The organism is Streptomyces sp. NPDC017202, assembly GCF_044331705.1.
In the GTDB taxonomy this organism is placed as follows: domain Bacteria; phylum Actinomycetota; class Actinomycetes; order Streptomycetales; family Streptomycetaceae; genus Streptomyces.
This window is the reverse complement of sequence record NZ_JBIRNP010000001.1, coordinates 226814-284484: the sequence shown is the minus strand read 5'-3', so window position 1 is coordinate 284484 and position 57671 is coordinate 226814. Positions and strand designations below refer to the sequence as shown.

The 57671-nt window shown below is 74.0% G+C and carries 37 protein-coding genes (2 of these 37 running past the window's edge); 20 read left to right on the top strand and 17 right to left on the bottom strand.

Translation table 11 applies throughout. From position 1 onward, the window contains the following. The 8 genes in view from ACH4N1_RS01205 to ACH4N1_RS01170 are tightly spaced (at most 12 nt apart) and all read left to right on the top strand, a layout consistent with a single transcriptional unit that may run on beyond the window. Positions 1 to 18121: the 3' portion of an SDR family NAD(P)-dependent oxidoreductase gene (locus ACH4N1_RS01205; RefSeq protein WP_398093619.1), read on the top strand. Its footprint begins 4010 nt before the window's first position; the window shows 18121 of its 22131 coding nt (coding positions 4011–22131); its start codon lies beyond the left edge, outside the window; the stop codon is at positions 18119 to 18121. Then, entirely contained in the window at positions 18121 to 19110 is a 990-nt protein-coding gene (locus tag ACH4N1_RS01200) for an LnmK family bifunctional acyltransferase/decarboxylase (RefSeq protein WP_398093618.1), read from the top strand. Before ACH4N1_RS01205 ends, ACH4N1_RS01200 begins: the two co-directional genes overlap by 1 nt. Continuing rightward, positions 19094 to 19357 carry an acyl carrier protein gene (locus tag ACH4N1_RS01195; RefSeq protein ID WP_398093617.1) on the top strand — a complete coding sequence of 88 codons (264 nt, stop codon included), beginning with the start codon at positions 19094 to 19096 and terminating at the stop codon, positions 19355 to 19357. Before ACH4N1_RS01200 ends, ACH4N1_RS01195 begins: the two co-directional genes overlap by 17 nt. After that, complete coding sequence (locus tag ACH4N1_RS01190) at positions 19354 to 20592, top strand: hydroxymethylglutaryl-CoA synthase family protein (RefSeq protein ID WP_398093616.1); 1239 nt, start codon at positions 19354 to 19356, stop codon at positions 20590 to 20592. The genes ACH4N1_RS01195 and ACH4N1_RS01190 overlap by 4 nt, the downstream gene beginning before the upstream one ends. Before the next feature lie 12 nt (positions 20593 to 20604). Next, positions 20605 to 20877, top strand: a complete 273-nt coding sequence (locus tag ACH4N1_RS01185; RefSeq protein WP_398093615.1) for a phosphopantetheine-binding protein — start codon at positions 20605 to 20607, stop codon at positions 20875 to 20877. After that, entirely contained in the window at positions 20874 to 22145 is a 1272-nt protein-coding gene (locus ACH4N1_RS01180; RefSeq protein WP_398093614.1) for a beta-ketoacyl synthase N-terminal-like domain-containing protein, read from the top strand. The genes ACH4N1_RS01185 and ACH4N1_RS01180 overlap by 4 nt, the downstream gene beginning before the upstream one ends. Before the next feature lies 1 nt (position 22146). Further along, positions 22147 to 22908: a thioesterase II family protein gene (locus tag ACH4N1_RS01175; protein WP_398093612.1), complete on the top strand. Its 762-nt coding sequence runs from the start codon at positions 22147 to 22149 to the stop codon at positions 22906 to 22908. After that, on the top strand, positions 22905 to 23624 hold the full coding sequence (locus tag ACH4N1_RS01170; RefSeq protein ID WP_398093610.1) for a PIG-L deacetylase family protein: 720 nt from the start codon (positions 22905 to 22907) through the stop codon (positions 23622 to 23624). Before ACH4N1_RS01175 ends, ACH4N1_RS01170 begins: the two co-directional genes overlap by 4 nt. A 64-nt stretch (positions 23625 to 23688) precedes the next feature. On the opposite strand, the gene ACH4N1_RS01165 is transcribed toward ACH4N1_RS01170, so the two are convergent. Beyond that, positions 23689 to 24087: a DUF3224 domain-containing protein gene (locus ACH4N1_RS01165; protein ID WP_398093609.1), complete on the bottom strand. Its 399-nt coding sequence runs from the start codon at positions 24085 to 24087 to the stop codon at positions 23689 to 23691. Between the two features lie 153 nt (positions 24088 to 24240). Between ACH4N1_RS01165 and ACH4N1_RS01160 the strand changes: the two genes are divergently transcribed. The 6 genes from ACH4N1_RS01160 to ACH4N1_RS01135 all read left to right on the top strand — a co-directional run bounded on the left by ACH4N1_RS01160 (position 24241) and on the right by ACH4N1_RS01135 (position 31977). Then, the gene (locus ACH4N1_RS01160; RefSeq protein ID WP_398093607.1) at positions 24241 to 25704 is read left to right on the top strand and encodes a class I adenylate-forming enzyme family protein; all 1464 of its coding nucleotides are present in this window, start codon (positions 24241 to 24243) and stop codon (positions 25702 to 25704) included. 512 nt (positions 25705 to 26216) lie between these two features. Then, positions 26217 to 26822 (top strand): TetR/AcrR family transcriptional regulator, encoded by a 606-nt coding sequence (locus ACH4N1_RS01155; RefSeq protein ID WP_398093606.1) that lies wholly within the window; start codon positions 26217 to 26219, stop codon positions 26820 to 26822. A gap of 137 nt (positions 26823 to 26959) precedes the next feature. Beyond that, complete coding sequence (locus tag ACH4N1_RS01150; protein ID WP_398093605.1) at positions 26960 to 28135, top strand: NAD(P)/FAD-dependent oxidoreductase; 1176 nt, start codon at positions 26960 to 26962, stop codon at positions 28133 to 28135. Between the two features lie 534 nt (positions 28136 to 28669). Further along, entirely contained in the window at positions 28670 to 29035 is a 366-nt protein-coding gene (locus ACH4N1_RS01145; RefSeq protein WP_398093604.1) for a VOC family protein, read from the top strand. A 176-nt stretch (positions 29036 to 29211) separates the two neighbouring features. Next, on the top strand, positions 29212 to 30687 hold the full coding sequence (locus tag ACH4N1_RS01140) for a class I adenylate-forming enzyme family protein (RefSeq protein WP_398093603.1): 1476 nt from the start codon (positions 29212 to 29214) through the stop codon (positions 30685 to 30687). Positions 30688 to 30732: 45 nt separating this feature from the next. Continuing rightward, positions 30733 to 31977, top strand: coding sequence for a cytochrome P450 (locus ACH4N1_RS01135; RefSeq protein ID WP_398093602.1), 1245 nt, complete (start codon positions 30733 to 30735; stop codon positions 31975 to 31977). A gap of 65 nt (positions 31978 to 32042) precedes the next feature. Here the strand turns inward: ACH4N1_RS01135 and ACH4N1_RS01130 are convergent, their stop codons facing one another. From ACH4N1_RS01130 to ACH4N1_RS01120, 3 genes are all read right to left on the bottom strand, one after another. Continuing rightward, complete coding sequence (locus ACH4N1_RS01130) at positions 32043 to 32324, bottom strand: DUF427 domain-containing protein (RefSeq protein WP_398093600.1); 282 nt, start codon at positions 32322 to 32324, stop codon at positions 32043 to 32045. Continuing rightward, on the bottom strand, positions 32324 to 32863 hold the full coding sequence (locus ACH4N1_RS01125) for a DUF1697 domain-containing protein (protein ID WP_398093599.1): 540 nt from the start codon (positions 32861 to 32863) through the stop codon (positions 32324 to 32326). Before ACH4N1_RS01125 ends, ACH4N1_RS01130 begins: the two co-directional genes overlap by 1 nt. A gap of 318 nt (positions 32864 to 33181) precedes the next feature. Then, positions 33182 to 34633 (bottom strand): amino acid permease, encoded by a 1452-nt coding sequence (locus ACH4N1_RS01120; RefSeq protein ID WP_398093598.1) that lies wholly within the window; start codon positions 34631 to 34633, stop codon positions 33182 to 33184. A 208-nt stretch (positions 34634 to 34841) separates the two neighbouring features. On the opposite strand from ACH4N1_RS01120, the gene ACH4N1_RS01115 reads away from it, so the two are divergent. Both ACH4N1_RS01115 and ACH4N1_RS01110 read left to right on the top strand, forming a co-directional pair. Then, positions 34842 to 35540 (top strand): FadR/GntR family transcriptional regulator, encoded by a 699-nt coding sequence (locus ACH4N1_RS01115; RefSeq protein ID WP_398093596.1) that lies wholly within the window; start codon positions 34842 to 34844, stop codon positions 35538 to 35540. A 23-nt stretch (positions 35541 to 35563) separates the two neighbouring features. After that, positions 35564 to 37036, top strand: coding sequence for an APC family permease (locus ACH4N1_RS01110; protein WP_398093595.1), 1473 nt, complete (start codon positions 35564 to 35566; stop codon positions 37034 to 37036). A gap of 52 nt (positions 37037 to 37088) precedes the next feature. Here ACH4N1_RS01110 and ACH4N1_RS01105 read toward each other — a convergent pair whose 3' ends face one another. The 6 genes from ACH4N1_RS01105 to ACH4N1_RS01080 all read right to left on the bottom strand — a co-directional run bounded on the left by ACH4N1_RS01105 (position 37089) and on the right by ACH4N1_RS01080 (position 45473). After that, the gene (locus ACH4N1_RS01105) at positions 37089 to 39320 is read right to left on the bottom strand and encodes a bifunctional serine/threonine-protein kinase/ABC transporter substrate-binding protein (RefSeq protein ID WP_398093593.1); all 2232 of its coding nucleotides are present in this window, start codon (positions 39318 to 39320) and stop codon (positions 37089 to 37091) included. Between the two features lie 13 nt (positions 39321 to 39333). Further along, complete coding sequence (locus tag ACH4N1_RS01100) at positions 39334 to 41559, bottom strand: bifunctional serine/threonine-protein kinase/ABC transporter substrate-binding protein (protein WP_398093592.1); 2226 nt, start codon at positions 41557 to 41559, stop codon at positions 39334 to 39336. Then, complete coding sequence (locus ACH4N1_RS01095; RefSeq protein WP_398093590.1) at positions 41559 to 42386, bottom strand: hypothetical protein; 828 nt, start codon at positions 42384 to 42386, stop codon at positions 41559 to 41561. Before ACH4N1_RS01095 ends, ACH4N1_RS01100 begins: the two co-directional genes overlap by 1 nt. Positions 42387 to 42522: 136 nt before the next feature. Then, entirely contained in the window at positions 42523 to 43077 is a 555-nt protein-coding gene (locus ACH4N1_RS01090; RefSeq protein ID WP_398093588.1) for a DoxX family protein, read from the bottom strand. Positions 43078 to 43278: 201 nt separating this feature from the next. Further along, positions 43279 to 43971 carry an ABC transporter ATP-binding protein gene (locus ACH4N1_RS01085; RefSeq protein ID WP_398093586.1) on the bottom strand — a complete coding sequence of 231 codons (693 nt, stop codon included), beginning with the start codon at positions 43969 to 43971 and terminating at the stop codon, positions 43279 to 43281. Between the two features lie 41 nt (positions 43972 to 44012). After that, positions 44013 to 45473: an ABC transporter permease gene (locus ACH4N1_RS01080; RefSeq protein WP_398093584.1), complete on the bottom strand. Its 1461-nt coding sequence runs from the start codon at positions 45471 to 45473 to the stop codon at positions 44013 to 44015. 639 nt (positions 45474 to 46112) lie between these two features. Between ACH4N1_RS01080 and ACH4N1_RS01075 the strand changes: the two genes are divergently transcribed. After that, the gene (locus ACH4N1_RS01075; RefSeq protein ID WP_398093582.1) at positions 46113 to 47753 is read left to right on the top strand and encodes an alkaline phosphatase D family protein; all 1641 of its coding nucleotides are present in this window, start codon (positions 46113 to 46115) and stop codon (positions 47751 to 47753) included. A gap of 13 nt (positions 47754 to 47766) precedes the next feature. Here ACH4N1_RS01075 and ACH4N1_RS01070 read toward each other — a convergent pair whose 3' ends face one another. The 3 genes from ACH4N1_RS01070 to ACH4N1_RS01060 form a co-directional block, all read right to left on the bottom strand. Next, a complete protein-coding gene (locus ACH4N1_RS01070) occupies positions 47767 to 48744 on the bottom strand; it encodes a small ribosomal subunit Rsm22 family protein (protein WP_398093581.1) in 978 nt (325 codons plus the stop codon). 118 nt (positions 48745 to 48862) lie between these two features. Continuing rightward, positions 48863 to 50020, bottom strand: a complete 1158-nt coding sequence (locus ACH4N1_RS01065; protein WP_398094377.1) for a serine hydrolase domain-containing protein — start codon at positions 50018 to 50020, stop codon at positions 48863 to 48865. After that, a complete protein-coding gene (locus ACH4N1_RS01060) occupies positions 49987 to 51405 on the bottom strand; it encodes a multidrug effflux MFS transporter (RefSeq protein WP_398093579.1) in 1419 nt (472 codons plus the stop codon). Before ACH4N1_RS01060 ends, ACH4N1_RS01065 begins: the two co-directional genes overlap by 34 nt. Before the next feature lie 80 nt (positions 51406 to 51485). Here ACH4N1_RS01060 and ACH4N1_RS01055 point away from each other — a divergent pair, with 80 nt between their 5' ends. From ACH4N1_RS01055 to ACH4N1_RS01045, 3 genes are all read left to right on the top strand, one after another. Beyond that, positions 51486 to 52481, top strand: a complete 996-nt coding sequence (locus ACH4N1_RS01055) for a Gfo/Idh/MocA family protein (RefSeq protein ID WP_398093578.1) — start codon at positions 51486 to 51488, stop codon at positions 52479 to 52481. Between the two features lie 71 nt (positions 52482 to 52552). After that, complete coding sequence (locus ACH4N1_RS01050; protein ID WP_398093576.1) at positions 52553 to 53179, top strand: TetR/AcrR family transcriptional regulator; 627 nt, start codon at positions 52553 to 52555, stop codon at positions 53177 to 53179. Between the two features lie 132 nt (positions 53180 to 53311). Further along, positions 53312 to 54043 (top strand): bifunctional DNA primase/polymerase, encoded by a 732-nt coding sequence (locus ACH4N1_RS01045; protein WP_398093574.1) that lies wholly within the window; start codon positions 53312 to 53314, stop codon positions 54041 to 54043. 15 nt (positions 54044 to 54058) lie between these two features. Here ACH4N1_RS01045 and ACH4N1_RS01040 read toward each other — a convergent pair whose 3' ends face one another. The 4 genes in view from ACH4N1_RS01040 to efeO are tightly spaced (at most 16 nt apart) and all read right to left on the bottom strand, a layout consistent with a single transcriptional unit that may run on beyond the window. Then, on the bottom strand, positions 54059 to 55069 hold the full coding sequence (locus ACH4N1_RS01040) for a hypothetical protein (protein WP_398093573.1): 1011 nt from the start codon (positions 55067 to 55069) through the stop codon (positions 54059 to 54061). Continuing rightward, positions 55017 to 55901: an iron uptake transporter permease EfeU gene (gene efeU, locus ACH4N1_RS01035; RefSeq protein WP_398093572.1), complete on the bottom strand. Its 885-nt coding sequence runs from the start codon at positions 55899 to 55901 to the stop codon at positions 55017 to 55019. The genes ACH4N1_RS01040 and efeU overlap by 53 nt, the downstream gene beginning before the upstream one ends. 3 nt (positions 55902 to 55904) lie before the next feature. Continuing rightward, positions 55905 to 57158: an iron uptake transporter deferrochelatase/peroxidase subunit gene (gene efeB, locus ACH4N1_RS01030; protein ID WP_398093571.1), complete on the bottom strand. Its 1254-nt coding sequence runs from the start codon at positions 57156 to 57158 to the stop codon at positions 55905 to 55907. 16 nt (positions 57159 to 57174) lie between these two features. Beyond that, positions 57175 to 57671: the end of an iron uptake system protein EfeO gene (gene efeO, locus ACH4N1_RS01025; protein WP_398093570.1), read on the bottom strand. 646 nt of this gene lie beyond the right edge of the window; 497 of the gene's 1143 nt are visible here — the last part of the coding sequence; its start codon lies beyond the right edge, outside the window; its stop codon occupies positions 57175 to 57177.

Genomic DNA, 57671 nt, shown 5'->3' with positions numbered 1-57671 from the left:
GGTGTACGCCGAGCGGATCCGGGCCGTGCTGCACGGGCCGGCGGAGCCGTCGCCCGCCGGGGCCGCGGAACTGCGCCGGGTGCTCACCGGTGCCGTCGCCCAGGTGCTGGGCGTCCCCGTCGACGCCGTCGACCCGGCCGAGCCGCTGGTCGACCTCGGTGTCGACCGCACCGGCCTGGCCCTGGTCCGCAAGGTCCTGGACGAGCACCGGCCCGGCCTCGGCGGACCGCTGCCGGCCGAGGGCGACCAGTCGATCGACCAGCTCGCCGCACAGCTCGGCACCGAGCCGCAGCCCGCCGTCCCGCTCGCCGACCTCGCCCACACCCTGCGGGTCGGCCGCGACCAGCTGAGCAGCCGCCTCGCCGTCCTCGCCGCCGATCACGCGCAGCTGCTCGCCGCCCTCGACCGCTACCTGAGCGGTGCCGCCCCCGAAGCGGGCCAGTACTGGGGGCGTGAGAGGGCCGGCACCGCCGAGCCGCGCCCCGAACTCGCCGAACTGGTCCGTGCCGGACGGCTGGAGGAGGTGGCGGCGGCATGGAGCGCCGGGGCCGACGTGCCGTGGGCTGACTGCGCTCCGACCGGTCCGGCGCCGCGCCGGGTGTCGCTGCCGGTCCCGCCGCTGCGCGAGGAACGGCACTGGTTGGGCGGCTGGCAGCGCCGCAACGGCGAACCCGTCGTCACCGCAGCGGAGGTGGCCGCTGCACCGGAGGTGGCCGCCGCACCGGTGGCGGCCGCCGCGCCGGCTGCTCCCCGGGCGGTCGAGCCGTACCACGGCGACGAGGTCGAACTGCGGTTCCTGGAGCACGGGATCGCGCTGGTCACCATGCGTGACCACGTCCACCGCAACATGTTCACCGCCGGACTGACACACGGTCTGGAGGCGGCCTTCGCGGAGATCGACACCCGCGAGGACGTCCGCGCCGTGGTGCTCACCGGCACCGAGACCGTCTTCAACCTCGGCGCGACCCCGAAGGCGCTGGAGGAACTGGCCGAGAAGCACACCCGGTTCACCGACACCCCGTTCGTCTACGAGGGCCTGCTGCGCTGCCGCCGCCCCGTGGTGGCCGCGATGCGCGGCCAGGCCTCCGGCGGCGGCCTCGCCTTCGGCCTCTACGCCGACCTGGTGGTGCTCGCCGACGACGGCTCGTACGGGGCCAACTTCCTCAAGTACGGCTTCACGCCCGGCATGGGCGCCACCCTGGTGCTCGAGCAGCGCCTCGGCCGCACGCTGGCCACCGAGATGTTCCTCACCGGCCGCAGCTACCGCGGCGAGGAACTCGCCCGCCGCGGCGCCTCGGTGACCGTCGTCCCGGCGGCGGACGTGCTGTCGACCGCGCTCGACCTGGCCCGCTCGATCGCCGCCAAGCCCGCCGAGGCGGTCGCCGAGGTCAAGGCGGAGCTCGCCGGCCGGCTGCTCGCACAGCTGCCGGAGATCGTGGAGCGCGAGGTCCGGATGCACGAACGGGTGCTCGGCGGAAGGTCGTTGGACCTGGTCCAGGAGCACTTCCGGAAGGTCCGCGACTACGGCGCGCCGGCCACCGCCGCCGCGCCGGTCGAGGTACCGGTCACCCCGCAGGCCGCCCCGCCCGCCCCGCCCGCCGCTCCCGTCGAGGCGCCAGTCTCGGTGCCGGTGGCGGCGCGGCCGGTCGACGTCCCCGAGGCCGGGCTGCCCGACCCGGCGGAGGTGGAACGGCTGGTGGTCGCCACGCTCTGCGGAATCGTCTACGCCACGGAGGACGAGATCGACCGCCGGCTCAGCTTCAGCGAGTCGGGCGTGGACTCGATCGGCGCGGTGGAGATCGTCCGGAGCCTCAACCAGCGCTTCGGCCTGGACATCGACTCGGTCGCCGTCTACGACCACCCCACGGTGGCCCGTCTGACGGCGCACGTCCTGGAGACCGCCGAGCAGGCCCGCGCCCTGCACCGATCGGCGCTCACCCAGGCGCCTGCTCCCGCTCCTGCTCCTGCTCCTGCTCCCGAGCCTGCTTCCGCTCCCGAGCCAGCTCCCGCGCCGGTGGCCGCCGCGCCGGAGCCGCCGCCCGCACCCGAACCGCCCGCACCCGGACCGCCCGCCGCACCGCCGGTGCGGCTCACGCCGCCGGCCGCCGCCGTTCCCGTCGCTCCGCTCGCCCCCGCCACCCCCGGACAGGCGAGCCTCCGGCCGCTGCGCGGCACTCCCGCCCAGCAGCCCGCCCAGCCCGCCCAGCCCGCCCAGCCCGCCCAGCCCGTCCAGCCCGCCCAGCCGGTTCGGCTCGCCCCGCTCGCGCCCCGGGCCGGGGCCGCGGAGCCGTCGCGGCCGCCGGCGGACGACACCGACGGCATCGCGATCATCGGTGTGGCCGGCCGCTTCCCGGACGCCGAGGACCTCGACGCGTTCTGGGCGAACCTGGCCGCCGGCCGGACCAGCATCTCCGAGGTGCCGGAGTCCCGTTGGGGCGCCGGCTGGTTCGACCCGGACCGCCGCGTCCCGGACCGCTCGTACAGCAGGTGGGCGGCACTGCTGCCGGACCTCGGCGGCTTCGACCCGCGGTTCTTCCAGCTGTCTCCGATGGAGGCGGAGGCGATGGACCCGCAGCAGCGCCAGTTCCTGCAGCAGGCGTGGACGGCGCTGGAGGACGCCGGCTACGCGGTCCCGGGGGAACGGCTCCGGTGCGGGGTGTACGTGGGGGCCAGCGGCGGTGACTACTACCACCTGCTGCGGGCGGCCGGCCAGGCGGACACCGGGCAGGCGTTCCTCGGCAACAACATGGCGATCCTGGCGGCCCGGGTCGCGTACCTGCTCGACCTGAGCGGCCCGACGATGACGGTCGACACCGCGTGCTCCTCCTCGCTCACGGCCGTTCACCTGGCCTGCGAGGCGATCCGCGGCGGCGACTGCGAACTGGCGGTCGCGGGCGGCGTGGCGATCATGACGACGCCGCAGATGCAGGTGTGGAGCAGCCGGGTCGGGATGCTCTCGCCGACCGGCCGGTCCGTCCCGTTCGACGCCGACGCGGACGGCATCGTGCTCGGCGAGGGCGTCGGCGCGGTGGTGCTGAAGAGCCTGAAGGCGGCGCTCGCCGACGGCGACCGGATCCAGGCGGTGATCAGGGCGAGCGGGGTCAACGGCGACGGCCGCACCAACGGCATCACCGCGCCGAGCGCCACCTCGCAGGCCGAACTGCTGCGCGCGGTGCACCGCCGGGCAGGCGTGGAAGCCGGCGACATCGGGTACGTGGAGGCGCACGGCACCGCCACCAACCTCGGCGACCCGATCGAGGTCAAGGCGTTCAACCAGGTGCTGGGAGCCGCCGACGGGCCGGGCTTCACCGCCCTCGGCTCGGTGAAGGCCAACATCGGCCACACCACCACGGCCGCCGGCATCGCCGGACTGCTCAAGGTCGTGCTGGCACTGCGGCACCGCGCCCTGCCCCCGCTGCCCGGCTTCGCCGAGGCCAACCCCAAGCTCGACCTGTCGGGCGGCCGCCTGCGGGTGGTCCGCGAACTGACGCCGTGGGAGCCGGGCGCGAACGGCGTCCGGGTCGGCACGGTCAGCAGCTTCGGCTTCAGCGGCACCAACTGCCATGTGGTGCTCGCCGAACCGCCCGCCCCTCCCGCGCCGGAGCGCCGGCCGCAGGCGGCCCGCCGCCTGGTCCCGCTGTCGGCCCGGACACCCGAGGCGCTCACCCGGGTCGCCGCGGACCTCGCGGAGGCACTGGAGCACGACCCCGCCCTGGAACCCGCCGACATCTCTTACACCCGCGCACTGGGCCGCGCCCACCTGCCGGTCCGCGCCGCGCTGCTCACCGGAAGCCATGGAGAACTCCTGGAACAGCTGAGGAAGTTGGCGGGCGGCCAGGAGGGCCCCGGGTGCCACCTCGCGGACTCCGCGGGCCTGGACGAGGCCGCCGGCTCGGACGACCCGCTGGTGCGGGCGGCCGCCGTGTACGTCCGAGGGGGCACTCCCGACTGGGCGGCGCTCACGGCCGGCGGCCGACGGGTGGCGGTGCCGACGTACCGCTTCGCGCGGGAGCACTACTGGGCCACCGGCCCGGCCGCCACCGGCCCGGCCGCCACCGGCCCGGCCGCCACCGGCCCGGCCGCCACCGGTCCGGCCGCCACCGGTCCGGCCGCCACCGGCCACGGGGTGTCGCCCGGCGTGGCGGACGACCACCGGCTCCCGGCTCCGACACGGCAGGCGGCACCGGAGCCGGACCGGCCCGCGGGCCCCGACGACGGGGCCGACGGCGTCGCGGTGGTGCGCCCCGAGGACCCGGTCGCCACCGACCACCGGGTGGCGGGCCGTCCGACGCTGCCCGGCACGGCCGCGCTCGCGCTGGCCGCCGGCCTCGCCGGGCTGCCGTACCGGCTGTCCGCGGTGCGCTGGCTGCGGCCGTGCGAGCTGTCGGAGCCGCGCCGGCTGCGGCTGGCGGGGGAGGAGTCGGCGGCGGGCCGGTCGTTCCGGCTGGAGGCGGAGGACGCGGACGGCCCCTACGTGCGCGGCGGGTTCGCGGCGCTGACCGCGGAGGAGGCGGCCGCGTTCGCCGCCGAGCCGCCGCTCGACCTCCGGCTGACCGCCGACCGCTGCCCGGGCGCCCGGAGCGCCGACGAGCTGTACGGGGCGTTCCGGGCCGCGGGCCTCGCGTACGGGCCGTCGTTCCGCCGCCTCGAACAGGTGCGGGTCGGCGACGGCGAGACGCTGGGCACGCTGCGCCCCGCCGACGGGCCCGCCGGGTGGCAGGCGTCGGCGGCCGTGCTGGACGCCGGGCTGCAGGTGCTCGCCCCGCTGCTCGACGCGGACGGCCCACAGGCGCTCCTGCCGTTCGCCGTGGACCGGGTGACGGTGCTGCGCTCGCCCGAACTGGCCCGGTACTCGCACGCCCGGCGCACCGGCGAGGACCGGTTCACCGTGTCGCTGACCGACGGATCCGGCGTGCTGTGCGTCCGGTTCGACGGCGTCTCGCTGCGCGCGGCGCCCCGCCCGGCGGCCGCCGCCGCCGCGGTGCCCGAGGGCCCGGGGATCTTCCGGCCGGTCTGGGAGGACGCCGGGCCCGCCCCGGCGGAGGCCGCGGACGGCGGCACGGTGCTGATCTGCCACCCCGAGGCCGCCGGCGCGCTCGCCGGCGCGCTGACGGACGTCCACCGGAACTGCCACGTCCGCACCGTGGGCCACCACGACATCGACGCGGTGACCGAGGTCCCCGACCTCGTCTACTTCCTCACCGACCCGGCGCCCGCCCACCGGCCCGAGCAGGACCGGAGCGTGCCGGCGATGCTCCGGCTGGTCCAGCGGCTGCTGGCCCTCGGCGCGGCGCACACCGGACTCGCCGTCCGCGCCGTCCTGTTCGGCGCGGTGGCGGTGACCGGCGGCGAGCCGCCGCGGCCGCACGCGGCCGGACTGCTCGGCCTGTGCGCCACCACCGCCGCCGAGTACCCGCGCTGGACGGTCGGCTGCGTGGACGCCGGGACCGCCCCGGCCGCCCCCGAGCAACTGGCCGCGCTCCTCGTCCGCGAACCCGCCGCCGACCGGCTGATCGCGCTGCGCGACGGGCGGCGCCTGCGGCGCACCCTGCTGGCCACCCGGCCGGCCGGCGGCGAACCGCCCTGGCGCGAGGGCGGCGCGTACGTGATCCTCGGCGGAGCGGGCGGCCTCGGCCGCGCCCTCGGCCGCCACCTCGCCCGCACCCACCGGGCCCGGCTGGCACTGATCGGCCGCCGCGCCCAGGACCCGGCGATCGACGCGGCGCTCGCGGAGATCGCCGGACTCGGCGGCGAAGCCGTCTACCTGCGGGCCGACGCCGCCGACCCGGCGCAGCTCGACCGGGCGGTGGCCGCCGCCCGGACCCGCTTCGGCACCCTGAACGGCGCCGTGCACGCCGCCCTCGACCTGCGGGACCGGACGCTGCTGCACGCCGACCCGCGGACCTTCGGCGAGGTGCTCGCGCCCAAGGTGGCCGGCACCGCCGCCTTCGCCGACGCGTTGCGCGAGGACCCGCTCGACCTGCTGGCGGTGTTCTCCTCCGCGATCTCCTTCACCGACTCGGCGGGCCAGGCCGCCTACGCCGCGGCCAGCACCTTCCAGGACGCCTACGCGCAGTGGCTGGACTCCCGGGTGCCGTACCCCGTGCGGGTGCTCAACTGGGGCTTCTGGGGCAGCGTCGGCGTGGTCGCCGACGAGCGCTACGGCGAACGGCTGGCCGCCTTCGGCGTCGGCTCGATCGAACCCGCCGAGGGGCTCGCCGCCCTCGACCGGGTGCTCGCCGCCGGCCTGCCGCAGACCGTGGTGGTCAAGGCCGACGCACGGGGACTGGCCCGGCTCGGCGTCCGCGCCGAGGCCGACGACCCGCTCGCCCGGGCCCGGGCCGGCTTCGCCGCGCTGGACGTGGTGGCCGCCGACCTGCTCCGCGCCGAGTTCGCCGCACTGCCCGAACTGCCGCCGCTGGAAGAGCCGTCGACGCTCGACGCGTTCGCCGACCGGCTCGGCGCCGTCGGCCGCAACCGCTCCGTGCTGGGCGCGGTGCTGCGGGTACTGGAACGGGCCGGCGCGGCCACCCTGGACGGCGACGGCACGCTGACCTTCCGGCGCGCCCTGCTCGACCCGGCGCGGCTGCCGGTCGCCGAGTTCGCCGCCGCCCACCCCGCGATGGTGCCGCACCTGACGCTGCTCCAGGCCTGCGTGGCCGGCGTCCCCGGCATCCTGTCCGGCCGGACCGCCGCCACCGAGGTGCTGTTCCCCAAGGGCTCGCCCGCCCTCGTCGAACCGGTCTACGCCGACGGGCCGGGCGCCGAGCACTTCCACCGGCTGATGGCCGCCGAGGTGGTCGGCTCCGCGCGGCGGCTCACCGGCGGCGAGCGGCCGCTGCGGATCGTCGAGATCGGCGCCGGCACCGGCTCCGCCACCCGCCACGTGCTGGCCGCCTGCGCCGCGGCCGGCGTGCCGACCGCATACCGCTACACCGACGTCTCGCCGGCCTTCCTGCGCCACGGCGAGGCCGGCCACCGCGCGCCCGGCATGCGTTACGAGCTGCTGGACATCGAGCGGGACCCCGCCGCCCAGGGCTTCGAGCCGGGCTGCGCCGACGTCGTACTGGCCACCAACGTGCTGCACGCCACCCGGGACCTCGGCCGCACCCTGGCCAACGTCCGCACCCTGCTGCGGCCCGGCGGCGTGCTCGCCGTGAACGAGGTGACCGGCTCCTCCGAGTTCGTCACCCTCACCTTCGGCCTCACCGAGGGCTGGTGGCGATTCGAGGACCCGCAGCGCCGCCTCCCGGACTCGGCGCTGCTCGGCCCCGCCCAGTGGCGGGCCTGCCTCACCGAGGCGGGATTCCGGGTGACGGGGGTGCGCGGCATCCCCGGCACCCCCGAGGACGAACTCGAGCAGTGCCTGGTGACGAGCGAACGGGAGTTGAACGTGACAGCCGAGCAGACACCGGCGCCGACCGCGGCCCAGGTCCGCGGCTACGTACGGCAGGTCTTCGCCGAGGTGCTGAAGTTCCGTGCCGCCGAACTCGACGACCACGCGACCTTCGAGACGTACGGAATCGATTCGCTGGTCGGCCAGAACATCGTCTACCGGATGGAGCAGGACCTCGGCGCGCTGCCCGCCACCCTGCTGTTCGAGCACCTGACCATCGATCAGCTCGCCAACCACCTGCGCACCGACCGCGCCGAGCGGCTGACCGCGCTGCTCGGCCCCGCCGCATCGCCCGCCGCGCAGCCCATCGCGCCGCTCGTTGCGCCGCCCGTCGAGGCCGGCCCGCCGGCACAGTCCGCCCCGCCCGTGCCGGTCGTGCAGGAGACGCCGTCCGCCCCGGTCGTGCGGGCGACGCCGCCCGTGCCGGTCGCGGAGCCGGCCCGGCCCGGCCCGGCGGCGCACGGCGGGCCCGCCGACATCGCCGTGATCGCGGTCAGCGGACGCTACCCGGGCGCGCCGGACGTGGAGACCTTCTGGCGCAACCTGGAGGACGGCCGCGACGCCGTCACCGAGGTCCCCGCCGACCGCTGGGACTGGCGGCCCACCTTCGACGCGAAGCGCGGCCGCGGCGACCGCAGCTACAGCCGGTGGGGCGGATTCCTCGACGACATCGACAAGTTCGACCCCGCCTTCTTCGGCATCCTGCCGCGCGACGCCGCCGACATCGACCCGCAGGAACGCCTCTTCCTGGAGACGTGCTGGGACCTGCTCGACCGGGCCGGCTACCTCGGCGGCTCCACCCACGAGACGATGACCGGGGTGTTCGCCGGCGTCATGTACGGCTCGTACGGACGGCTCGCCGCCACCGGCTGGGCGCACGGCAAGCTCTCCGGCGCCCACTCCGCGTACTGGTCGGTGGCCAACCGGGTCTCCTACCACTTCGACTTCCAGGGCCCCAGCTTCGCCGTCGACTCCGCCTGCTCCTCCTCCCTGACGGCGGTCCACCTCGCCGTCGAGAGCCTGCGCCGCGGCGAGTGCCGGATGGCCGTCGCGGGCGGCGTCAACCTGATCCTGCACCCCGCGCACCACGTGTCGCTGTCCGCGCTCAACATGCTGGCCGGGGACGGCGCCTGCAAGGTCTTCGACGAGCGCGCCGACGGCTTCGTGCCCGGGGAGGGCGTCGGCGCGGTGCTGCTCAAGCCGCTCGCCGACGCCGAGCGCGACGGCGACGAGATCCTCGCCGTGATCAAGGGCAGCACCGTCAACGCCGGTGGCAAGACCGGCGGCTACACCGTCCCCAACCCGCAGGCGCAGGCCGCGCTGATCGCCGAGGCGGTGCGCCGCTCCGGCGTCGACCCACGCACCATCGGCAGCCTGGAGGCGCACGGCACCGGCACCGCCCTCGGCGACCCGATCGAGATCACCAGCCTCACCCGGGCCTTCGAGGAACTGGGCGCGGCCCCCGGGGAGTTCCGCTGCGCCGTCTCCTCCGTCAAGGCCGCCATCGGCCACCTGGAGGGCGCGGCCGGCATCGCCGGACTCACCCGGGCGCTGCTCCAGCTCCGGCACGGCCGGATCACCCGGTGCGTCAACCTGGAGAACGTCAACCCGAGGATCGACTTCGCCGGTTCGCCGTTCTACCCGCCGCGCGAGTCCGTCGCCTGGCCCGCGCCCGCCGACGGCTCCCCGCGCCGGGCCGGCGTCAGCGCCTTCGGCGCGGGCGGCGCGAACGCCCACGTGGTGCTGGAGGAATACCGCCCCCGCACCACCCCCGCGACACCCCGCCTGCCCGACGGCGAACAGCTGTTCCTGCTGAGCGCGCGCACCCGGGGCCAGCTGGTCCGTTACGCCGAACGGGTCGCCGAACTGCTCGCCACCCCCGAGGGCGCCGGGCTCCCGCTCGCCGCACTGGCCCGCACCAGCCAGATCGGGCGGCGCGAGATGGCCGAGCGGCTCGCGGTGCTGGCCAGCGACACCTCCCAGCTCGCCGACCGGCTGCACGACTTCGTCCGTGGTGCGGAAAGCGCCGGGGTGGTCGTGGGCAGCGTCGGCGGGGACTCCGGTGGCTGGTCGCTGCTCGACGACGAGGACGGGGCCGCGCTGGTCGCCACCATCCTGGCCAAGCGCCAGCTCCCCAAGCTCGCCCGGCTCTGGACGGCCGGCGTCCCCGTCGACTGGCAGGTCTGCTGGACCGCGCCGCACCCCCGCCGGGTCCAGCTGCCGCCCTACCCGTTCGAGCGCAGCCGCCACTGGCTGCCCGACCACACCGCCGCCCCGCTCCCCGCGACCGCCCCGCTCCCCGCGACCGCCCCGCTCCCCGCGACCGCGGCGCCCGCCGCGCCGGCCGGGCCCGCCACCGTCTGCCGCTACCTGCGCCCGGTCTGGGAACCCGCCCCGCTCGCCCCCGCCGCCGCCCCGCTCCCGTCGACGGTGCTGATCATCGCGATGGACGAGGAACTCGGCACCGACCTCGCCCGCCGACTCGAAGGCCTCGGCACCCGCTCCGTCCTGGCCCGCCCGGGGGCCGGCCTCGCCGCCACCGGCGAGGACCGGTACACGGTGGCCACCGGCGACCGCGAGGACCTGCGGCGGCTCGCCGCCCGGCTCGCCGCCACCGGCGCGCTGCCGGACGCGCTCGTGGTCGCCGCCGGCGCCGCCGGGGCGGATCCGGACGCCGGTTTCCTCCCCCTGCTGTGGTCCTCCACCGCCCTGCTGGCCACCGCCCCCGCGGGCACCCCGCTGCGCGCCGTCTACGCGCACCCCGGAGCGCCGCAGGACGCCCGGCCCGAGCACACCGCCGTCGCCGCCGCACTGCGCAGCCTCGCCATGGAGCACAGCCGCTTCACCGGCAGCTGTCTCGCGGTCGGCCCGGACGGGGACACCGCCGGGCGGGTCCTCGCCGAACTCACCGCGGCCACCGCGGGCGACCCGGTGACCCAGTCCGGCTACCGGGACGGCGCCCGACTGCTGCGCCGGCTCGCCGGGTTCACCCCGGCCACCAGTGGCGAGCCCGCCGACCTCGCGCTCCGCGCCGGCGGCACCTACCTGATCACCGGCGGCGCCGGAGCCCTCGGCGTCCGGGTCGCCGAGTTCATGGCCGTCCACGGCCGCCCGCTCAACCTGGTCCTGGTCACCCGCAACGGACCGGGCCGCGACGCCCGCGACCGCCTCGACGCACTCGCCGGCAGGGGCGTCACCGTGCACTGGGAGCGCGCCGACGTCACCGACCCCGAACAGGTCCGCCTGGTGGTCGAGGAGACCATCGACCTCTACGGCGCGCTGCACGGCGTCATCCACGCCGCCGGGGTCGTGCGCGACGGCCGCGCCGTCGGCAAGGAACGCGCCGAGGTCGAGGCCGTGCTCGCCCCGAAGCTCGCCGTCGCCCACCTCGACCACGCGATCGGCGAGCGGCCGCTCGACTTCTTCGCCGTCTTCTCCTCGCTGGCCGGCGAGATCGGCAACCTCGGCCAGGTCGACTACGCCTACGCCAACGCCTACCTGAACGGCTTCGCCGAGACCCGCGAACGCCTGCGCGCGCGGGGCCTGCGCGACGGACGCACCGTCGCCATCGCCTGGCCGCTGTGGGAGGAGGGCGGCATGCGGGTCGACGACGCCACCCTCCGGCTGTACGCCCAGCGCTGGGACATGCTCCCGATGACCACCGAGACCGGCCTGCGGGTGTTCTGCCAGGCCCTGGCCGGCGAGGAGCCGGTGCTGGTCGCGGTCGAGGGCACGGCCTCGGCGGCGCCCGAGGCCGCCCCCGCACCGGACCCGGCCCCCGCCCCCGTACAGGTGTCCGCTCCGGCCCTGGCCCCCGTCCCCACGGCGGTCGACCCGGACCTCGCGGTGCGGGCCGAACTGCGCCGGATCGCCGCCGGGTTCCTGCTGGTCGACGAACACGAGGTCGACATGGACGCGGAGCTCCTGGACTCCGGCTTCGACTCGATCACGCTCACCCAGCTCTCGGTCGACGTCAACGAGACCTACGGCCTCGACCTGCTGCCCACCGTCCTGTTCGAGTGTCCGACCCTGGACGACTTCGCCCGCTACCTGGTGACCCACCACGCGGACGAGATATCCCGAACGGCCGGTCGGAGGCCGGCTCCCGTGCCCGATCCGGCGACGGAGCCGGTCGCACCGGCCGGTGTCGTCGGACCGACACCGGTCGCTCCCGGCGCCGTGGTCGGGCCGGAGCCGGTCGCGCCCGCGGCGGTGGCGGCGCCCCAGGCGGTCGCATCGGCCGGTGTGGTCGGGCCGATGCCGGTCGCTCCCGCCGGTGTCGTCGGACCGACACCGGTCGCTCCCGCCGCCGTGGTCGGGCCGGAGCCGGTCGCGCCCGCGGCGGTGGCGGCGCCCCAGGCGGTCGCGCCCGCGGCGGTGGCGGCGCCCCAGGCGGTCGCGCCGACCGGTGTCGTCGGGCCGGAGCCCGTCGCACCCGCGGCGGTGGCGACGCCCCAGCCCGTCGCACCCGCCGCCGCCGTCGTCGGGCCGGAGCCGGAGCAGCCGTACGGTCCGACGCCCATCGCGGTCGTCGGCATGGCCGGCCGGCTGCCCGGCTCGGCCGACCTCGACGAGTTCTGGCGGCACCTCGCCGCCGGGGACCACCTCGTCGGCCCGGTCCCCGCCGACCGCACCGACCTGCGGCAGGACCCGGAGACCCGGGAGCTGCGCGGCGGGTTCCTGGAGAACATCGCCGACTTCGACGCCGCCTTCTTCGGGATCTCCGCCACCGAGGCGGGTCTGATGGACCCGCAGCAGCGGCTGTTCCTCGAGGTGGTGTGGCGCGCCGTGGAGAACGCGGGCTACCCGCCGTCCGAACTCGCGGGCAGCGCCACCGGCCTGTTCGCGGGAGTCTCCACGACCGACTACGACGACCTGATGCGCACCAACGGCGTCGCGGTCCAGGCGCACACCGCCACCGGCCTGTCGCACGCGGTGCTCGCCAACCGGATCTCCCGGCTGCTCGACCTGCGCGGCCCCAGCGAGGCGGTGGACACCGCGTGCTCGAGCGCGCTGGTGGCGATCCACCGGGCGGTCCGGGCGATCCTGGACGGCGACTGCGACCTCGCGATCGCCGGCGGTGTCAACGCGACGCTCAGCCCCGGCCTGTTCACCGCGTTCACCAAGTCCGGGATGCTCAGCCCCGACGGCCGGTGCAAGACCTTCGACGCCGCCGCCGACGGCTACGTACGAGGCGAGGGCGCGGGCGCGGTGGTGCTCAAGCGGCTCGACCGGGCACAGGCCGACGGCGACCACATCCACGGCGTGATCCGGGCCACCGCCGTCAACCACGGCGGCCGCTCCACCTCGCTCACCGCCCCCAACCCCGAGGCCCAGGCCCAGGTCCTGGTGAAGGCGTACCACCGGGCCGCACTGTCGCCGGACACCGTCAGCCACATCGAGGCGCACGGCACCGGCACCTCGCTCGGCGACCCGGTGGAGACCGAGGGGCTGAAGCGCGCCTTCGCCCAGCTGTCCGCCGAAGCGGGCCTGCCGCCGGCCGGCCGCCCGCACATCGCACTCGGCGCGGTGAAGACCAACATCGGCCACCTGGAAGCCGCGTCGGGCATCGCCGGGGTGCTCAAGACCCTGCTCAGCCTGAAACACCGACAACTGCCCGCCACCCTGCACCTCACCGAACTCAACCCGTACCTGCGCCTGGACGGCACCCCCTTCTACGTCAACGACCGCACCGCGCACTGGGACGGTGTCGACGACGGCACCGGCCGGACCGTCCGCCGGGCGGGCGTCAGTTCCTTCGGCTTCGGCGGCTCCAACGCCCACGTGGTGCTCGAGGAGTACCACGACGAGACCTCGACGCCCACCGAACTCCCGCCCGCCGCAACGCTGTTCCCGCTCTCCGCGCCGACCGCCGCCGCCCTGCGCGACTACGCCGCGACACTCGCCCGGCACCTGGAGGCCAACCCCGACGCCGAGCTCGCCCGGGTCGCCTGGACCCTGCAGACCGGACGCGACGCCCACGCCGAACGCGTGGTCCTCACGGCCGCCGACCGGGACCGGCTGCTGGCTCGACTCGGCGCCGTCGCACGGGGCGAGCTGATCGACTGTCCCCCCGATCCCGCCGCCCGCGAGTGGCTCGACACCGGCCGGACCGCTTGGGCGTCCCACTGGCCCGCGACCCGCCCGCGACGCCTCCCGCTCCCCGGCTTCCCCCTCGATCCCGTGCGTCACTGGTTCACCCCCCGCACCGCCACCCCCGCTCCGGCGGCCCCGGCAACCGTCGAACCCTCGGCAACCCCGGTGACCACTGGCACTCCGGTGACCGCTGGGACTCGGGTGGCCCCGGTGACCGTCGAGGTTCCGGCCCGCACCGCCCTGCCGCTCCCGGCACCCGGCGTCACCCCGGCCCGCACCGAGGGCGGCCTGATCAAGCTGACCGCGGCGTCGACGGCGACTCCCGCCTCGGGCAAGGCCGCCGTTCCTCCCGCCCCGACCCCTGCCGCTGCCCCGACCCCTGCCGTTGCCCCGGCTCCTTCCTCCGTCCCCACCCCGGCCCAGGCCCCCACCCCGGCCCAGGCCCCCGTCGTCGTCCAGGTGTCGGCGGCGGTCCGGGAGGAGGTCGCCGGCCTGATCCACTCGCGGCTGGCGGAGATCCTCGGCCTGGACCCGGCGACGATCCTGATGACCAGTTCGTTCGTCGACCTCGGCCTCGACTCCATCTTCCGGATGGAACTGGTCCGCGGCCTCAACGAGCGCTATGGCCTGGACCTCAAGGCGTCCGAGCTCTACGACCACGACAACGTCGAGCAGTTGACCGCCGCCGTGGTCGCCGCCATGGAGGAGCAGCCCGCTCCCGACCAGCAACCGGTGCCGGCGTCCGCACCCGCAGCGGCGTCCGTCCCCGCACCCGCATCCGCACCGGCACCGGCACCGGCACCGGCAGTCGAGCCCGAGCCCGAGCCCGAGCCCCTCCCCGAGCCCGTCCACGTCCCCGTCGTCGCGCCGCCCGTCGAGTCCGCGCCGGACCCGCAGGAGCTGCTCGTCGACCTGATCTCGACGATCTCGGGCCGCACCCTGACCCCGGGTGTCACGTTCGCCGATGACGGCCTGACGTCCTTCGACATGCTGCGCACCGTGAGCGCGCTGGAAAAGCGTTTCGGTGCCCAGCGCAAGACCCTGATGTTCGACCACCCGACGGTGCCCGCCCTGACCGGGCACCTGCTCGCCGAGTACGGCCCGGCGACGGCCCGCGGCCTGCGCGAGGCGCTGTCGTCGGCGGTGGCCGGGCCGGAGCAGGCCGCCGCCCCGGCACAGGCCGCGGTGCCGTCGGAGCAGCCGCCCGGCGGCTGGACGGTGCTGCGCAAGCGGCAGTTGCCACAGCGTCCGGAGCTGGCGGCGGTGGTTGCGGAGGTCGACGCGCGGTGGGCGAAGGAGGGCGGCCTGGCGGGCCGTGACATCGCGCCGCTGATGTTCCTGGGCGCCGAGCGGGAGGGGTACTTCAACTTCTCCCGCAAGGGCGGGGTGCTCTTCGCGTGGAGCTACGTCGGCTCGCGCGAGTACTTCCCGAAGCTGATCGAGCAGTACGTCGCCTACGCGGACCGGCACGGCCTGCAGCCCAACTTCCTCTCGGTGGAGCACATCGAGTCGGTGGCCGGCCGGCCGTTCAGCGCCACGCCGTTCGGCGCGGTGCAGCGGCTGGACGATCTGAGCACCTTCACCATGGAGGGCACCCGGATGCGCCGGCTGCGCTACATGGTGAACCGGTTCGCCGCGGCGGGGGAGTGCGCCACCGAGGAGTACCGGGTGGGCAGCGATCCCGCGGTCGACCAGGAGATCGTGGCGATGATGAGCCGCTGGGGCGAGACCAAGCAGATGGTCAACCCGTACGTGGCGGTGGTCAGCGAGGAGATCGGCCGGGGGCAGCTCGCCGAGCGGCACCGGATGTTCCTCACCCGGGTGGACGGCGAGCTGGCCAGCGCGATCATCGTGACGAAGATCCCGTCGGAGTCCGGCTGGCTGCTCGACCTGGAGTTCTACCCGAAGGAGGCACCGCTCGGCGGCCTCGAGTTCGCGATCGTCCGGATCATCGAGAAGCTGGCGGCCGAGGGCGTCGAGATCTTCAGCTTCGGCGCGAGCTTCGGCGTCAAGGCGGGCGAGTCCCCGAACTCCTCGCCGGAGGTGGAGAACGGCCTGGCCGAGCTGCGGTCGGTCGGCATCTTCGACGAGGGCAACTTCCGGTTCAAGAACAAGTTCCGCCCGGTCAACTCGACGATCTACCTGTGCCAGCCGGACGACGAGCGGCGCAGCGCGGTCGCCGACGTGATCCTGATGATCGCCAACCCGGACCTGGACACCACCGCGCCGGAGGCCCTCGACGACCTCCCGGCCACGTCCGCCTCCCCCTCCCGCACCGTCTCCGAGCCCGAGCCGAAGTCCGAGCCCGAGCCGAGGTCCGAGCCCGAGCCGAAAGCCCCGGTCCGGTCCGCCGCGCCCGAGCCGGCCGTGGCCCCCGCTCCGGACCCGGCCGTGGCTCCCGCTCCGGACCCGGCCGTGGCTCCCGCTCCGGACCCGGCCGTGGCTCCCGCTCCGGAGCGGCCGGTGCCCGCCCGGGCCGCCGCCCCGCGACCGGTCGGCAGCGACTCGGGGTACGGCCGCAACCCGATCACCCTGCCCACCTCCGCGGTGCGGTTCGACCTGATCACCGACTCGTGGGCCGAGCTCGCCACCCCGGCGGTGACCGAGCGGATGGCCCGGCTGACCGAGGCCGCGGCGGGCGTGGAGCTCGGCGCGGAGGGCCTGCCCCGGGTGCCGTGGCTGGACTTCGCGTGCGTGGTGCCGACCCCGTCGGGGCGGACCGCGGAGGCGTTGCTGTGCCGCTCGTGGCCGGGGATCCGGCAGGCGGTCGTGCACAACGGGCTGTTCCCGACCCTGCTGATGAGCCTCGCCGACAACGGCTTCGAGCCGGTCGAGCTGCCCGACTGCCGGCCCGTCACCAGGACCGGCCCCTTCCGGGACGTCGACCCGGCGGCCCTGCGGCGGATCCTGGCGGAGCGTCCGGGCGGGGTGTCGATGATCTGCCTGGAACTCAGCGACAACGCCCAGGGCGGCTACCCGATCTCGCTGACGAACCTGCGCGAGGTGCGCCGGATCGCGGTGGCGGCCGGGATCCCGCTGGTGCTCGACGCCACCCGGGCGCTGGAGAACGCGGCGTTCGTGGTGGAGCACGACGAGGGCCAGCAGGGCCGGGGCATATGGAAGGTGACGGCGGATCTGCTGGCCACCGCCGACGCGGTGACGATGGGCCTGTCGAAGGACTTCGGCATCGACTTCGGCGGTCTGGTCGCCACCTCCCGCCCGGGCCTGGTCGAGCGGCTGCGGGAGCAGGTGTCGACCCGCGGCCACCAGGTCAACCTGGCGGGCCGGCGGCAGATCGCGGCGGCCCTCGCGGACTCCGGCGGCGTCGCCGAGCAGGTGGGCCGGCGCCGGGCCGCGGTGAAGATGCTGTGGAACCTGCTGTCGCGGGCGGGCCTGCCCGTGATCGGTCCGGCGGCCGGGCACTGCGTGCTGCTGGACACCGCCGCGATGAAGCAGTTCGCGGACTTCGAGCACCCGGTGCCGTCCTGCCTGGACTGGATCTTCGAGCACACCGGCGTCCGCGGCGGCCCGCACCTGGCCGGCGGCGCCGGCGCGGCGCCGCTGATCCGGCTGGCGGTCCCGGTCGGCACCGGGACCCCGGACATCCGGGAGATCGGCAAGCGGCTGGCCCGGCTGTACCGTTCCGGCCCGGCGCCGGTCGAGCTGATCCCGGTCGACCCGACCGCCGCCCCGGCGCAGGCGGCGTACCACACCGCGGCGGTGGTTCCGGAGGACATCAGGGCGGCGCTGCGTGAGGGCGTCCGGGCGAAGGACGACAACCTGGGCGTGCTGACCGACTTCGGCGCGCCGGTGGAGCACCGGATCGTCGGCGTCCCGCAGGGCGGCGAGGTGGAGGCCTTCATGGCGGGCCACGGGCCGACGCTGCTGTTCATCCACCCGTTCAACATCGGGGCGGGCGTGTTCCGCCACCAGTTCGCCGGACTCTCCGACCGCTACCGGGTGGTGGTGCTGCACGCCCCGGGCGTCGGCCGCACCACCGCCTCCGCCGACCTGACCCTGCACGGCCTCGCCGAGGTGCACCGGGCGGCGCTGCGCGAACTCGGCGCGACCGGGCCGGTGCACCTCGCCGGTGCCTCGTTCGGCGGCCTGACCGCGCAGACCTACGCGCTGGAGCACCCGGACGAGGTGGCCTCGCTGACCCTGATCTGCAGCTCCTACAAGTGCGCCAACCGGGTCGGCGAGGTCAACCGCCTGGACGTGGTGCTGCAGGAGGACTTCGACAGGATCACCGCCGCCGACGGCGCGGGCGCCCCCGACGAGCACCGGCGCCGGCAGCTGGAGGCGGTGCTGCTGCGTTCCGAGAGCATGGACCCGCAGACCGGACTGCGCTACCTGGACGTGTTCGCCACCGAGCCGGACCTGCTGTCCCGGCTGCCCCGGATCGCGGTGCCGACCCTGGTCGTCCAGGGCCGCCACGACACGGTGATTCCGCAGAAGACGGCGCACCTGCTGCACGGCGCGATCCCCGACTCCCGGTACGCGGAGATCGACGACGCCGGCCACTTCCCGGCGCTCACCCGGCCGGACGTCTTCAACTCCGTTCTCACCGCGTTCCTCTCCGAGCACGACGCCCGGCGGGACACCGACCACGATGGAGGGCCGCAGTGATGCCCAGGACCGAGAATCCGCTGCTGCGGCCGGAGGTGTGGCGCGCCCCCGACGGCTCGGTCGGCCGGCTGGTCACCGTCAAGCCAGGGATGTGCGGGCACAACTCGCTGTTCGTCAGCCAGGTCGGCGACTGGACCTGGGAGACCGTCAGCGAGGTCTGCGGCACCGACGCGTTCAACGCGGTCGACGACCGGGGCCGGCCCACCTACCTCTCCTTCTACTACTTCCGGGTCCGCTCCGGCGGGCGGCTTCACCCGGGCGCGCTGACCTTCGGCGACCGCATCGAGACCACCTCGCGGGTGTTCGGCTTCGGCAGCGAGTCGGTGCTCACCCTGCACCGGATCCGCCGGGTGCCGCCGGGCGCCGAGCTGAAGCCCGAACAGGGCCTGGACCCCGACGAGTTCTTCGCGGCCCGGCAGCCCGACTGCCTGTACGTGCAGAACTTCAACCGCTGGGTGACGCGCAGCCGGGCCGACAGCAACGAGGGGCTGATCAGCTCCGCGCCGGCCGACTTCCGGCACGCCCACCTGCCGCGGCTGCCCGCCGCCCACTCGCCGCGGGCCGCGTACGGGGTGGCCCGGGCCCGGCGGAGCTTCCACGACCCGGCGGACCCGGAGTGGGAGGAGCTGGTGGCCGCGGACGAGGTCCAGTACCCGATCGACATCACCCGCGACATCAACGGCGTCGGACTCCTGTACTTCGCCTCGTACTTCTCCATCATCGACGGCGCCATGCTCAAAATGTGGCGGAACCAGGGCCGCACCGACCGTAGATTCCTCGACCGAACGGTGCTTGATCACCAGCTCTGCTACCTCGGCAACGCCGACGCCGACTCGGTGCTGCGGATCCGGCTGCGCTCCTGGCGGCGCCGCGACGACCCGGCCGAGGAACGCTGGAACGCGGTGGTCGAGGACGCCGCGAGCGACCGCTGCCTGGCGGTCTGCACCCTGCACGTACGACTGGAGGGCTCGAATGCCGCAGCGCAGTGACACCGACCGCGCCGGAGTGGCCCGCCTGGTGCACGAGACCGTCGCCGCCATCCTGCCGCAGGTCCCGGCCGAGCAGATCACCGGCGACAAGCACCTCAAGGACCTCGGCGCGGACTCGGTGGACCGGGTGGAGATCATCATGGCGCTGATCGACACGCTCGGAGTGCGCGAGCCGATGGCCGGCTTCAGCACCCTGCCCGACATCGACGCGCTGATCGACTTCCTCGTGGAGGTGAAGCAGCGATGACCGTCCGGATCGGCATCGAGGCGCTGAACATCCACGCAGGCCTCGCCCAGCTGTCCACCGCCGAGCTGTTCGAGGGCCGGGGCCTGGACCCGGAGCGGATCGGCCACCTGATGATGAGCGCCCGCTCGATCGCGCTGCCCTGCGAGGACCCGATCACCAACGCCGTCAACGCGGCCGCCCCGATCGTCGGCCGGCTCGCCCCGCCGGACAAGGAGCGGATCGAACTGATCCTCACCTCCAGCGAGTCCGGCGTCGACTACAGCAAGTCGATCGCCTCGTACGTCCACGAGTACCTGGGCCTGAGCCGCAAGTGCCGGGTGATGGAGGTCAAGCAGGCCTGCTACGCCGCCACCGGCGCCCTGCAGATCGCCGCCGGCTACCTGGCCTCCGGCATCTCCCCGGGCGCCAAGGCGCTGGTGATCGGCACCGACGTGTCGATGGTCGACGCCCGGGCCGGCTACGCCGAACCGGCCACCGGCACCGGCGCCGCCGCCATGCTGCTCGGTGACGACCCGCGGGTCCTCGCCCTCGACCTCGGCGCGTTCGGCGCGCACAGCCACGAGACCATGGACTCGGCCCGGCCGATGCCGGACTACGACATCGCCGACGTCGACGGCTCGCTGTTCACCTACCTGGACTGCCTGTCCAACAGCTTCGCCGACTACTGCGGCAAGGTCGCCGACGTCGACCTGAGCACCACCTTCGACCAGCTCGCCCTGCACACCCCGTTCGCGGGCCTGGTCAAGGCCGGGCACCGCAAACTGATGCGGGAACGGTCCGGGGCCGCCCCCGACGCCGTCGAGGCGGACTTCGCCGCCCGGGTGTCGCCCTCGCTGGTCTACCCCAGCCAGGTCGGCAACCTCTGCTCCGGCTCCGTCTACCTGGCCCTGGCCAGCCTCATCGACAACGCCCCGTACCGGGGCACCGCCCGGGTCGGCCTGTTCTCGTACGGCTCGGGCTGCGCCTCCGAGTTCTTCAGCGGCCTCGTCGACGAGGGTTCCCGCGCGGCGCTGGCCGAGCTGGACATCGCGGGCCGGCTGAACGCCCGGGTGCCGCTGGACTTCGCCGAGTACGCCGAGCTGCTCGCCGAGAACAGCCGCTGCCTGGTCCCGGTCGAGGACCGCAAGATCGAGGTCGAGCGCTACCGGCGCTTCCTCGACGCCCGCCCCGGCCGGGAGCCGCTGCTGGCGTACCGCGGCACCGAGGGCTACCACCGCACCTACGAGTGGGTCTAGGAGCACAGCGAGATGGACGACAGAGAGATGGACGACAGAGAGATGGACGACAGCGAGATATTCGAGGCGATCCGGCGCAACCTCGGCGTCGTGGTGTACGACCTGGACACCTCCACCGTCACCCTCGACGACAGCCTCGCCGCACTGGGCTGCAACAGCGTCGACCGGGCCGAGGTGGTCACCCTCACCATGGAGGACATGGGCATCAGCGTGCCCGTGATGGAGTTCCAGCAGACCCGGGACATCCGCTCGCTGGTCGCCCTGCTCGCCCGGCACTCCGCGTGACCCCCGGCGGCGGCGTCGTGGTCACCGGCCTCGGCGTGCACTGCGCGGCCGGCGCGGGCCTGGCGGCCTTCACCGACGCGCTGCGGGCCGGCCGCGGCGCCCTGCTGCCCGCCGCCGACCGGGACGCCGACTCGCCCGGCGCGCCGCTGCCGCCCTTCGACTACCCCGCCCTGCTGGCGCAGCGCCGGGCCCGCGGCGGGTGGGTGCCGGCCAAGGCGGCCCGGACGGCGGCCAGGTCGCCGCTCGGCGTGCAGGTCTCCGTGCTGACCGCCATGGAGGCCTGGGCGCACGCCGGGCTCGCCGAGGACGCCCTGCCGCCCGAGCGGCTGGGCCTGGTCGTGGCCGGCAACAACCTCACCGGTGCGGGTGCGCACCGCGCCGCCGACCGCTACCGGGGCCGTCCCGCCGCCGTCCCCGGCCGGTACGCGCTGCACATGCAGGACACCGACCAGGTCGGCGTGGTCAGCGAGGTCCTCGGCATCGAGGGCGAGGGCTGCACCGTGGGCGGCGCGTCCGCCAGCGGCAACGTCGCGCTGATCACCGCCGCCCGGCTGCTCGACGCGGGAGCGGTCGACGCCTGCCTGGTGCTCGGCGCGCCCACCGAACTCGCCCCGCTGGAACGTCAGGCCTACCGCGCGCTGGGCGCGATGACGCCCGCCGCCACCGGCGCCGCCACCGACCGCGAACCGCCCTGCCGCCCGTTCGACCGGGCGCACCGCGGCTTCACCGACGGTGTCGGCGGCGCCGCCGTGGTGCTGGAGACCGCCGCGGGCGCCCGCCGCCGGGGCGCGAGGGCGCTGGCCCGGCTGGCGGGGCACGCGCTGCGGCTGAGCGGTACCAGCCTCGCCGACCCGAGCGAGCAGGTGGAGGCCGCGGTGATGCGCACCGCCCTGGAGCGGGCCCGGGTCGCCCCCGGGCGGCTCGGCTACGTCAACACGCACGGCACCGCCTCGCCGCTCGGCGACCGCACCGAGGCCGCCGCCCTGCTGAGCGTGCTCGGCCCGGACGCCCCCGCGCTGGTGAACGCCACCAAGGCGCTGACCGGGCACTGCCTGAGCGCGGCCGGGGTGATCGAGGCGGTCGCCACCGTCGCCCAGCTGACCGGCGGCTTCGCGCACCCCAACCCGTGGCTCACCGACCCGGTGGAGCCCCGGCTGCGGTTCACCGGCACCGCCGCCGTGCCGCTGGCCGCCGAGTTCGCGCTGTCCAACAGCTTCGGCTTCGCCGGCTTCCACTCCGCCGTGGTCTTCGCCAACGAGGGGACATGACATGAACGGGACCGAGCCGGAGCTCCGGCTGTTCTGCCTGCCGCACGCCGGCGGCGGCGGCGCGTTCTTCCACCCCTGGCGCGCCGCCCTCGCCCCCGGCATCGAGGTCCGCCCGGTGGTGCTGCCCGGCCGGGAGAGCCGGATCCGCGAGCTGCCGTACGTGACGATGGAACAGGCCGTCGGTCCGCTGGCCGAACTGCTCGCCCCCCAGCTCGACCGCCCGTACGCCCTGTTCGGGCACAGCATGGGTGCCGCCGTCGGCTACGAGCTGGCCCGGCGGTTCCTCGCGCTCGGCCTGCCCGCCCCGGTGCGGCTGTTCGTCTCGGCCCGTCGCGCCCCGCACCTGCCCGCCCGCCGCGCCTCCTACGCCGGGCTCGACGACGCGGCCTTCCTCGCCGAGGTGTCCCGGCTCAACGGCACCCCGTCCGACGTGCTGCGACAGCCCGACCTGGTGCGGCTGTTCCTGCCGACCCTGCGTGCCGACTTCGAGCTGAACGACACCTACACGCCGCTGCCCGCGCCTCGCCTGGACTGCCCGATCTCGGCGTTCGTCGGCCGGGACGACCCGGAGGCCGGTCCCCACGAACTGAAGGCATGGGCGCAGGTCACCGCGGGCGCGTTCCGGTTCCGCGAGTTCGACGGCGACCACTTCTACCTCAAGGACCAGGAGGCCGGCCTGCTCGACGAGATCCGGGCCGACCTCTCCCTCCGACCGTCCCCACCGTTGAACCGTCAACTGCCGACCGCAGGAGTGCCCCGATGACCGTTGAGGAACTGCAGACCCTGCCCGACGACTGGAGCCGCGCCCTCGCGGTGGTCGCCCACCCGGACGACATCGAGTTCGGCACCTCCAGCGCCGTCGCCGCCTGGACGGCCGCCGGGAAGAGCGTCTCCTACCTGCTGGTGACGAAGGGCCAGGCCGGCATCGACGGCCTCGCCCCGGCCGAGTCGGCGGTGGTCCGGGAGGCCGAGCAGCGGGCCAGCGCCAAGATCGTCGGCGTCTCCGAGGTCGAGTTCCTGGACCACCGCGACGGCGAGATCGAGTACGGACTCGGCCTGCGCCGGGACATCGCCGCCGCGATCCGGCGCCACCGCCCCGAGTTCGTGCTCGGCTTCAACGGCCGGGAGACCACCTCGACCGGCAAGTGGAACACACCCGACCACCGGCACACCGCGCACGCCCTGCTGGACGCCGTCGGCGACGCCGGCAACCGGTGGATCTTCGAGGACCTGGGCCTGGAGCCCTGGGGCGGCGTCAGGTACGTGGCGATGGCCAACTCCCCGCAGCCCACCCACGCCGTCGACGTCACCGACCACCTGGAGGCGGGCATCGCCTCACTGGAGGCGCACCGCGCCTACCTGGGCGGCCTCAACCCACCCGTCACCAGCGTCCGCGAGCCGATGACGGCCTTCGCCGAGCTGGTCGGCGAGCGCTTCGGCGGCCGTCCCGCGGTGGCCCTGGAGATCATCGCGCGCTGACCGCTGACCGCTGACCGCGGAACGTCCCCGGACCTGCCGCTGCCGGTCCGGGGACGCCGTCGTCTCACGGCAGCCGGTACTCCAGGCGGAAGTACGCCTTGCCCTCCTCGTCGTGGCCGAAGGCGCAGGTGCCGGTGAGGCCGGTCAGGCCGCCCGTGCCGGAGTTCGGGACCACGAAACCCAGGGTCTGCGGCTCGTCGTCGCCCATCGACGCGCCGTGCTGGACCACGAAGGTGCCGGAGCGGCCCGCCAGAGTGGCGACGATGTGCTCGGTGGAGACGTATCCGGCCGATTTCTCGTCCGGCCGGCAGCACAGCAGGACCGCCTCTCCGGTGCCCTCCACATCACCGTGGAAGACACGCTTCACATCGGCACGGATAAGCGGTGGACCATCCACGGGCTCGAAGTAATGGGATTCTTCCCAGGAAGACGTCTCCCACGCGGAATTGGCGATCTGAGTCATGGCCGGTCATCTCCAGTCGGTCCGAATGCGTACCGGTTAGCCAACCTCTCGACGGTATCCGCAAGGCACTCCGGCAGTCGCGCAATTCTGAGCAGATAAGGGGATGGCGGCTTCGTAGCGTGGGATTTCCAGCCCCGCGGTCGAGGAGCCGACATGGAACGAGCGAGCACCGTGGTCCGAGTCACCGATCTGCTGCGCCGGAGGGCCGAACACCATCCCGACCGCACCGCACTCGACATCGACGGAACCGACGCACTGAACTACGGCGACTGGCAGCGCCGGGTCGACCGCACCGCCCACGGACTGCTCGCCGCCAGCGTCACCAAGGGCCGCCGGATCGGCCTGCTGTACGGCGGCATGGACTGGGCCGACTACGCGGTCGCCTACCTCGCCGTGCTCAGCGTCGGCGCCACCGCCGTCCACCTCAGCGACCGGCTCGGCGAACCGGAGATCGAACGCCGGCTGACGGAGTGCCGGGCCACCGCAGTGATCCACAGCGGCTCGCTGCGCCCACCCGCGAGCTTCACCGGCTGGAGCGCCGAGGTCGCCGAACTGGACAGCGGCGACGAGACGCCGGTCGACGTACCGCTCGCCCCCGAGGACATCGCCGACGTGCTCTACACCTCCGGCACCACGGGGCTCGCCAAGGCCTTCACCAACCCGCACGGCAACCTCACCTTCGGGCGCGGCCCGGAGGGCCTGCTGCAGTTCGAGAACCCGACCCCGCTGCTCGCCCCGATGCCGCTCGGCACCACCTCCAGCGCCACCACGGTGGCCATCATCGCGGTCACCTCGCCGTCCGCGCTGGTGCTGGCCGCCGTCGACGACGTGGAGCGGATGGCCGAACTGATCAGCCGGCACCGGATCGGCTCGGTGATGATCACCCCGTGGATCGCGATGCGGATGCTGGCCGCCCGGATCGGCGAACGCCACGACGTCGGTTGCGTCGAGCGGGTGGCGATCGCCTCCGCCCCGCTCGCCCCCGCGCTCAGCCGCGGACTGCTGAAGCTGTTCCCCGCCGCCGAGTTGAACACCGCCTACTCGCAGTCCGAGGCCGTCCCCGCGGTCGTCGTCAACACCTTCGACCCGGCCCGTCCCGGCACCCTCGGCCGGGCCGCCCGCGGCACCGAGGTCCGGATCGCCGACGCCCTGGGCGCCGAACTGCCGCTCGGCGAGGTCGGCGAGATCCAGCTGCGCTCCGCCGCGCCCGGCCGCCGCTACCTGGACGCCCGGCGCGACGCCGAGGTGCGGATCGACGGCTGGATCCGCACCGGCGACCTCGGCCACCTCGACGAGGAGGGCTGGCTGCACCTGTTCGACCGCGGCGACGACGTGCTCGACGGCGGAGGGGTGCGGGTCTCCTCGGTGGCCGTCGAAGCGGCGCTGTACGAGCACCCGGCGGTCCGCGAGGCCGCGGTGGTCGCCGCCGGCTCGGGCCCGGCCGCGGTGGTGGTGCTGGAGGACCCGGCGGCCGCCGGCGAACTTCCCGCTTTCCTCGCCGAACGGCTCGAACCGCACCAGCTGCCCGTCCTGGTCGAGGCCCGGGAGTCGCTGCCGCGCGGCATCACCGGCAAGGTGCTCAAGCGGATCCTGCGCCGGGAACTCGCCGACCGGTAGCCGATCGGTGGCCGCTGGGCAGCAGGGGAGCGGGACTCGGGGGGTCCGGTCACGGCCGGACCCCCCGAGTCCCGCTCCCCTGCTGCCCGGCGCAGCAAAGGGACGTCCCCGACCGGGCCCGCGGGGCCGGATCCGCCGAGGTCCGCCTCGGGCGTGGCCGGCATCGCGGGGGTGCGGATCAGTACACCCGCGTCGCGGGTGGGTGTCGACCACCCGGGACAGGTTCCCGGTGGGAATCCCGGCGGCGCTCTGGACCCGCGGCGGGGCGACGCTCACGAGGGGCGCGTCGAGCACCACCATGAGCCGCGCGACGGCGATCACGGCGAGGGCCGTGCCGCTGCGGCGGCCACACCGTGGCGCCGGGGCCGTCGAGGCCGTCAGGGGGGAAGCGTCCAGCTCGGTCATCGTACTTTCGATCTTCGATAAGGTACTACACAGTTTCCTATGCTGGACCCTACCGTGCAACAAATTGGGAACGCAAGAGTTCACTTGTCGCTCGGATGGGGGATGCCATGACAGCTGACGCCCGGTCACTCACGGTCGCCGGTACGCCGATTCGGCGCCGGGGGAAGGCCCTTGAGCAGGCCATCTTCGACGCCGTGATCGAACAGCTGGCCCACGTCGGCTACGCGGGCCTGACCATGGACTCGGTCGCCGCCACCGCGCACACCGGCAAGGCCGCGATCTACCGGCGCTGGTCCAACAAGGCCGCACTGGTGGTCGACGCCCTCGACGACAGGCTGCCGTCACCCGACGAACTCCCTGAGGGAGCCGACGTCCGCGAGGACCTGATCGAGCACATGCGCGAGAAGGCCATGGTGCTCAACTCCCCGGTCGGCCGCGCCGTACAGAGCCTGCTCGCCGAGATGGACCGGGACCGGCCGTTCATGGGCATCGTCAACGACCGGGTGGTCGCCCCCCGCCAGGACGTGTTCCGGCGGATCCTGGAACGGGCCGCCGAACGCGGCGAGGTCCGCAAGGGCTCGATCAGCCCGCTGATCACCGGCATCGGCCCGGCCATGCTGGTCCAGCGCTTCCTGAGCGACCCCTCGCCGGTCCCCGACGAACTGGTGGTCTCCGTGGTCGACGACCTGATCCTGCCGCTGATCCGCCCGTAGCCGCCGGTCGCCGCGGGGCACGCTCAAAAGTGGGCGGTCCCGAACTCCCGTGCTGCGTACGGTCGGACCCGCAGTGGACGTGCGCAGGCAGCGCGCGCCCGGACCGGTGCGGGAGGTGGCTCGTCGTGGATTGGGACGTGATCGTTGTGGGCGCGCGATGCGCGGGCGGGCCGACGGCCATGCTCTTCGCCCGGCAGGGCTACCGGGTCCTGCTGCTCGACCGGGCGGCGTTCCGCACCGACACCCTCTCCACGCTGTACATCCAGCAGCCCGGCGTGTCCCGCCTGGAGCGCTGGGGCCTGCTGGACGCCGTCAAGGCCACCGGCTGTCCGCCGCTCGACCGGACCGTCTACGAGATCGAGGACGTCCGCCTGGCCGGCTGCGCATCCTCGAACGGCACGGTGCGCGCCTCCTACGCCCCCCGGCGCCACCTGCTGGACGAGATCCTGGTCGACGGCGCGGTGGCCGCCGGCGTCGAGTTCCGCGACCACTGCGGCGTCAACGAGCTGCTGGTCGAGGACGGCCGGGTGGCCGGCGTGCGCTGCACCACCCCCGGTGGCCGGCCCACCGTCGAACGCGCCCGGCTGGTGGTCGGCGCGGACGGCATGCGCTCCACCGTCGCCGAGCTGGCCGGCGCCCGCACCACCGTCGAACACCCGCGGCTGACCTGCGCCTACTACACCTTCTGGCAGGGCCCGAAGACCGACTTCGAGCTGTACGAGGGCGAACGCGGCTGGGTCTCCGCCGTCCCCACCAACGACGCGGTGCTGATCTCCGCGTACTTCCCGCAGGACCGCTTCGAGGAGGTCCGCACCGACGCCCTCGCCGCCTACCGGGAGGGCGTCAAGGTCAACGCCCCGGCTCTGTTCGCGCAGATGGAGCGGGCCGAGCAGACCGAACGGCTGCGCGGCACCGGCGACCAGCGCAACTACTTCCGGGAGATGTCGGGCCCCGGCTGGGCGCTGGTCGGCGACGCCGCCCACCACAAGGACTCGATCACCGCGCGCGGCATCGGCGACGCCTTCCTCCAGGCCGAGCTGCTGGTCGACGCGGTCGCCGAGGGCCTGCACGACGAGGCCCGGCTGACCGCCGCCCTGGAGGCTTACGGCACCGAAGTGGTCCAGCAGCTGACGCCCCCGTACCAGGGCACCCTGCTGGTCGCCCAGGCCGACGCCCGCGAGAAGCGCCTGGCGCTGCTGCGGGCGGTCAGCACCAGCGAGGACCTCACCCAGCGGTACTTCGACACGGTGGCCGGGGTCCGCCCGATCTCCGAGCTCTACACCCCCGAACTGCTGGCCCTGCTGCAGGGCTAGGGCGTGTCTGACAATTCGCGTCGGATCAGTGCGCGGCGTCTGGTGCGGTGCATCGCAAGGCGGAGGATCGCCCGTGTACTGGATGTACTCGGGTGATCCGACAACGCGGCGAGGTGCCGTGCCAGGCGTCGCGCGCCCGACGGGAATTGTCAGACACGCCCTAGTGCGGTGACCGGCTACGGGTGGAGCTTCTCGCCCATGTCCCGTTCGTTCGACCTCGGATGACCTCGGACCGCTTGCTGTTCACCTTGCCCGAGTCGGATGCCGGGAGAGCACGCGTGGTTTTCGGCGAGCCAAGTCCCGAACACTTCGGCCGAGTCGAATGTGGGGAACTCCAAGTCCTGAGTCACCACACCGAGTAGCCTTCGACTCGCGAATGCGTGGCCTCGCACATTGCCTTTTCGTGTGCGGCCACGGTAGTTCTGAAATACAGTCACCATCGGCTTGTCGGTCCTCGACCCGAGCCGGCCGATGTCGTGCCCTGCCTTTCGTCCGCTTCCGAATCCATGTACCGCCTCTCGAAGGAGTTTCGGCGTGCCCGAGCTGACCAAGTACTACGGTGTCACCCTCGACTGTTCCGACCCGACCGGGCTGGCCGAGTTCTACGCGGAGCTCACCGGCCTGAAGATCTCGTACAAGTCCGACGACTTCGCGGGCCTCGACGGCAACGGCGGCCCCGCCATGGGCTTCCAGAAGGTCGCCGACTACCAGGCTCCGCAGTGGCCCGGCCAGAGCGTCCCGCAGCAGTTCCACCTCGACTTCTCCTCCGAGGACCTGGACGCCGCCGAGAAGTGGGTGCTGGAGCTCGGCGCGTCCAAGCCGGAGACCCAGCCCGGCGCCGAGCGCTGGCGCGTCTTCCTGGACCCGGCCGGCCACCCGTTCTGCATCAGCCAGGGCTGACCCGCCCGGCCGAGACGGGCCCGCCGCAGCCGCGGCGGGCCCGTCTCGGCTTCCCCCGGACCACCGCACCGCCGGATCCACCGATTCCCTCAACTGCTCAATCCTGTGCGTCGGTCGGCCGGGCCCGCTGGGTAGCGTCGGCCCGCCGACAATCCCAGGGCCTTGGGGGTATCCACATGTCCGTCGCCACACCCGCGCTGGTCGTTCCCGACCTGCTCCGGCTGCGCGCGGAGATCCATCCCGACCAGATCGTCGTGAACATCAACGGCGAACGGACACTCAGCTACGGCGATTGGTACAAGAGGGCCAACGCCGTCGCGCGCGGCCTGCTCGACCGGGGCGTCACCCGCGGCGAGCGGATCGCCCTGCTGTTCGGCGGCCTCGACTGGATCGACTACGCGATCGCCTACCTCGGCATCGTCAACGCCGGTGCCACCGCGGTGCACATGCACAGGGACATCTCCGCCGCCGAGTTCAACCGCCGGATCGCCCAGTGCCAGGTCACCGGCCTGGTCCGCGGCCACGACGTGGTGGTGCCCGAGGGCTTCGAGGGCTGGGCCGCCACCGTCGACGAGGTCGACAGCGGGGACTCCACCCCCGTCAAGGTCGAGCTGCGGCCCGACGACCTGGCCGACATCCTCTACACCTCCGGCACCACCGGAACGGCCAAGGCGATCGCCACCCCGCACGGCAACCTGACCTTCGGCCGCGGTCCCGAGGGCTTCAAGCAGCTCGGCAAGCCGAAGCCGCTGCTCGCCCCGATCCCGCTCGGCACCACCTCCAGCGCCACCACCATGGCCATCGCGCTGACGAACCCGGCGACCCTGGTGCTCTGCCCGGTCGACGACGTCGACCGGATGGCCGAACTCATCGAGCAGTACCAGATCGTCTCGGTGATGTTCACCCCGTGGATCGGCATCCAGATGGTCGCCGGGAAGATCCACGAGACCCACGACCTGTCCTGCGTCGAGACGCTGGCCACCGCCTCCGCCCCGCTGCCACCGGCCACCGCCTCCGCGCTGATGCGCATGATGCCCAACGCCAAGGTCACCTCGGTGTACGCGGCCCGCGAGGCGGTGCCCGCGGTGATCGCCGCCACCTTCGACGTGTCCCGGCCGTTCTGTGTCGGCCGCCCCGGCGAAGGCTCCGAACTGCTGGTCGCCGACGCCGACGGCAACCCCGTCGCCACCGGCGAGATCGGGGAGATCTGGCTGCGCTGCGGCGCGCCCAAGCGGCTCTTCCTGGAGGGCGCCGAGCGCGACGAGCAGCTCACCGACGACTGGACCCGCACCCGCGACCTCGGCTACCTGGACGCCGAGGGCGAACTCCACCTGTTCGACCGGGCCGCCGACGCCGTCACCGTCGACGGCAAGCTGGTCTCCACCATCCACACCGAGGCGGCGCTGTACGAGTGCCCGGGGGTCGAACAGGCCGCCGTGCTGGGCGTGCCGACGGCCGGCACCGACCGGGTCGAACTGGCCGCCGTCCTGGTGCTCGCCGACGACGACCTGCCCGCCGTCCGGGCGGCGCTCGCCGAGCGGCTCGAGCCGCACCAGATCCCGACCCGCTTCCAGCTCGTCGACGCCCTGCCCCGCGGCGTGATGGGGAAGGTGCTCAAGCACCGGCTGCGCCGACAGCTCGCCGGCAGCTGACCACCCGGCACCCGCCCGCACCCGCCTGCAACGGAGAGAAAACCGATGCCCAGCAGACCGCCCGCGGAGCCCGTCGTCGCCCGCGCCGACGCCGAAGCCGAACAGCTCTTCTACACGATCATGATGCAGCCGGTGGAGGACCCCTACCCCCTCTACCACCAGCTCCGCGACGCAGCGCCCGCGCTGCTCACCGGCGACGGCACCCTGGTGCTCAGCCGGCACGCCGACTGCAACGCGGCGCTGCGCAACCGCTCGCTCGGCAAGGGCGACGAATGGCTGAAACTCCAGTTGAAGGACGTCTCCAAGGACGACCTGCGCGGCGTCATGGAGCTGATGCAGCGCAGCATGATCCTCACCAACCCGCCGGACCACACCCGGCTGCGACGGATCGTCAGTTCCGCCTTCACCGGCCGGCACGTCGAGGCGCTGCGCGACGGCGTCACCCGGCGTGTCGACGGCCTGCTCGACCGGCTGGCGGCCCGGCCCGGCGCCGACCTGATGGCCGAACTGGCGATGCCGCTGCCGGTCAGCACCATCGGCGACCTGCTCGGCATCCCGGAGGCCGACCGTGCCGAACTGGTGCCGGTCATCCACGAGCTGGGCCTGCTGATGGAACCGGCCTCCGGCCCCGCCGAGATCAACCGCGGCGTCGCCGCCCAGGCGCACCTCGCCTCCTACCTCGGCGGCCTGATCGCCGAGAAGCGGCAGCGCCCGCAGGACGACCTGCTCAGCCGGCTCGCGAGCACCTCGGCCGACGCGCTCGACGAGACCGAGGTGATCGCCACCGCGCTGCTGCTGTTCGGCGCGGGCAACACGCCCACCGCCAACCTGATCGGCAACGGCCTGGACGCGCTGGTCCGCTTCCCCGAGCAGCGGCAGCGCCTCACCGAGGATCCCGGACTGCTGCCCTCGGCGGTCGAGGAGATGCTGCGCTTCGACTCGCCGTCCCAGTTCGACGTGTTCACCGTGCTGGAGCCGCACAGCTTCGCCGGCACCGAACTGAGGCCCGGACAGGGCGTGATGATGATGCTCGGCGCCGCCAACCACGACCCGGAGCGTTTCGACGACCCGGACGCCTTCGACGTCGGCCGCAAGGAGAACGGACACCTCTCCTTCGCGGCGGGCATCCACCACTGCCTGGGCGCGCACCTGGCCCGCCTGCAGGCCGAGGTGGTGTTCGGCCGGCTGCTGGCCCGTTTCCCGAAGCTGGAGCCCGCCGCCCCGGCGGTGCGCCACCCGGGCCTCGGAAACCGGGGCTTCGACAGCGTCCCGGTCAACCTGCTGGGCTGACGACCCCGCACACCCGGACGGGCCGCCCCCCCACGATCACAGGGGGAGCGGCCCGTCCGGCGAGGTCAGTCCTCGATGGTGACGCCCCGCCAGAAGGCGACGTGGTGGCGGATCCGCGCGGCGGCCTCCGACGGCTCCGGGTAGTACCAGGCGGCGTCCGGGTTCGACGCCCCGTCGACCCGCACCGTCCAGTACGAGGCGGTGCCCTTCCACGGGCAGAGCGTGGTGGTGGTGCTGGCCACGAAGTAGCGGCGGTCGATCGACTCCGGCGGGAAGTAGTGGTTGCCCTCCACCACTTCGGTGTGCTCCGACTCGGCGAGCACCGCGCCGTTCCACACGGCGCGCATCAGGACGCCATCTCGTGCAGGGCGTTGACGGACTTCCAGTTCCGGGTGGTGGCGACGATGCCGAGCCGGCGCTCGACGAACGCGTTGTTCAGCTTGGTCCGCCCGTAGCCGCCCGGCACGTGCAGGTGGATCTCGTCGCCGAGCAGGGTGAACTCGGCGGTCTCCCCGGGGGGCGTCCGCAGGGCGCCGGCCTGCTCGGCGGTCGGCGTCTCGGCGAGGAAGGTGACGTGCAGCTTGGTCGGGTCGTCCTCGCGGTCCAGGTACGGGTTGGCGGCGACCGTCCGGCCCAGCGACTCGCCGGTGCGCAGCAGTACGCCGGCCGGTACGCCCAGTCCGTCGGCGAGGCGCTTCTCGATCCGCTCCCGCAGTTCGCCGGGCGCGGCCCCCGCCGGGTCGGCGAACACCACGTTCCCGCTCTGCAGGTACGTCTGGACCTCGTCGAACCCCAGCTCGCCGAACACCTCGCGGAGATCCTTCATCGCGATCTTGGCGTGGCCACCGACGTTGATGCCGCGCAGCAGTGCGACGTACTTCGTCATGCGCCTCACCCTCCCACACGTCCGTGGCGGCGACAAGGAAGGATCACGTTGCCGAGGAACGGCGGCGAGCGGTGCGCCGGCTCGGTGGAGGCGTCCGGGTCAGCCGCTGCCCGACCGGGCCCGCGACGCGGGGCGACCGGTCGGCCGTCCGGGCTCCGGTCCTTCCTGTCGGCGCGGAAGTCGCCCGAGCGTGTGGTGCGGTTGACGCGGATTCCCCGCCGGATCGTCGCGAAGTCCCCGCCGGACGGTCCGGACCGACGCCGGACGGCCCGGACCGACGCCGGTGCGGGCGCCGGTCCGGACCGTCCGGTTGCGTCGTCAGGACAAGGAAGCCGTGTCGGCCGTGTCGGCCGCGTCCCGCGCCCCGCTCCTCTCCGACAGCCGTCCGCGGAGCACCGCGAAGATCACCACGCCGATGGCCACCGCCGTGGACAGGACCACCTGGTCGCGGCCGCCGCCGTCGGCGGTGTCGGTCAGCATGTAGCCCAGGACGAAGGTGATCAGGGCGATGGTCGCCCAGGTGAGGTAGGGGTAGAGCCACATCCTCACGACCAGCTTCTCCGGCGACTCGCGCTGGATGATCTTGCGCATCCGCAGCTGGGAGAAGCAGATCACCAGCCAGACGAACAGGGCGATCGCGCCGGAGGCGTTGAGCAGGAACTGGAAGACCGTGTCGGGCCAGAGGTAGTTGAAGGCGACGGCGACGAAACCGAAGACCACCGAGGCCAGGATGGCCGCACGCGGCACACCGCGGCCCGTGGTCCGTCCGAAGGCGGCCGGGGCGTCGTTGCGGCGGCCGAGCGAGAAGGCCATGCGCGAGGCGGTGTACAGGCCGGAGTTGAGACAGGACAGCACCGAGGTCAGCACGATGGTGTTCATGATCTGCGCGGCGTGCGGGATGCCGATGGAGCTCAGGGCGGCGACGTACGAGCCGTCCTTGAGGATCGCCGGATCGTCCCAGCGCAGCAGCGACACCACGATCAGGATCGAGCCCAGGTAGAACACCGCGATCCGCCAGATCACGCTGTTGGTGGCCTTGGTGACGGCGGCCCGCGGGTCGGCGGTCTCGCCCGCCGCCAGGGTGACGATCTCGCTGCCCATGAAGGAGAAGACGACCATCAGGACGCCGGTGAGGATCGCGCCTGGCCCGTTCGGCAGGAAGCCGCCGTGCGCGGTGAGGTTGGAGAAGCCGCTCGCCGGGTGGTCGGAGCCGGGCAGCAGCCCGAAGATCGCGAGGCCGCCGAGCACGATGAACGCGGCGATGGCGACGACCTTGATGCCGGCGAACCAGAACTCGAACTCGCCGTAGGAGCTGACCGAGGCCAGGTTGGTGGCGGTGAGGACGATCATGACGATCAGGGCCCAGCCCCACTGGGGCACCGCGGGGATCCAGCCGGCCAGGATCTTGGCGCCGGCGGTCGCCTCGACGGCGAGCACCACGACCCAGAAGAACCAGTACAGCCAGCCGATGGTGAAGCCGGCCCAGCGGCCCAGCGCGCGGTCCGCGTAGGCGGAGAACGAACCGGAGGTGGGGTTGGCCGCGGCCATCTCGCCGAGCATGCGCATCACGAGGACGACGAGGACGCCGACGAGCGCGTAGGAGACGAGGATGCCGGGGCCGGCGGCGGCGATGCCGGAGCCGGAGCCGACGAACAGGCCGGCGCCGATGACTCCGCCGATCGCGATCATCGACAGGTGGCGGTTCTTCAGTCCGGCCTGCAGGCCGCCGGACTCTTCCGCGGGAGGGCTTTTGGGGAGGGTTGTGGTCATCTCGACATCCATGAGGGTGGGTGGACAGGGAGTACGGACCAGGGGGGCGTCTGGAAATTAGTTCAGTACGATCGAAAAGAACAAGACTTGTTTAACTGTTCACCTTGCTCTATTTTTCGTGCAGCGCGGAACCCTCACTTCCGGGAGCCCTGGGAGCCCTCTGTGGACCACAGCGTGACCCCGCTCGGCAGGCCGTTAAGGTGACGCCGTGGCGAATGCAGCGGGCAAGTTCGGCCCCTACACCGGCTGGGACACACGCGTCCTGGCCGGCCGGGGTCCCACGGGGACGGAGCTCGTGCGGTCCCGGATCGCCCTGCGGGTGCGTCTGCGGTCGGTGTCGCCGGGGGACCGGCTGCCGGACGCCGGCGTCCTCGGCGAGGAGCTCGGGATCAGTGAGATCACCGTGCGCCGCGCGCTGGAGGCCATGTGCCAGGACGGCCTGCTCGACCGCCGTCGGGGCCGGGCCGGCGGAACCTTCGTCGCGACGGACTGGGACGCCGTCGTCGCCGTGATGCACGACGCCGACGAGGCGGCCTCGCTGGACGCCTTCCACCTGCTGCTCGAGTGCGGGCTCGTGGCGCACGCCGCGGGCGAACTGCCGGACGGCCGGCTCGACGGGCTGCGGGCGCTGGTCGAGGAGCTGGACCTGGCCGACGACCCGGCGCGGCTGCTCGAACTGGAGACCCGTTTCCACCTCGACCTCGCCCAGACGCTCGGCGGCGCCGGGATCCGCGAGTTCGCCGCCGACCTGCTCGGACGGCAGTGCCTGCTGGAGCCCGCCCCGGCCCCGGCGGTCGTGCGGGCCCGCAACCGCTGCCACGCCGACCTGCTCGACGAGCTCGCCCGTGGCGCGATGGACCCGGCGATACGAGCGGTGAAGGCGCACCAGCACGCCGAACCGAACTGACCTCTCAGAAGGGAGCCGTCGCCATGCCCGAGTCCGCAACCGCCGGACCGTCGTCGACGCCGGGCCCCGCCGGTGGCACCCCCCAGCGGCTGCGCGGCGGCGTCCTCGGCATGGCGGACATCGCCGCCGCCACGATGGCCAACGTCGGCCCGGCCATGAGCTTCTTCTTCGGCTTCGCCTTCCTGGCCACCACCGCGGGCGTCGCGTCCCCGCTGACCATCGCGGCGGCGGGCGTGGCGGTCGCGCTGTTCGGCAACACGCTGGCCGAGTTCTCCCGGGCACACCCCTCGGCGGGCAGCTTCACCACCTTCGTCGGCAAGACCTTCGGGCCGGTCAGCGCGGTGACCACCGCCCTGCTGGCCGGACTCGGCTACATCATCGCGATGGCCTCCGTCATCGCGATCTCGGGCGGGTTCATGCAGATCACCCTGCACCACTACACCGGCGTCGACCTGCCGTGGATCCTCTGGACGCTGCTGCTGACCGGGCTGTCGGTGGTGCTGATGCTGCGCGGGATCGTGGTGTCCACCAAGTGGGCCGGCTACTTCTTCGGCGTGGAGATGCTCGTGCTGGTCGTGGTCTCGGTCGCGGCGATCGTCGAACACCGGGGCGACCTCTCCGCGGCCCCGTTCCTGCCCTCCCACCTCACCCACGGCGTCAAGGGCCTCGCGGCGGGCTTCCCGCTGGCGGTGTACCTGTTCATCGGCTGGGAGAACTCGGCGGCCCTGGCCGAGGAGACCGAGAACCCGCGGCGCAACGTCGGCCGTGCCGTGTTCTCCTCCGTCGCGATCATGACGGTGAGCTACATCCTCTTCTCCTACGCCACGGTCACCGGCTTCGGCTACGACGTCCAGCGGCTCGGCGACTCCCGGATCCCGTTCGTCGACGTCGCCCAGCACACGCTGGGGGCGCTCGCGTTCCTCGCCTACGTCGGCGGCCTGACCTCCACCCTCGGCGTGCTGATCGCGGGCATCAACTCCCAGGCCAGGCTGGTGTTCAACGCGGGGCGGGAGGGGCTGCTGCCGTCCTTCTTCGGGTACGTCCACCCCACCCGCCGTACGCCGAACAACGCGATCGTCACCTTCGCCGCGACCGCGCTGCTGATCATCGTCGGCTGGGGCCTCGGGCACGTGCTCGGAGAGGACGGCGGCCAGATGAACCCGGTGGTCTTCTTCGCCGAGTCCTCGAGCCTGGGCGCCATCCTGATCCTGCTGGTCTACCTCGCGTCCAACATCGCGCTGCCGCTGTACTACCGCAGGTACCGTCCGCAGGAGTTCCGGATCGTGCGGCACCTGGTGCTGCCCGCGGTCGGCGCCCTCGCCGTCCTGGTCCCGCTGTACTACCTCGCCAAGCCCGGACAGCCGGCCCCGTACAGCTGGTTCCCGTACGCGGCGCTGGCCACCCTCCTCGCGGCCGTCTGCTACGCGGCCCTCCTGGTCCGGCGCGACCCCGGGCTCGCCGACCGCGTCGGGGCGGTCGTCGCCGACGCGGAGTGAACGCGGGGGGACGGCCGCCGGCCGTCCCGCCGGGCGGGGGAGGAGCGCCCCCTCAGGAGACCGCCGCCTCCTGGTACTGCCCCAGGTACCGGAACGCCCCGTCCGCGGCACGGAACAGGAACATCGCGTCGTGGTTGTAGCCGTACCCCTGCTCGAACCGGACGGTCCTGGTGATCCCCTCGTACGTGATCTCGGGCATCCGGCGGGCGATCGCGCCCCGTTCCGTCAGCGCCGAGCCGTCCTCGGCGCAGGCCCGCGCCAGGAACATGACGGCGTCGTGGGCCTCCGCCGCGTACCAGCCGGGGTCGCTGCCGTAGCGGGCGCGGTAGGCCTTCGTGAAGGCGCGGGCGGCCGGGCGGGCCGTCGGGTCGGTGAAGGAGGTGACGAGGACCCAGCCGGTCGCGGCGGCGCCGGCCGAGGTGAGGAACCGCGGGGCGAAGGCGCGTTCCGTCGCCATCCGGGCGCCGGTGAACCGGGCTGTGCGCAGCGCCGACGCGAGTCCGGCGGCCCGGGCCGCGTCGCCGGTGAAGACGACCGCGTCCGCGCGGGCGGACACCACCGCGGCGGCGAGAGCGGCGTGGTCGATCCCGCCGGCGGCGACAGCGGTCACCGTCGCGTCGCGGCCGCCCCGCCGCAGCGCCTGCTCGGTCTGGTCGCACAGGGCCCAGGCGAAGTCGCCCTGCGCCCGGTCGTCCACGAGGAACGCCCTGCGGGCGTCGACGTGGTTGCTGAGGTACCGGATGCAGGGGGCGGCGAGGAGCCCGCTCGTGACGCTCAGTGCCGCATGGCAGTGGAACACGCTCGTGTCGGACGTCGCGCGCTGCGTGTCGGCGCCCACCGACACCGACACGACGGGCATCACCGCCTTGGTGTACGTGGCCTCGGACGCGAGGAAGCAGGCGTCGGTGGTGGGGCCCAGCACGGCGAGGACGTCGGCGTCCTTCGCCAGCCGGCCGGCCAGCTCGTCGGCCCGTTTCGGGTCGCCGCCGTCGTCGTACGTCCGCAGTTTCAGCCGGAAGGGGTGGTCGCTCCCGGCGTTGACCTGCTCGACGGCCAGCCGGGCCGCCTCCAGCTGGGCCTTCCCGGTCTCCTTCCGGGCGCCGGTCAGATCTCCGTGGAACGCCACGACCAGCTCGGGGCGCGGACCGCCGGTCCCGGACGGCCCCGACGCCGGCCGGGTGCTCCACCACCAGGCCCCGCCACCGCCCGCCGCCAGCACGCCCGCCGTCGAGCCGAGCAGCAGGAAGCGGCGGCGGCCGACGGCACGGGCGGCCGGCCGGGGGGCCGTGACGGCCGTCAGCGTCGCGGCCTGCGGTGACGGTGACACCGTGTCCGGCGGCACGGCCGGGGGCACCCGGGTCGGCTCGATCGCGCCGATGGCGAGCACGGCGGCGGAACGGTCGTTGATCAACCGGGTGACCGGCGCGGGCAGCCACTCCGACCGCCCGGCGGAACCGGAACCGGCTTCCGTCCCTCCCGCTCCCTCCCCGAGCGCCTCGCGAAGGCGCGCGAGGCCGGGACGGCCGGACGGATCCTTGCGCAGGCAGGCTCTCAGCACGGGGGCCAGACCGTCCGGGACGGCCGCCGGGTCCGGTTCGTCGTAGACGGTGCGCAGCAGCGTGGCGGCGGCCGTACCGTCGCCGAACGGCCGCACCCCGGTCGCGGCGAACGCCAGCACGCACCCCAGCGAGAACACGTCGCTGGGCGGGCCGATCTCACCGCTCCGGGCCCGCGCCTGCTCCGGCGACAGGAAGCCGGGCGAGCCGACGATCACGCCGCTGGAGGTGAGCGCGGTGGCCTCCGGCGCGCGGGCGATCCCGAAGTCGATCAGCCGCGGCCCGTCCGGCGCCAGCAGGACGTTGCCCGGCTTCACGTCGCGGTGCACGAGACCCGCCGCGTGCACCGCCTCCAGCGCCTCGGCGAGCCGCGCGCCCAGCACCCGCACGGAGGCGAGCGACAGCGGCCCGAAGGTGTCCACCGCCTCGGCGAGCGAGGGCCCCGGTACGTACGGGGTCGCCAGCCACGGTGTCTCCGCGTCGGCGTCCGCGTCCAGCAGCGGGACCACCCAGGGGCTGTCCACCTGCCGGGCGGCCTCCACCTCACGGCGGAAACGGGCCCGGAAGCCCGTCCCGTCGGCGTACGAGGAACGGACCGTCTTCACCGCGGCGACGGCCCCGCCCGGCGCGCGGGCCAGGAAGACCACGCCCATGCCGCCGGCGCCCAGCCGGCGCAGCAGACGGTAGGGGCCGATCCGGGACGGGTCGGCGGCCCGCAGGGGCTCCATCGGACGGGCTCCCTCAGACCGTGAGCGGCGCGGGACCGTCGTACACGAAGTCGCCCCGCGCGACCCGCCAGAGGTAACCGCCGTTGCCGTCGATGACCATCAGACCGATCAGGCCCTTCTGCTCGAAGGCGAACGGTTTCGTGATGCCCTCGTACTTCCCCGTCCGCACGGCCGCGAGCAGGTTCGCCCGGGTGCGCTTCTCCGCCGGCAGCCCGGACAGGGCCTTCAGCAGCATCCCGGTCACGTCGTAGGCCTCCGCCGCGTACCGGGGCGGCGCCTCCTCGAAGCGCTCGCGGTAGGCGGCGGCGAACTTCCTCGCCTCGGGCTTGCGGGTCGCGTCGATGACCGGAGCCACCATCACCCAGTCCTCGGCCGCCTCCCGGCCTTCCGTCAGGAAGCGTCCGTCGAGCAGCGCCGGGCCGGACACGCGCGCGCCCTGGAAGCCGCGTTCCCGCAACGTCGCGGCGAACGACGCCCCCCGGTCGGGCAGGCCGGCGAAGAACACGGAGTCGGCGCCGGCGGAGAGCACCCCGTCCACGGCGCCGCCGAAGTCACGGCGCATCGCGCTGACCACTTCCGGAACCGGCGGCTGCCGCGCGTTGCCGAGCTGCGTGCTGAGGGAGGTGCCGAGGTCCGTGCCGTAGTTGCCGGCCGGACGGTCGACGACGAGGCCGACCTTGCGCGAACCGGCTCTCCCGCGAAGGTAGTTGCTCGCGTACACGGCGAGCACCGAGTCGGGCAGCCGTCCGAGCAGGAACGAGCGGTACCCCTGGGTGACGAGGCTGACACTGCCGGGGGACACGGCGACGACCGGCAGCAGTGCGGCGTCGTACTCCGCGAGCGCCGCCTGCGCCGTGGCGTCGGTGGTCGGGCCGACCACGGCGAGGACCGCCGGATCGTCCGTGAGCTCCGCGGCGAGCCGGGCCGAGGCCGCCGGATCGCCCGCGTCGTCGACGGCCCTGACCTTCACGGTGAACGGGGCGTCGTCGCGCGCGTTGAACTCCGCCACGGCCAGCCGCAGTCCGCGCTCCTGGGCCTTGCCCGTCTCCCGCTGCGGACCACTGAGGTCACCGTGCAGCACGACGGTGTGCACCGGACGGCGCGAGGACGCGGCGGCGGGGCCGTCGCCTCCCGAACGGCCGTCCCGGGCGACCGTCCACCACGCCCCGCCCCCGCCCGCCGCCAGTGCCACGGCCCCACCGGCGAGCAGCAGGAAGCGGCGCCGGCCGGCCGGACGGGCGTCCCGCGGCTCCGGCGAGCCGGACGTCTCACGCGTGTCGGGCTCCGCCGGGCCCGGGGCGGCCGGCGCGTCGGCCGGCGCCAGCGTGTGCTCGATGTCCGGCAGCGCGAGCGCGGCGGCCGAACGCTCGGCGATCAGCCGGGCGACCGGCTCGGGCAGCCAGTCGGCGGCCTCCCCGTCCCGGGGCGCGCCCGCGGCCGCCAGTTCCCGCACCAGTTCCCCGGCGGCCGGCCGCCGGTCCGGATCCTTCTCCAGGCAGCGGCCCAGCACCCCGAGCAGGCTCGCGGGCACCCCGTCGAGGTCCGCCGGATCGTGCACGGCCCGGTACAGCAGGGCGTCGACCGTCCCGCTGCCGAACGGCGCCCGCCCGGTCGCCGCGAACGCCAGGACGCACCCGAGGGAGAACACGTCGCTCGCCGGCCCGATGCCGTCCCCGCCGCCGGCCCCGGCCTGCTCGGGCGACAGATAGCCGGGCGTGCCGACCACCACCCCGGTCGCCGTCAGCGACCGGTCCTCCGGGGCCCGGGCGATGCCGAAGTCGATGAGCCGCGGCCCGTCATGGGCGATCAGCACGTTGCCCGGCTTCAGGTCCCGGTGGACCAGCCCGGCCCGGTGCACCTCGCCCAGCGCCTCGGCCAGCCGGGCGCCGAGCATCCGCAGCCCGCGCTCCGTCAGGGGCCCGTACGCGGCCACCGCCTCGCCCAGCGACGGGCCGGGCACGAAGGCCGTCGCCAGCCACGGTGCCCGGGCGTCCGGGTCGGCGTCCACCAGCGGCACCGCCCAGGGACTGTCGACCCGCCGGGCCACCTCGACCTCCCGGCGGAACCGCTCCTTGAAGCCCGGCTCCTCGGCGTACTCCGCGAGCAGCACCTTCAGCGCCACCAGCGCGCCGCCGGGCGTACGCGCCAGGTAGACCACGCCCATGCCTCCGGCACCGAGCCGCCCGAGCAGACGGTGGTCCGCGACCCGCGCGGGATCGGACGAACGCAGCGGCTCCATCAGCTCTTCCCCCCGAGCTCGAACTGCACGCGGTCGAGCATCGCGGCGGTGGCCCGCGACGCGTACTGGTTCAGCTCGGCGTTCGAGTAACCCGCGGCGCCCTTCACCGACACCGCCAGGGTCACCGTGCCGAGCCGGGTGACGTACCAGCGGTACGGCTGCTCGCCGTCCCCGGTGACGTACGAACCGATCTCCACGACCTGGTCGTCGGCGTAGGTGTTGCCGCCCTGGCCGTACGGACTCCCGGTCGACATGAGTCCGGAGATCCGCTCGTCGGTACGGACCTGCTGCTCCCGGCAGCGCAACGGCTCCTCCAGCGTGGTGGCCAGCTGCTCGTCGGCGGCGGCCACCGTCGTGTGCACGGTGACCGCCGCGGTCGCCGTGATCTCGCCCTTGCCCGCGGTGCCGGGAAGCTCGCTGTAACGGGACCGCGAGGCCAGGACACTCCCGGGGAGCGTCCGCCGCTCCCACCGGCACTGTGCGTCGAGCACGGCGACGGTGCCCGGGGTGCTCGCCTCCGGCCGCTGGGCCCGGAAGCCCGCGCCCCACGCCTTCGGCTCCAGCACGACCGCCTCCACCAGCGCCTCGGCCTGCCGTTTCGTCCGGGGCACCCGGGCGGGGTCCGCCTCGAACGGCGTCAGCGACGTCGTGCCGCCACCCGAGGAGGACGGGGACGCGACGGCCGAGGCGGCGCCGGAAGCGGCCGCGGACCGGGAGGACGCCGTGGGGCTCGGCTCGGCCGCCTCGTCGTCGGCCCCGGAACCGCAGCCGCCGAGCACGAGGGCCGCCCCGGCCATCGCCGCCCCGACCCGCCATGGCCAAGCCACCCTGCGCCCAACGCAGTTGCTGTCCATCCCGCCCCCTCCGCCGGCCCCCGCCTCGCGTGCGGTGATCGTACAGAGGGACATACGGTCGGGGCGGGCGGTTCCGCGAACAACCGGACAACGCCGTCGCCCTCGGCGCTCACTCCTCGAACAGCGTCTCCTGCTCGCCCTGCTCGCCCTGCTCGCGCCGCCGCAGCCGCTTGGTGCGCAGGCCCACGACGACCGCGGTGGCCGCCGCCGTCACGCCCAGGGCTGCCGGGACCATCCAGCTCCGGTTGACCGTGTGGCCGAGGGCGTGGTCCAGGGAGAGGCGGCCGGGGCCCGTGACGGCGAGGCCGGCGGCGGTCAGGCCGAGGGAGGCCGCGTACTCGTAGCCGCCGCTCTGCGCGAAGAAGCCGTTGGGCACGTGGACCGCGGAGGCGCCGGTCATCGCGCCGGCCGCCGCGGCTCCCGCCGCGGGGGTGGCCAGGCCCAGCGCGAGGAGCGCGCCGCCGCCGGCCTCCGCCAGGCCCGCCGCCGTGGCGCTCGCCTTGCCCGGCGCGTACCCGACGGACTCCATGAACTGGCCGGTCCCTTCCAGGCCGTGGCCGCCGAACCAGCCGAACAGCTTCTGCGCGCCGTGCGCCATCAGCACCCCGCCGGTTCCCAGCCGGAGCAGCAGCAGGCCCAGATCACGTCGGTCGTAGCAGGTCACGATGACTCCCGGAGAGATGAGCGGACGAGGGGCTCGCGGACGAGGGACGGGCGGACGGGCGGCGGGCGGACGACGGGAACAGCCTCTTCCGCGTGTCCACCGTGGCACCCCGCACACCCGACCGCCCCGCCCCGGCGGCCGTTCGGGTGGCGGTCACGGGGCGGGGCGGTCACGGGGCGGGGCGGTCGGGCGCGGTGTCCCTCACCGGGCGGCGGTCGCCGCCCGTTCCGTCAGCGTGATCCTCCCCGCGTCGATCGTCGCCAGCCGCGGTGCCCGCCGGGCGATCGAGGAGTCGTGGGTGACCATGACGAAGGTCAGCCCGTACTCGTGCCAGAGCCCTTCCAGCAGGCCCATGATGTCGTCGCGGGTGCCCTCGTCGAGGTTGCCGGTGGGCTCGTCGGCGAGCAGCACCTTCGGCTTCTTGACCAGCGCGCGGGCGATCGCCACGCGCTGCTGCTGGCCACCGGAGAGTTCGGCGGGGGCGTGGCCGAGACGCTCGCCGAGCCCGACCGAGCGCAGCGCCTCCGCCGCCCGCTCGCGCCGCTCCGCGGGTTTGACCCCGAGCGGCACCAGGGCCGTCTCCACGTTCTCCTGCGCGGTCAGTGTGGGGATGAGGTTGAACGACTGGAAGATGATGCCGATCTTCTCGGCGCGCATCCGGGTCAGCTTCGCCTCGCTGATGCGGGCGAGGTCCACGCCGTCCAGTTCGACGCTGCCCTCGGTCGGCCGGTCGAGCGCGCCGATCATCTGGAGCAGCGTCGACTTGCCGCCGCCGGTGGGGCCCTGGATGACGAGCTGGTCGCCGTCCTCGATGGTCAGGTCGACGCCGCGCAGTGCCTCGACCGTCTCCTTGCCGCGTGTGTAGCGCTTGGTGACGCCGGTGAGCTGGTACATGAGGGTTTCTCCGTAAGGAAGATGACGAAGCCGTCGACGGGTCAGGAAACGCTGCGCAGGGCGTCCGCCGGGCGCATCCGGGAGGCGCGCCAGCCGCCCATGGCGCCGGCGATCAGTCCGCCGGCGATCGCGAGGCCCACCGCGAGGGCGACCGTGGTGAGGGAGACGGGCGCGGACAGCGCGATCTCCATGGTGTCGGTGGCGGCCTGCCCGCCGGGGCCGCTGCCTCCGGGGCCGCCCATGCCGCCCCCGCCGCCGGTGCCGCCGAGTTCGGCCGTCAGCGTCGGACTGATCGCGGTCACCGTGTACGCGGCCGCGAGGCCGAGCGCGATGCCGAGGACGCCGCCCAGCAGGCCGTTGACCATGGACTCGCCGACCACCTGCCGGGTGACCCGGCGGCTCGGCCAGCCCAGTGCCTTCAGCGTGCCGAACTCCCGCACGCGCCGGGACACGGCGGAGGAGGTGAGCAGCGCGGCCACCAGGAACGCCGCGGCCAGCACCGCGACCGACAGCCACTTGCCGACGCCGGCCGCCAGGTCCGAGGCGGTGGAGAGGGAGCCGGAGACGGTGTCGGCGAGGTCGGCGGAGGTCGTCACGGTCGTACCGGAGATGTTCTTCTGGATGGCCGCCTTGACGGAGTCGATCTGCTGCGAGTCGGTCGCCTTGACGTAGATCGTGGTGACCTGGCCGGCCGCGTCGGCGAGCGTCTGGGCCTGCTTGAGCGGCAGGTAGACATCGGCCGTGGACTCGCTGCTCTCGGGGGTGGCGAGGCCGATGACCTTGTACTTCGTCCCGGAGACGGTCAGCGTCGAGCCGACCTTGTACGCGTTCTCCTTGGCGTACGACGTGCTGACGACCGCGACCTTGGCGTTGCTCTGCGCGGAGGTGAAGGTCACGCCGGAGCTGATCGCGGAGCCGGCCAGCGGGCCGAGGTCCTGTTCGCCCACGTCGACGCCGGCGACGGAGTAGGAGTTGACGTCGAAGGAGGCGCCGCCGCCCTGCACCTGGGGGGCGGCGGTGCTGCCGCCGCCCCCGCCGGGGCCGCCCTGTCCCTGGGCCTGGCCGCCGGCCGAACTCTGCGCCTTGCCCTGCGTGAAGGAGCCGTCGACCTTGGTGACGTTCAGGGTGAGGGCGCCGACCGCGCTCGCCACCCCCTTCTGTCCGGCGACCTCGGCCACCAGCGAGGACTTCAGGGCCTGACCTCCCTGCGTCATCACCCGGTCCGAACTCTGCTCGGAGTCCTCGTCGTCGGACTTCGCGTCGAACTCGAATCTGGGGCCGCCGGAGCTGTCCCCGGTGGGTGCCGTGCGGGCCTTGGTGACGGTCATGTCGGTGCCGAGGCCGTACAGCGACTGGAGGACCTTGTCCTGTGCCTGTGTCATGCCGGCCGACACCGAGTTGACGGTGATGACCAGGGCGATACCGAGCGCCAGACCCAGGGCGATGACCAGGGCGGCCTTCTTGCGCCGGCCCAGCTCGCGCTTGAGATAGATGCCAAACATCCCGTTCCTCAGAGGTTCTTGGCGCCCGCTGTGGGCGCGGCCTCAAACTAGGGAGGAACCTTTGAGCGACCCTGGGTGGGGGATGTGGGGAAGCTGGGAAAACGCTTCCGAGACCGAATCTTCATCCGGACCGCCGTGGTGCGGTGACCCCGTGGTGCGGTGACGCCGTGGTGTGACAGCCGTTCCGCGGTCCGGTGCGCACCTCGCGGGCATCACGCGAGGTCCACCCCCATCCGGTGCCGCGGAACGGCTGCCGTCCCCCCTCGGAGTGGTCTGCGGGAGTCAGGCCCCCCAACTGTGAAGCTCTTGTGGAGGAGATGTCGAGCCTACTTCTCCGACCGGCACTCATGATGCGGAATGCTCAAGTCCGCTTGTGCAGGTTGAGGGTTCACCCACATCCCGGAGGTACGGCCGTCGGCGGCCGCGCGGAGCCCGGCGCCCCGCGGTGCGCGCGAGCGGAAGCTGACGAACCGTCATGCGGCTCGCCGTCCGGCCCGTCGTCCGGCTCCTCGTCCGGCCCGCCATCCGGAATGCCTCCCTCCGTCATGCGACTGTCGTGCACCTGACTGTCTGAGGTCGCTCCCAGGTCGTCCCCGGCCACTCCAATGCCTCCTGGACACACCGTCAGGGGAGGACCGGATGACACCCGCAGCACACCCGTCCCAGCACGCCCCCGAGTTCCGCGAGGCCGCCCGCCGGCTCGGCCGCCGCCGCTTCCTCACCGTGACCGGCGCCGCCGCCGCGCTCGCCTTCGCCGTGAACCTGCCGACCGCGGGCACCGCGGCCGCCGCCGAACTCGAACCCGCCCGGATCACCGACGACCCCTTCACCCTCGGCGTGGCCTCCGGCGACCCCCTGCCCGGCTCCGTCCTGCTGTGGACGCGCCTCGCGCCCGCCCCCTACCAGCCCGACGGCGGACTGCCCGCCCGACGCGTCGCCGTCCGCTGGGAACTGGCCCACGACGAGAACTTCCGGCGCGTCGTCAGACGCGGCACCGTCACCGCCCACCCCGAGTTCCACCACACCGTCCACGTCGAGGTCCCCCACCTCGCCCCGGACCGCGTCTTCCACTACCGCTTCCGCGTCGGCGACTGGACCAGCCCGGCCGGCCGCACCCGCACCGCCCCCGCCTCCCGCGCCCGGGTGTCGGAGCTGAGACTCGCCGCCGTCTCCTGCCAGGCGTACGCCGACGGCTACTACACCCCCTACGGCCACCTCGCCCAGGACGACGTCGACGTCGTCTTCCACCTCGGGGACTACCTCTACGAGTACGCGATCAACTCGGTCGGCAATCACCGCGATTACACGGACCGGACCCTCCCCGCCGTCTTCGGCCACGAGACGGTGACCCTGGAGGACTACCGCCTGCGGTACGCCCTCTACAAGTCCGACCCCGACCTCATCGCCGCGCACGCCGCCCACCCCTTCGTCGTCACCTGGGACGACCACGAGACCGAGAACAACTACGCCGGAGACACCCCCGAGAACACCGTCCCGCCGGAGGAGTTCCTGCTGCGCCGCGCCTCCGCCTACCGCGCCTACTGGGAGAACCAGCCGCTGCGCCGCCCCCAGCTCCCCGACGGAGCCGACATGCGGCTGTACCGCCGCCTGCACTGGGGCGACCTCGCGCAGTTCGACGTCCTCGACACCCGCCAGTACCGCTCGGACCAGGCCTACGGCGACGGCGCCCAGCTTCCCGGCCCCGACATCGACGACCCCGCCCGCACGATGACCGGCGCGACGCAGGAACGGTGGCTGCTCGACGGCTGGCAGGCCTCCCGGGCCCGCTGGAACGTGGTGCCCCAGCAGGTCACCTTCTCCCAGCGCAAGCTCGACCTGAACCCGGTCGCCAAGCTGTCCATGGACGCCTGGGACGGCTACCGCGCCTCCCGCCGCCGCGTCCTGGACGGCGCGAAGGCCGCCGGCGTCGACAACCTGATGGTCCTCACCGGCGACGTGCACGTCGGGTACGCCTTCGACATCAAGGACGACTTCGACGACCCGGCCTCCCGCACCCTCGGCACGGAGATCGTCGCCACGTCCGTCTCCAGCGGCCGGGACGGCGCCGACCGGCCCGCCAACTGGACCACCTACACCACCGCCAACCCGCACCTGCGGTTCTACAACGGCCGGCGCGGCTACGTGACCGTCGCCCTCGGCCGCGACGCCGCCCGCGCCGACTTCAAGACCGTCCCCTACGTCACCCGGCCCGGCGCCCCCCTCACCACCGCCGCCTCCTTCGTCACCGAGGCCGGCGACCAGGGGCTCAAGCCCGCCTGAGCCGGGACGCGGCTCAGGCGGCCGGCGGCGGCCAGGCGTCGCCCCAGTCGGCGTCCCGCGCCGCCCGGTACAGGTCGCCGTGCCGCTTCGTCACCGTCGTCCGCGTCAGCCGCTCCTCGGCCTCGCACAGGTCGAGGAGCACCTGGCCCTTGCGGATCTGGGGCCGCCGCACCACCCGGGACGGAGCCGGGGCGACGGGGAAACGCGCGGCCGCCACATAGCCGAACTTCTCGTCCTCGTAAGGCAGCGAGCCGCCCTTGACCTGCCGGTGCAGGGACGAACGGCTCACCCGCGCCGAGAAGTGGCACCAGTCCTCGCCGGGGACGATCGGGCAGGCGGCGCTGTGCGGGCAGGGGGCGGCGATCCGGAAGCCGGCCGCGATCAGCCGGTCCCGGGCCTCGATGATCCTGGCGTAGCCGTCCGGCGTGCCCGGCTCGACGATCACCACCGCCTGCGCGGCCGCGGCGGCGGCGTCCACCAGGGCGGCCCGGTCGGCGGCGGGCAGCTCGTTGAGCACGTACGAGACGGTGACCAGGTCGGTCGCCTCCAGGGTCAGCGCCGAGCCGATCCGGGCCCGCTGCCAGCGCACCTGTTCCAGGGCCGGGTTCGACGCCGCGAGCTCGCGGCCGACGGCCAGGGCGGGCTCCGCCCAGTCCAGCACCGTCACCGGACGCCGGCCCGGCCAGGTCGCGCCGACCGCCCAGGTCGCCGCGCCCGTCCCGCCGCCCACGTCGACATGGCTGCCGGGCGTCCAGTCCGGCACGGCGTCCGCGAACGCCCCGAGCGCGGAACGGACCGCCTCGAAGGTGGCCGGCATGCGGTACGCGGCGTACGCGGCGACGTCCGCGCGGTCGCGGAGGATGGGGGCGTCGGTCGGGGTCGCCCCGCGATAGTTCGCGATGAGCCGCTCCACGGCCTGACCGGCCTGCCGGGCCGGAAGCCCGTCGAGCAGCTCACGGAGGGCGTCCGCCGGAGATACGGGGTCGTTCACCCACGAATTCTAAGCGCCGCCCGCTCGTCCGGACCCCCACCCGGGGCTCCGCCCCGGCCACCGCCGGGGGCTCCGCCCCCGGACCCCCCGGCCGCCGCCCGCCCGCCACCCGGCCCGGTCACTCGAGAACCGCGCGCTTGAGACGCGTGCCCGCCGCCGCGCGGGGCGCGCTGTCCGGCTCCCGTCGCCGTGGATGCACCGTGTTGGCCAGCAGGACGAGGAACGTGTCCGTCGCCGGGTCGAGCACCAGCGACGTCCCGGTGAACCCCGTGTGCCCCGCCGCCCCCCTCCCCGCCAGTTCCCCCATGAACCACGCCTGGTCCACCGCGAAGCCCAGGCCGGGCGGCGTCAGCAGCAGCTCCACGAAGTCGGGCCCGAGGATCCGCGCGGGCCCGTACGCGCCCCCCGCCAGCAACGCCCGGCAGAACACCGCGAGGTCACGCCCGGTCGAGAACAGCCCCGCGTGACCCGCCACCCCGCCCAGCGCCCACGCGTTCTCGTCGTGCACCTCGCCCCGCAGCGGCCCCCGGTCCGCCTTTCCCCACGGCCGCCGCTGGTCCTCCGTGGCGGCCGCGCCGGGGCACGGCCCGAAGCGGGTGGCCGCCATGCCCAGCGGACGGGTGATGCCGTCGTGGATCAGGACGTCGAGCGTCCGGCCGGTGAGCCGTTCGAGGAGCTGCTGCAGGAGCAGCATGTTCAGGTCCGAGTAGACGTACGCGCCGGGCTCGGTCACCGGCGCCTCCTCGCGCAGCAGCTCCAGCCGCCCGGCGGCGTCGGCGCAGTCGTACAGGGGCAGCTCGGGCCGCAGCCCCGAGGTGTGGGTGAGGAGCCGGCGCACGGTGATGTCGTGGGCGGCGGCCGCCCGGAAGTCGGGCAGGTAGGCCCCCACGCGCGCGTCGATGCCCAGCGTGCCGCGCTCGATCTGCTGCACCGCGGCCACGGCCGTGAACAGCTTGGTGAGGGACGCGAGGTCGAAGGGCGTGTCGACGGTTGTCGGGACGCGGGACGCGGGCGGCAGTTCCACCCCGGCGTCGGCCTCCCGGTCGTAGCGGGCGTAGCGGACCGCCCAGCCCGCCGCCTCCTGCACGGCGACGACGGGCCCGCGCCCGGCGACCACGACGACACCGGCCGCCCAGGGCCGTTCCCCGGTGGTCAGTCCGCGGACGTCGCGCACGAGGCGACGCAGCTCCTCGGGGTCGAGCCCGGCCCGTTCCGGGGTGTCGGCCCGCAGTCTCGGCGTGCTCAGCTGTCCTCTCCCACTTCCGACCCCGCCCAGGCGGAAAGCCCCGTTCCGGGACCTCCGTCCGGTGCCCCGGTGCCCTTCGCCTCCCGCGTGTCCCGCGTGTCCCGCGTGTCCCGCGTGTCCCGCGTGTCCCGCGTGTCCGGCGTGTCCTGCGTGTCCTTCCAGGGACGGCAGATTCCCACGAAGCAGGCCACCGCCACCACCGCGGCCACCAGCTGGACCACGGCCATCGGGACCACCGTCTCCTCGCCGGCGACACCGACGAGCGGGGAGGCGACCGCGCCGATCGCGAAGGAGGTGGTCCCCAGGAGGGCGGAGGCCGACCCGGCGGAGTGACGGATCCGCAGCAGCGCCAGGGTCTGCGCGTTGGGCAGGACGACGCCCATCGCGGACATGAGCACGAACAGGGCGGCCGCCACCGGCACCAGCCCCACCGGGCCGAACACGCCCGTCGCCATCAGCAGCAGCGCGGTCGCCGCCGCCACGACGACCCCGAGACCGGCGGCCAGCACCCGCTCCAGCCGGACCCGTCCGACCAGCACCCTGCCGTTGACCTGCCCGACGACGACCAGCCCGATCGAGTTCACGCCGAACAGCAGGCTGAACGTCTGCGGCGACGCGCCGTAGATCTCCTGGATCACGAACGGCGACGCCGAGATGTACGCGAACAGCGCGGCGAACGCGAAGCCGCCGGTCAGCAGATACCCCGCGAAGGGCGGATCGGCGAGCAGCCCGCGCATCGAGCGCAGGGCCTCCCCGACACCGCCGGAGTGACGCGCGGGGGCCGGGAGCGTCTCGGGCAGCCTCGCCGCGACGACGGCGGCCAGCAGGACGCCCACGGCGGTCAGGACCACGAACACCCCCCGCCAGTCCGTCACGCGCAGGATCTGCCCGCCGATCAGCGGCGCCACCACCGGGGCGGTGCCCGAGATCAGCATCAGGGTGGAGAAGAAGCGGGCCATGGCCACGCCGTCGTACAGGTCGCGCACCATGGCCCGCGCGATCACGATCCCGGCCGCGCCCGCCAGGCCCTGCGCCAGCCGGAAGGCGACCAGCAGCTCCACGGTCGGCGCCAGCGCGCACAGCGCGGTCGCCACGACGTACACGGCGAGCCCCACGAGCAGCGGACGGCGGCGGCCCCAGCGGTCGCTCATCGGGCCGACCACCAGCTGTCCCAGCGCCATTCCGGCCAGGCACGCGGTCAGCGTGAGCTGCACGGTCGCGGCGGGCGCGCGCAGCGCGTCGGTGACCTCCGGCAGCGAGGGCAGGTACATGTCCATGGCCAGCGGGGGAGTGGCGGTCAGCCCGCCCAGCACCAGGGTGACCAGCAGCCCCGCCCGGCGCCGCGCCCGCGGCGGTACCCCCCGCCCGGCCCCGACCGCCCTCGACACGTCCGGTATCGCCCCACCCTCGGGCATGTGGCCCCTCCCTCTGCGACGTCTGAGCCACCTATGCTCTCAGCTCGTACGGACTGCTGGGACGGCACGAGGGTGGGCGCATGACGACGGACACGGTGCGGTGGGGGATTCTGGCGACCGGCGGGATAGCCGCCGCGTTCACCGCGGACCTGATCGATCTGCCGGACGCGGAGGTGGCCGCGGTCGCGTCCCGCACCGAGGACTCGGCGCGGGCTTTCGCCGAGCGCTTCGGGATACCCCGGGCCTACGGCGACTGGGAGACGCTGGCCAAGGACGCGGACATCGATGTCGTCTACGTGGCCACCCCGCACTCCGCGCACCGCGCCGCCGCCGGGCTCTGCCTGGAGGCCGGCCGCAACGTGCTGTGCGAGAAGCCGTTCACGCTGAACCTGCGCGAGGCCGCCGAACTCGTCGAGCTGGCCCGCGACCACGGGCGCTTCCTGATGGAAGCCATGTGGATGTACTGCAACCCCATGGTCCGCCGACTGAAGGCGCTCGTCGACGACGGCGCGATCGGCGAGGTGCGCACCGTGCAGGCCGACTTCGGCCTGGAGGGCCCCTTCCCGCCCTCGCACCGCCTGCGCGACCCCGCGCAGGGCGGCGGCGCCCTCCTCGACCTGGGCGTCTACCCGGTCTCCTTCGCCCACCTGCTGCTGGGCGAGCCCACGGGCGTCTCCGCGCGGGCCGTGCTCTCCGCCGAGGGCGTCGACCTCCAGACGGCGGCCGCCCTGTCCTGGGACTCCGGCGCGCTGGCGGCCCTGCACTGCTCCCTGGACGGCGGGACGGGCACCACCGCCTCGGTCACCGGCTCGCGGGGCCGCATCGACATCCCCGCGGGCTTCTTCCACCCCGACCGCTTCGTCCTGCACCGCACCGGCCGCGACCCGGAGGAGTTCACCGCCGACCCGGCCGACGGGCCCCGCGCGACGATGCAGCACGAGGCGCGCGAGGTGATGCGGGCGCTGCGGGCCGGGGAGACCGAGTCCCCGCTCGTCCCGCTCGACGGCACCCTCGCCGTGATGCGGACCCTGGACGCCGTCCGCGAGCGGATCGGCGTGCGGTACCCGGGGGAGTAGCGCCCGGGGAACCGGACGGACGGGACCGGCAGGCGAGACGGCCCGTCTCACGCTCTTGGTACGGTCTTCCCATGGTCACCCAGCCCGGAAAGCCGGCCCCCGACACCACCCGCCGCAGCGAGCGGTCCCGGCGCGCGATCTACGACGCCGCGCTGGCGCTGGTGGCGGAGGTCGGCTATCCGAGGACCACCGTCGAGGGCATCGCCGCCCGCGCCGGAGTCGGCAAGCAGACCATCTACCGCTGGTGGGACTCGAAGGCCGACGTCCTGCTGGAGGCCTTCCTCGACCTCGCCTCCGAGGCCTCCCGGGAGGCGGGCGGGGAGCAGCCGTACGCCATCCCCGACACCGGCGACCTGGCCGCCGACCTCAAGGCCGTGCTGCGGGCCACCGTCGACCAGCTGACGGACCCCCGCTTCGAGGCGCCGTCCCGGGCCCTCGCCGCCGAGGGCGTGGTCGACCAGGAGGTCGGCCGCCGGTTCACCGCCCAGCTCCTGGAGCCCAACCTCCGGCTGTACGCCGACCGGCTGCGCGCCGCCCAGCGGGCCGGCCAGGTCCGCCCCGAGGTCGATCCGCGCATCGCCCTGGAGTTCTTCGTCTCACCGCTGGCCCAGCGCTGGCTCCAGTACACGGGCCCGATCTCCTACGAGTACACCGACACCCTCGTCGACTACGCGCTGTACGGCCTCGCGCCCCGCTGACCCCGTCCGTCCTCATGGGCCACATCGGTACCGCTCGTCCCACCTGCCCCTTTTGGGGGTCGGGACCCCCGATGCGCCGGATGGTGGGACCATAGGGCATGCTGTCCGCACCACAGCGAGGCGAGGGGATAGATGAGCGCGGAGTTCGGCGGCCGGACCGGCAGGCAGGGCAGGATCTCCCAGTGGCTGCGGGGACGCCGCTCCAAGGAGGCCGCGGACGACGGCGGCCGTGAGGGCCTGCTGCTCGCCGCCGCCGGGGCGGGACTGCCGCTCGCGCCCGCCGCCCACCCCGTCTCCGGCTACCGCTGCTCCTGCGACCGCGTCGGCTGCCCGACGCCCGGCCGGCACCCCGTCTCCTTCGCCTGGCACACGCAGTCCACCACCGACCGCGCCCAGGTCGAGCGCTGGGCCCGGCACCAGCCCGAGGCCAACTTCGTCACCGCGACCGGCACCACCCACGACGTCCTCGACGTCCCCCTGGAGGCCGGCCGCGAGGCCCTGGAGCGGCTGCTCGGCGCCGGCGTCGAGGTCGGCCCGGTCGCCGAGAGCGACGACGGCCGCATGCTGTTCTTCACCCTCACCCGCGGCACCCCCGAGGACGAGGACGAGTGGTGGCCCTGCGAGCTGGACTGCCATCCCGAGACGATGGACGAGCACCCCGGCCTGCGCTGGCACTGCCGGGGCTCCTACGTCCTGGTCCCCCCGTCCCGCCTCCCCGGCGACGACGGCCAGTGCGTGCACTGGCTCCGCGGCCCCGAACACCCGCTGCCCGACCCGCTGACCCTGCTGGAGTCCCTGACGGACGCCTGCGCCAAGTTCGCGGGCGAGGACCGGGCGACGGAGACCTGGCCCACCCGCCACTGAGCCGGGCCGGCTCCGCTACTCCCCCTTGGCCGCCGTGAGCCCCTCGACCCGGCTCACCAACGACACCTTCCCCCCGCCGGAGGCGCCCGGCACCACGGCCATCTCGTTGGCCACGAACTCCATCGTCAGCGCCTGCTCGATCTCCCCGGTGGTCAGCGCCCGGACGTCCTTGTTGGGCGCCGGCACCGCCGCCCCCGCCGCCGCGGTCTGCTTCACGAAGTGGTGCGTGGAGAAGAACACCACCGCCCCGCCGTCCGCCGTGCGCAGCGCCAGCGGCGCGAAGTCGCCGGTCGTCAGCGGCTCGTCGATGTACTGCGTGGCCAGGCCCGGCTTGCTGGAGTTCTTCGCCCGCGTGGAGCGCAGCCCACTGGTGTACGGACCGTCCGCGAACGCGTCCCCGCCGTCCTTCAGGTACGTCGCGTAGTCACCGCTCAGCCCGGCCGGCGAGCGCGTCAGCCCGGCGCTGTCCACCGGCACGGCCTCGGCCCAGCCGTCCTTGTCCTTGGGGAACTCCGGCAGCGCGCCCGGCGCCACCAGCGTGAGGTACGCCGCCTGCCACGGCTCGGACCGGCCGCCGCGGGTGAAGACCAGCACCCAGCGCGCGTCCCCGCCCTTGTTGGCCCGGGCGTCGGCGACGAACCAGCGGGGCCAGCCGGGCTTCTCGGGGATGGTGTAGCGGACGTCGGTCAGCGCCAGCGGTTTGTGCTGCGGGTTGCCGTCCGGGTGGTTGACGCGCCCCGCCTTCAGCCGTGCCGCGTCGATCGCGCCGAGCGCCCCGGTGGTGTGCGCGGCGTCGAGGGAGGGGTCGTACGCCGCGTCGGCCTTGTTGTAGGCGGCCGTGAACTGCTCGACGGCCTCGGCGGCTTCCGCCTTCGTGGCCGCGGGGAGCACCGTGCGCTCCCCGTGCACCACGACACATCCGCTCGCCGTCAGTGTCACGACGGTGAGCGAGACGGCGATCAGTGCGTCCCGGTCACGCCCGCGGCGCCGTGGACGGCCGGTCGTCAGGCTGCGTTCCCTGCTCATCAGGTGCGTTCACCCTCCCCTTCCCGGAGGCGAACCCTACCGGGGCGAGGAAGAACGCGAGTGCCGGGACCAGGTACAGCAGCCACACCGTGACTTGCAGGACCGTCGGGTCGGGCTGGAAGTTGAACACGCCCTTCAGCAGCGTGCCGTACCAGCTGTCCGGCGGGATCGTGCCGCTGATGTCGAAGGCCTTGTCCGTCAGGCCCGGCACCCAGTCGGCCTCCTGGAGGTCGTGGACGCCGTACGCCAGCACACCGGCCGCGACGACGACCAGCATGCCACCCGTCCAGGTGAAGAACTTCGCCAGGTTGATGCGCAGCGCGCCGCGGTAGAACAGCCAGCCCAGCAGGACCGCCGTGGCCAGGCCGAGCGCCACGCCGATCAGCGGGCGCGGGGTGCCGTCACCGGCGGCGTGCACGGACGCCCACACGAACAGGGCCGTCTCCAGGCCCTCGCGGCCCACCGCGAGGAACGCGGTGGCGACCAGCGCGCCGGTGCCCATGGCGAGGGCCGCGTCCAGCTTGCCGTGCAGCTCCGACTTCAGGTGCCGCGCGGTGCGCCGCATCCAGAACACCATCCACGTCACCAGGACGACGGCGAGGATCGACAGCGAGCCGCCCAGCGCCTCCTGCGCCTCGAACGTCAGCTCCTGGGAGCCGAATTCGAGGGCGGAGCCGAAGCCCAGCGCGAGCAGCACCGCGACGGCGATGCCCGTCCAGACCGGCTTCAGGGCGTCGCGCCGCCCGGTCTTCACCAGATAGGCGATGAGGATGCAGACGACGAGACTGGCCTCCAGGCCCTCGCGCAGTCCGATCAGGTAGTTGGAGAACACGGGCTAGGCCTCCTTGGCGAACAGGGTGCGGCCCCACCAGTCGTCCGCGTCCCGGACGCCGGGCGGGATCGCGAAGACGGCCGAACCCACGTGCTGGATGTACTCGTTGAGCGCGTCCGTGGCGAGGTTGCGCTGGACGGGGATGAACCCCTTGCGCACGTCGCGCTGGTAGGCGAGGAAGAACAGGCCCGCGTCCAGCCGGCCCAGGCCGTCGGTGCCGTCGGTGAAGGAGTAGCCGCGGCGCAGCAGCGTCGCCCCGTGGTTGGAGTCGGGGTGGGCGAGCCGCACGTGCGCGTCGGGCTTCATGGCCTTCAGGAACGGTTCGTCGCGCTCCTTGGCCTTGCCGACCGGGGCGCCCTCGCCCTTGTCGCGGCCGAAGACGTCCTCCTGCTCCTGGAGCGAGGTGCGGTCCCAGGTCTCGATGTGCATGCGGATGCGGCGGGCGACGAGGTAGGAGCCGCCCGTCATCCAGGCGGGGCCGTCCTTCTCGCCGACCCAGACGAACTTCTCCAGGCGGTCCTGCTCGGTGCCCGCGATGTTGCGGGTGCCGTCCTTGAAGCCCATCAGGTTGCGCGGGGTCTGCGCGTCGGGCGTCGTGGAGGAGGTCTTGCCGAAGCCGAGCTGCGACCAGCGGATGACGGCCCTGCCCATGCCGATGCGGGCCAGGTTGCGGATCGCGTGCACCGCGACCTGCGGGTCGTCCGCGCAGGCCTGCACGCACAGGTCGCCGCCGCTGCGGTTCGCGTCCAGGTTGTCCCCCGCGAACTTCGGCAGGTCCACCAGCGCCTCGGGCCGCTGCCCGGCGAGCCCGAACTTTCCGAACAGGGACGGCCCGAAGCCGATCGTCAGCGTCAGCCGGGACGGCTTGAGGCCCAGCGCCTCGCCGGTGTCGTCCGGCGGCGCCTCGGCGAGCCCGCCGTACGCGCCCTCCCCGACCGGCTTGCCCTCGGTCATCTGCCGGGCGGCCCGCGTCCAGTCCTTCAACAGCTGGACGAACGCGGCCCGGTCGGTGGTCTTCACGTCGAACGCGGCGAAGTGCAGCCGGTCCTGCACGGGCGTGGCGATGCCCGCCTGGTGGGTGCCGTGGAAGGCGATCGCGGCACCCGCCGCGGCGCCGGCCGGGTCCACGTCGTTCCCGGCGCGGGTCATCGCGGCCGCGCCGCCGGCCGCGGCGGCGCCGAGCGCGAGGCCCGCTCCGCCCCAGCCGATCAGGGCCCGCCGGGTGGGCGCGGTCGAGGTCTGGTCCGTGTCCGTCATGTCGGTGAGCCTCCGGCTACTTGGCCACTGCGGCGGCGAGCTTGGAGAGCGGCTCCGCGAGCGCGTTCACCGCGTCCGACAGCTCCTTGCGCTCGGCGGCGCCGACCTTGTCGTACGAGGTGAACGCGTAGGAGGACGCGTTCGGGCGGTACTTGTCGAGCAGCGTGTCCAGCGTCGTGAACTGCTTGTCCAGCTCGGTGACCAGTGCCGCGTCGTTCTCCTTGGCGACCGGCTCGAGCAGCTCGAACGCCTTCTCGGCGCCCTCGACGTTGGCCTTGAAGTCGACCAGGTCGGTGTGCGAGTAGCGCTCCTCCTCGCCGGTGACCTTGCCGGTGGCGACCTCGTCGAGGAGTTCCTTGGCGCCGTTGGCCATGGAGGTCGGGGTGATCTCGGCCGTGCCGACCCGCTTCTGCCAGTCGGTCAGGTCGGTGACGAGCTGGTCGGCGAGGGCCTTCTCCTCGGCGGTGATCTTCTTGTCCTGCCAGAGGGCCTTCTCCAGGCGGTGCCAGCCGG

Coding starts and splice junctions, on each gene's coding strand:
- ACH4N1_RS01100 (WP_398093592.1), bottom strand. CDS start 41,559: ATGGAGCCGCTGCGTTCGTCCGATCCCGCGCGGGTCGCGGACCACCGT.
- ACH4N1_RS01200 (WP_398093618.1), top strand. CDS start 18,121: ATGCCCAGGACCGAGAATCCGCTGCTGCGGCCGGAGGTGTGGCGCGCC.
- ACH4N1_RS01045 (WP_398093574.1), top strand. CDS start 53,312: ATGAGCGCGGAGTTCGGCGGCCGGACCGGCAGGCAGGGCAGGATCTCC.
- ACH4N1_RS01185 (WP_398093615.1), top strand. CDS start 20,605: ATGGACGACAGAGAGATGGACGACAGAGAGATGGACGACAGCGAGATA.
- ACH4N1_RS01040 (WP_398093573.1), bottom strand. CDS start 55,069: ATGAGCAGGGAACGCAGCCTGACGACCGGCCGTCCACGGCGCCGCGGG.
- ACH4N1_RS01105 (WP_398093593.1), bottom strand. CDS start 39,320: ATGGAGCCCCTGCGGGCCGCCGACCCGTCCCGGATCGGCCCCTACCGT.
- ACH4N1_RS01155 (WP_398093606.1), top strand. CDS start 26,217: ATGACAGCTGACGCCCGGTCACTCACGGTCGCCGGTACGCCGATTCGG.
- ACH4N1_RS01055 (WP_398093578.1), top strand. CDS start 51,486: ATGACGACGGACACGGTGCGGTGGGGGATTCTGGCGACCGGCGGGATA.
- ACH4N1_RS01170 (WP_398093610.1), top strand. CDS start 22,905: ATGACCGTTGAGGAACTGCAGACCCTGCCCGACGACTGGAGCCGCGCC.
- efeB (WP_398093571.1), bottom strand. CDS start 57,158: ATGACGGACACGGACCAGACCTCGACCGCGCCCACCCGGCGGGCCCTG.
- ACH4N1_RS01085 (WP_398093586.1), bottom strand. CDS start 43,971: ATGTACCAGCTCACCGGCGTCACCAAGCGCTACACACGCGGCAAGGAG.
- ACH4N1_RS01050 (WP_398093576.1), top strand. CDS start 52,553: ATGGTCACCCAGCCCGGAAAGCCGGCCCCCGACACCACCCGCCGCAGC.
- ACH4N1_RS01175 (WP_398093612.1), top strand. CDS start 22,147: ATGAACGGGACCGAGCCGGAGCTCCGGCTGTTCTGCCTGCCGCACGCC.
- ACH4N1_RS01130 (WP_398093600.1), bottom strand. CDS start 32,324: ATGCGCGCCGTGTGGAACGGCGCGGTGCTCGCCGAGTCGGAGCACACC.
- ACH4N1_RS01140 (WP_398093603.1), top strand. CDS start 29,212: ATGTCCGTCGCCACACCCGCGCTGGTCGTTCCCGACCTGCTCCGGCTG.
- ACH4N1_RS01135 (WP_398093602.1), top strand. CDS start 30,733: ATGCCCAGCAGACCGCCCGCGGAGCCCGTCGTCGCCCGCGCCGACGCC.
- ACH4N1_RS01060 (WP_398093579.1), bottom strand. CDS start 51,405: ATGCCCGAGGGTGGGGCGATACCGGACGTGTCGAGGGCGGTCGGGGCC.
- ACH4N1_RS01110 (WP_398093595.1), top strand. CDS start 35,564: ATGCCCGAGTCCGCAACCGCCGGACCGTCGTCGACGCCGGGCCCCGCC.
- ACH4N1_RS01195 (WP_398093617.1), top strand. CDS start 19,094: ATGCCGCAGCGCAGTGACACCGACCGCGCCGGAGTGGCCCGCCTGGTG.
- ACH4N1_RS01160 (WP_398093607.1), top strand. CDS start 24,241: ATGGAACGAGCGAGCACCGTGGTCCGAGTCACCGATCTGCTGCGCCGG.
- ACH4N1_RS01165 (WP_398093609.1), bottom strand. CDS start 24,087: ATGACTCAGATCGCCAATTCCGCGTGGGAGACGTCTTCCTGGGAAGAA.
- ACH4N1_RS01075 (WP_398093582.1), top strand. CDS start 46,113: ATGACACCCGCAGCACACCCGTCCCAGCACGCCCCCGAGTTCCGCGAG.
- ACH4N1_RS01125 (WP_398093599.1), bottom strand. CDS start 32,863: ATGACGAAGTACGTCGCACTGCTGCGCGGCATCAACGTCGGTGGCCAC.
- ACH4N1_RS01190 (WP_398093616.1), top strand. CDS start 19,354: ATGACCGTCCGGATCGGCATCGAGGCGCTGAACATCCACGCAGGCCTC.
- ACH4N1_RS01080 (WP_398093584.1), bottom strand. CDS start 45,473: ATGTTTGGCATCTATCTCAAGCGCGAGCTGGGCCGGCGCAAGAAGGCC.
- ACH4N1_RS01120 (WP_398093598.1), bottom strand. CDS start 34,633: ATGACCACAACCCTCCCCAAAAGCCCTCCCGCGGAAGAGTCCGGCGGC.